Genomic DNA, 56,651 nt, shown 5'->3' on the forward strand with positions numbered 1-56,651 from the left:
GGGCTTTTCCCTTCGGTCTTGCGTTTCCGACTCTATCAGATCTTTCCGATCCGATTTCCTCGGTGCTTTCCGGTCCCATTCGCTTTCGCTCCGGGGGCCTTCCGGCGGTTCCGACTTTATCAGATTCATTTCGGCCGACCTAATCGGTGGCTTTCGTGATTCGGATAAGAATCGAAGTGACTCCGGGGAATCGAAATTCCCGACCGGAGTGAGTGAGACTTTACTTGGTTGCTGCCGAGCTGTCCAGCTCCAGGCAACTGTTCAAATCTACCTCCCCGCAATCGCCGTGTCAACAGCTTTTGCGGGCACCGGAGGAGACTAGCAGCTCAGCAGGGCCGTACGCACATCAGGCTGCGGTGGGGAGCGTGGCGTTGCGGTCGGGCTCCTCCAGGTCGCCCCGGTCGCCGGCGCGGGAGGCGCGGCCGCCGAGGACGTAGACGTACGCGAGGAATGCCAGTTCGGCGGTGATGCCGATGGTGATGCGGGCCCAGGTGGGCAGGTCGGAGGGGGTGACGAAGCCTTCGATCAGGCCCGAGACGAAGAGGACCAGGGCGAGGCCGATGGCCATGCCGAGGGCGGCCCGGCCCCGTTCCGCGAGGGCTGCGCGGCGGGTGGTGGGGCCCGGTTCGATGACGGTCCAGCCGAGGCGGAGGCCGGTGCCGGCGGCCACGAAGACGGCGGTCAGCTCCAGCAGGCCGTGCGGAAGGATCAGGCCCAGGAAGACGTCGAGGCGTCCTGCGGAGGACATCAGGCCGATGCCGACGCCGAGGTTCAGCATGTTCAGGAAGAGGATCCAGAGGACCGGGATCCCCAGGAAGGCGCCCAGGACCAGGCACATGGCGGCGGCCTGGGCGTTGTTCGTCCAGACCTGGGCGGCGAAGGAGGCCGCCGGGTGACTGGAGTAGTACGTCTCGTACTGGCCGCCGGGGCGGGTCATCTCGCGGAGTTCGGCGGGGGCGCCGATCGAGGCCTGGACCTCCGGGTGCGTGCCGATCCACCAGCCGATGAGGACCGCGAGCAGGGTGGAGAGGACGGCCGTGGGGATCCACCAGTGGCGGGAGCGGTGGACGGCGGCCGGAAAGCCGGTCGTGAGGAAGCGGGCCGCGTCGCGCCACGAGGACCGGCGGGTGCCGGTCACGGTGGCGCGGGCGCGGGCCACGAGCTGGGTGAGCCGGGCCGTGAGCATCGGGTCCGGGGCGCCGGACTGCACGATCGAGAGGTGGGTGGCCGTGCGCTGGTAGAGGGCGACGAGTTCGTCCGCCTCGGCGCCCGTCAGCTTCCCGCCCCGGCGCAGGAGGTGGTCGAGGCGTTCCCACTCCGCGCGGTGGGTGGTGACGTAGACGTCGAGGTCCATGATCGGCTGCTGCTCCAGGACTGGCTTCGGACGGGTCCGTACTACTGCGGCGCGCTGGGGGTCAGCTTGGCAGACTGGCGTTCGGAGGGGTCGGGCAAGACCGGAGAAGGGTGGGCGGGTGCCGTGAGCGGTGTGGTGACGGGCGATGCCGTCGTACTGGGGCTGCAGCCCGCGCGGCTGCCGAGCCGGGCGCTCGCGGTGCTCATCGATCTGGTCGTGGTGTGGGCCGCGTATTTGCTGGTCGTGCTCGGGCTCGCGGTCGCCACGGCCTCGCTGGACGAAGCGGCGGTGGCGGCCGTGTCCGTCGCGGCCTTCCTGCTGATCCTCGTGGGGGCGCCGATCGCGGTGGAGACGCTGTCCCACGGGCGGTCGCTCGGGAAGATGGCCTGCGGGCTGCGGGTCGTGCGGGACGACGGCGGGCCGATCCGGTTCCGGCACGCGCTGGTGCGGGGTGCCATGGGGGTCGTGGAGATCCTGATGACCTTCGGTGTCGTCGCCTGCGTCGCGTCGCTGGTGTCCGAGCGCGGGCGACGGCTCGGGGACGTGTTCGCGGGGACCCTGGTCGTACGGGAGCGGATGCCTGCGGCGCGGGTGCTGCCCGTGCCTCCTCCGCCGCCGTGGCTGGTGGGACGGTTCGCCGGGCTCGACCTCTCGGCGGTGCCGGAGGCGCTGTGGCTGGAGGTGCGCCAGTACCTCACACGCGCGCGTGAGCTGGATCCGGCCGTGGGGCGGCGGCTCGCCGAGCGCCTGGCCGACGAGCTGGTGGCCCGGACGGGGACGCCTCCGCCGGCGGGGGTACCGGCCTACGCGTATCTGGCGGGTGTGGTGGCCGAGCGGCAGGCGCGGGACACGCGGCGGGCGTTCACGGAGACCGGAGCCGGGGGCGGGGCCAGTATTGGCGACAGGACCGGAGCCGGGGGCGAGGCGAGGACTGGGGACGGAGCCCGGACCGGGTTCGAGGCGGGTCGGGGCTTCGGCGTTCCGGCGGTGGCCGTTCCTCCGGTCGTTCCGCCCTCGGGTGCTTCCCCGGTTACTTCCCCCACTGCTCCTCCCCCCGCTGCCTCTCCCCCGAGGGGGACTCCGGCTGGTGGGTCCTCCTCCGGGGGCGGGTCGTCCGCCACCGGGTTCGTTCCGCCCGCCTGACGTCCGGCGGTCTCCCGGGGCGCGGAGTCAGGGGAAGACCGAGGGCGGGGTGTCGAGGTCTTCGAGTTCGATGCCGGGGGCCGCGAGGACCACGTCACCGGCGATGTGGACGGTGTGCCGTTCGCCCGTTTCCAGGGCGCTGACCTGGTATTCGTCCACCGTCAGGGGGCCGTTGTCAGTGGGGTGCGCTTCACTTCTCAGCAGGGCCCAGGACTGGTCGACCGTGAGGGGGGCGAGCACCGGGTCCGTGAAGGCGACGAGCCTGACACGGGTCTCGGGGGAATCGGGGGTGAGACGCAGGAGTCGCGTGAGGGCGACGAGGAACGCCGGGGAGGTGCCGGTGAAGGCGTGGGCGCGCACATTGCCTTCGGTGGCCTCGGCTCCGGTGGGGTCCGTACGGACCCAGGTGACGCCGTCGAGGGCCGCGCCGCGGACCTGCCAGCCGGCGGCGTGCAGTTCGAGGCGGATGGGGCGGCCCAGTTCGTCGACGGCCAGGTCGACGGAGCCCCGGTGATCACCGGAGGGGGTGGTGGTCTGCGCGACGTAGCGCCAGCCGGAGGGGCCCGGCGCGCAGTGGAAGTGTTCTTCGCCGAGGGGGGTGTGATCGTGCGGGTCATGGAGCGAATAGCGGCCGCGGGGCATGGGTCCTCGGGTGGCTTCCAGGGGCGGTAGCGAGGGGGCGTGACGGGGCAGGCCCCCCGACACGGGGGTGCGGGGGGCCTGCCTGATCCTCTGCGGACGTTCACCGCCGGTGTTCTCCGCAGAGTCCGTTGCCGGTGTTCTCCGCGGAGCCCGTCGGCGGCGTTCTCCGCAGGGTCCGTCGGCGACGGATGTTCTCCACGGAGCCCGTCCGTCACGGACGGGCTCCGCAGGGTCCGTCAGTAGCGGTAGTGGTCCGGCTTGTACGGGCCCTCGACCTCGACGCCGATGTAGGCGGCCTGCTCCGGGCGGAGGGTCGTCAGCTTGACGCCGAGCGAGTCCAGGTGGAGGCGGGCGACCTTCTCGTCCAGGTGCTTCGGGAGGACGTAGACGTCGGTCGGGTACTCCTGCGGCTTCGTGAAGAGCTCGATCTGGGCCAGGGTCTGGTCCGCGAAGGAGTTCGACATGACGAAGGAGGGGTGACCGGTCGCGTTGCCGAGGTTCAGCAGGCGGCCCTCGGACAGGACGATGAGGACCTTGCCGTCCTCGAACGTCCAGGTGTGGACCTGGGGCTTGACCTCGTCCTTGACGACGCCGGGGATCTTGGCCAGGCCGGCCATGTCGATCTCGTTGTCGAAGTGGCCGATGTTGCCGACGATGGCCTGGTGCTTCATCCGGGCCATGTCACCGGCCATGATGATGTCCTTGTTGCCGGTCGTGGTGATGAAGATGTCCGCCGTCTCCACCACGTCGTCCAGCGTCGTCACCTGGTAGCCGTCCATCGCCGCCTGGAGGGCGCAGATCGGGTCGATCTCGGTGATGATGACGCGGGCGCCCTGGCCGCGCAGGGACTCGGCGCAGCCCTTGCCGACGTCGCCGTAGCCGCAGACGACGGCGGTCTTGCCGCCGATGAGGACGTCGGTGGCGCGGTTGATGCCGTCGATCAGGGAGTGGCGGCAGCCGTACTTGTTGTCGAACTTCGACTTCGTGACGGCGTCGTTCACGTTGATCGCCGGGAACAGCAGCGTGCCGTCGCGGTGCATCTCGTACAGGCGGTGGACGCCGGTGGTGGTCTCCTCGGTGACGCCGCGGATCTCGGACGCCAGCTGGGTCCACTTCTGCGGGTTCTCGCCGAGGGTGCGGTTGAGGAGACGCAGGATGTGGGCGTACTCCTCGCTGTCCGCGGTGGCCGGGTCCGGGGCGGAGCCGGCCTTCTCGAACTCGACGCCCTTGTGGACGAGGAGGGTGGCGTCACCGCCGTCGTCCAGGATCATGTTCGGGCCGCCGGTGGGCGTGTTCGGCCAGGTGAGGGCCTGCTCGGTGCACCACCAGTACTCCTCCAGGGTCTCGCCCTTCCAGGCGAAGACCGGGACGCCCTGCGGGTTCTCCGGGGTGCCGTTCGGGCCGACGGCGATGGCCGCGGCGGCGTGGTCCTGGGTGGAGAAGATGTTGCAGGAGGCCCAGCGGACCTCGGCGCCGAGGGCGACCAGGGTCTCGATGAGGACGGCGGTCTGCACGGTCATGTGCAGGGAGCCGGTGACGCGGGCGCCGGCGAGGGGCTGCTGCTCGGCGTACTCGCGGCGGATGGACATCAGGCCGGGCATCTCGTGCTCGGCGAGGGTGATCTCCTTGCGGCCGAAGGCGGCCAGGGAGAGGTCGGCGACCTTGAAGTCCTGGTGGGCTGCGGTCGTCATGACGGGGCTGCTCCTCATGGGTCGGGTGCGAGGGTCGTTCGGGGCGCCGGGCACCACGGCGGGGGCCCCTGGGCACAGGAATGCCCGGGACTTCCATGGTGCCGTCGTCGGAGGCCCTCTCTCCCTCGGCCGGTCCCCGGGGGACCGCCCGACCGCCATCAGCAGCGACGTCTGGCTGGTCACGAATCTACACCGATCGGCACGGTGGGCCACAGTCCGCGTCGGGCCCCGGGGGCGGCTCCCGGACAGTCCCGGGCCCGGTCCGTACGCGCCGAGCCCCCGGTCCGCGCGTACGGACCGGGGGCTCGGCGGGGTGGGCTCGATGGCCGGATTCGGTCGTCGGCCCGGCGGTCCGTCTCACGGACCGGGCAGCGTCTCGGGGCGGTCGGTGACGGGGACGGTCAGCGTCTCGGGGCGGTCGGTGGCGGGGACAATCAGCGCCTCGGGACGCCCGGTGGCTCAGTGGCCCGGGCCGCCCGGGGTCGCGGCCGGGTCGGGGCCCGCCGCGGCCTCCTTCTCGCTGTAGATGTCGGGCTCCAGGTAGATGACCCGGGCGATCGGGACGGCGGCGCGGATGCGCTCCTCGGCGGCGTTGATGGCGTGCGCGACCTCGGTGGCGGTGTCGTCGTGCGCGACGGCGATCTTGGCGGCGACGAGCAGCTCCTCGGGGCCGAGGTGGAGCGTGCGCATGTGGATGAGGCGGGTGACCGTCGTGCCGTCGACGACGGCGGCCTCGATCTTCTCGACCTCTTCGGTGCCGGCGGCCTCGCCGAGGAGCAGCGACTTGGTCTCGGCGGCGAGGACGAGGGCGATCAGGATGAGGAGGACGCCGATGCAGAGGGTGCCGATGCCGTCCCAGACGCCGTTGCCGGTGAGCAGGGCGAGGCCGACGCCGCCGAGGGCCAGGATGAGGCCGACGAGGGCGCCGAGGTCCTCCAGGAGGACGACGGGGAGTTCGGGGGCCTTGGCGCGGCGGACGAACTCCTTCCAGGAGAGGTTGCCTCGGAGCGGGTTGGACTCCTTGATGGCGGTGCGGAAGGAGAAGGTCTCGGCGACGATCGCGAAGACGAGGACGCCGACCGGCCAGTACCAGGCCTCGATCTCGTGCGGGTCGTGGATCTTCTCGTAGCCCTCGTAGATGGCGAACATGCCGCCGACGGAGAAGAGCACGATGGAGACGAGGAAGGCGTAGATGTACCGCTCGCGGCCGTAGCCGAAGGGGTGTTGCGGGGTCGCCTCGCGCCGGGCCTTCTTGCCGCCGAGGAGCAGCAGGCCCTGGTTGCCGGAGTCGGCGAGCGAGTGGACGCTCTCCGCGAGCATCGAGGACGAACCGCTGAAGAGGAACGCCACGAACTTGGCTGCGGCGATCGCGAGATTCGCGGCGAGCGCCGCCACGATCGCCTTGGTTCCGCCTGACGCGCTCATGGGTGTACGGGTTCCCTTCGTCGGTGCTCCGGCTCGATCGCCGCGGTTCGGCCGGTCATTGTCGCATCAGGCCGTGACGGTGGCGCGGAAGACCGTACCCGCTCCGGTCAGTTGGATGCGCTCGCCCGCCGGGACGAAGACGGATTCGCCGGGGGCGAGGGAGAGGTCGCCCGCCGCCGGGCGGCCCGCGACGGCCAGCAGGATCTGGGGGGTGGGGGCGGTGAGGTCGTTGGGGGCGGCGTCCTCGGCCCGTACGAAACGGGAGAGGCGGAACTCCTCGGTCGGGGTCTCGTAGACCTCCTCGCCCGACGGGGAGACCTCGGGGCGCAGGACGGCCGGGTCGGCCGGGTCGAAGCGGACGATCCGGAGGAGTTCGGGGACGTCGACGTGTTTGGGGGTGAGGCCGCAGCGCAGGACGTTGTCGGAGTTGGCCATGATCTCGACGCCGAGGCCGTCGAGGTAGGCGTGCGGGACGCCCGCGCCAAGGTAGAGGGCCTCGCCGGCCTTGAGCCGTACGTGGTGCAGGAGCATCGCGGCGATGACGCCGGGGTCGCTCGGGTAGTGGTGGGCGAGGCGGGCGTACGGGGCGTGGGCGCCGCCGAGGCGGTCGGCGGCGGCGGTGGCCTCGGCGACGGTGTGCGCGATCTCCTCGGGGTCGGCGGTGAGGAGGGCCGTCAGGACCTCGCGGAGCGCGGCCTCCTCGGGGTGGGCGTGCAGCAGGTCCACGTACGGCTTGAGGGAGTCGACGCCGAGCGCGGCGATCAGGTCGGCGGCGTCGGCGGGGGCGCGGAAGCCGCAGAACCCCTCGAAGGGGGTGAGGGCGCAGATCAGCTCGGGCTTGTGGTGGGCGTCCTTGTAGGTGCGGTGCGGGGCGTCGACCGGGATGCCCGCGGCCTCCTCGGCGGCGAATCCGGAGCGCGCCTGGTCGAGGTCGGGGTGGACCTGGAGGGAGAGTGGGGCGCCGGCGGCGAGGATCTTGAACAGGAAGGGGAGGCGCGGGCCGAACCTCTCGACGGTCCGCTCGCCCAGTTCGCGTACGGGGTCGGCGTCGATGAGCTCGTTCAGCGGGCCGCGCTCGGTGCGGGAGGGTGCACCGGGGTGGGCGCCCATCCACATCTCGGCCTGCGGCTCGCCGGTGGGGGCGGTGCCCAGGAGTTCCGGGATGGCCGTCGTGGATCCCCAGGCGTAGGGGCGGACGGTGTTGACGAGGCGGTCCATGGTGCCTGCCAGCTTCTCGGGTGGGTGACGGGTGTGCGGGTGTCGGGGGACACGGGAGACAGATGACAGGGGGTGGGTGACGGGTGGGTGACCGGGTGGTGGACGGTACGGGGTCGGCGCGGGGGCGGTGCGCCGCGGCGTCCGGTGCGGGGCGGTTTCGCCGTCCGGTTACGGGGCCGGGGTGGGGCGGGTGGCCAGGGCCAGGTAGACGGCCGCGAAGTCGGTGACGGCGAGGAGTTCGGCGAGCGTCTCCAGGTCGCCGCCCTCCTCCGGCTCCAGTTCGCTGACGGCGGTCTCGTGGCCGAGGGCCAGTTCCCGGGCGGCGGGGGCGGCGCTGAGGCCGCCGGCCGGCCGGTCGCGGAGCAGGACCACCCGGGCCCGCAGGGCCTGCGGCTCGTCGACCCGGTCGCGGAAGAAGTCGTCGGGGTCGGCGCCCGCCGCGTAGTCGCCGGCGAGCAGGACGCCGTGCGCGGGCAGGGCCTCGGGGAGTTCGGCGGCGAGGGCGGGCAGTCCGGCGAGCTCCGCCAGTACGGCGGCGAACCGGCGGCCGGCCGGTCCTGCGGCGCTGCCCTCGGTCCAGATCAGCGGGAGCGAGTCCGCCAGCTCGGCGGCGAGGGTCTTCGCCGGGTTGCTGTACGTGGCGATGGCCGGGCCGCAGCGTTCGGCCGTGCGGTCGAGGCGGTCGGCGACCTTCTCCAGGGCCTCGGGCGGTGCCTCCAGGAGGCCGACGCGGTCGAGGAGGGCGAGCAGCGGGGTGAAGAGGGCCCAGAGGGCGCCGGGGCTGGCCGCGATGTTCTCGGCGTACTCGTCGGGGGCCTCGTTCGGGGCGACGGCCATCGGGACGAACATGCCGTGGGAGCCGCTGACCGCCTCCGAGAGCGGGGAGCCCTGGGGGGCGACGGCGACGACCGTGATGCCGCGCCGGTACGCCTGCTCGGCGAGGAGGGCGAGGCCCGGTTCGGAGCCGTCGGTGGTGGGGAGCAGCAGCAGGTCCACGGAGCCGGCCCAGCCGGGCAGCGCCCAGCGCAGGGCGCCGGCGGCGGGGGCGACGCCGGTGGGGTGGAGGCGTACGACGGGGGCGGAGGCTCCGGCGAGGGCGCCGATCAGGTCGGCGACGCCGGTGGCGGCGGTGCCGGGGCCCGCGACGAGGACGGCGCGGGGGCGGCCCTCGGGGCGGAGGTCCGCGATGCCGGCGTCGGCGGCGTGGCGGGTGGCGGTCCGGACCCGGGCGCCCGCTTCGGCGGCGCCGCGGAGGAGGCCCCGGCGGTCGGCCAGGGCGAGGGCGTCCGGGGCGTCGAGGAGGGTCTCGTCGAGCATCTGGTGCCTCCCGGGATGAGCGGGGTCGGTGGGCGGTGCGGTGGGCGCCGGTGCGGGGCGGGGCTCCGGGGTGCGCCCGGCGCCCGCGGTGGGCGCCCGCACCCCTCGTACCACCGGGTGCGCGGAGGTGCGGGCCCTCTTCCGGGTGGTACCCGCCGTCGGCGTCCGCCGCTCGTGGTGGCCCGGGTCCGGTCGGCGGTCGTCGTCCCGGGGCCGGGCGCGAGGGGCGGCGGTCGTCTTTTCCCGACCGGTCACGAGGGGCGGCGGTCGTCGTCCTCGGTTCGGCCGGGAGGGGCGGCGGTGTCGTCCCGGGGCCGGACGCGAAGGGCGGCGGGAACGGGTGCGTGCCGGGCGCGTCGGGCGGTGGGTCCCGTGCGGGCCGGTCAGGCCGGGCGGCGGGCCTCGTCGGTGAGGAGGACCGGGATGCCGTCGCGGACCGGGTAGGCGAGGCCGCAGTCGGTGCCCGTGCAGACCAGTTCGGGGGTCTCGTCCGCCGTGCGGTCGTTCAGCGGGGCGTGGCACGCGGGGCAGGCCAGGATCTCCAGGAGGCCGGCTTCGAGCGGCATGGGGTGGTCCCTTCGGACGAACTGCGGGTGGGCGGCGGACGGTGGTGGTGCCGCCCTTCGGGCCAGGTCAGCCTACCGCCGGGGAACGGGGGCCGCCCCGTTCCCCGGCGGTGGGCGCGGGGTCAGTCCGCCGACCGGACCAGGGCGAGGACCTCGTCGCGGATCCGGGCCGTGGTGGCCTCGTCGCGGGCCTCGACGTTGAGCCGGAGGAGGGGCTCGGTGTTGGAGGCGCGGAGGTTGAACCACCAGTCGGCGGAGGTCACGGTGAGGCCGTCGAGCTCGTCGAGGGTGATCCCTTCGCCGCCCTCGTACGCCGCCCTGACCCGGGCCGTGCTGGCGGCCTGGTCGGCGACGGTGGAGTTGATCTCGCCGGAGGAGGCGTAGCGGTCGTAGGCGGCGACCAGCTCCGAGAGGGTGCCCTGCTGGCCGCCGAGGGCCGCGAGGACGTGGAGCGCGGCGAGCATCCCGGTGTCGGCGTTCCAGAAGTCCCGGAAGTAGTAGTGGGCCGAGTGCTCGCCGCCGAAGATCGCGCCGGTCTTCGCCATCTCCTCCTTGATGAAGGAGTGGCCGACGCGGGTGCGGACGGCCTCGCCGCCCTGCTCGCGGACGACCTCGGGCACGGACCAGGAGGTGATCAGGTTGTGGATGATCGTTCCGCCGGGGTGCTTGGCGAGCTCGCGGGCGGCGACGAGGGCCGTGATCGCGGACGGGGAGACCGGCTCGCCGCGCTCGTCGACGACGAAGCAGCGGTCGGCGTCGCCGTCGAAGGCGAGGCCGAGGTCGGCGCCCTCGGCGAGGACGCGGGCCTGGAGGTCCACAATGTTCTTCGGGTCGAGGGGGTTGGCCTCGTGGTTCGGGAAGGTGCCGTCCAGCTCGAAGTACATCGGGACGGTGTCGAGCGGGAGGCCCGCGAAGACGGTGGGGACGGTGTGGCCGCCCATGCCGTTGCCCGCGTCGACGACGACCTTGAGCGGGCGGATGCCGGCGAGGTCGACGAGGCCCTTGAGGTGGGCGGCGTAGTCCTGGAGGGTGTCCCGCTCGGTGAGGGTGCCGGGGGTGGCGGCGGCCTCGGGGGCGCCCTTCTCGGACCACTCCTCGGCGAGGGCGCGGATGTCGGCGAGGCCGGTGTCCTGGCCGACGGGGGCGGCTCCGGCGCGGCACATCTTGATGCCGTTGTACTGGGCCGGGTTGTGGGAGGCCGTGAACATCGCGCCGGGCAGGCCGAGGCTGCCGGAGGCGAAGTACAGCTGGTCGGTGGAGCAGAGGCCGATGAGGGTGACGTCGGCGCCGAGGCGGGTCGCGCCGCGCGCGAAGGCGTTCGCGAGGCCGGGCGACGAGGGGCGCATGTCGTGGCCGACGACGATCGCGTCCGCGTCCGTCACCCGGACGAAGGCGGCGCCGAAGAGCTCGGCGAGCTTCTCGTCCCACTGGTCGGGTACCACTCCGCGGATGTCGTACGCCTTCACGATCTGCGACAGATCGGCAGTCACGGATCCACCCTCCTGAGTTCTGGGCACGCGTGTGCGGCGCGTGTACGGAACGCCAAAACTACCCGGAGTGGGGCGGGGGGATGCGGACGGTGGCCGGTTGCGCCCGGTTGTCGGGCCGGGGCGACCCGGACGTCGGCTCGGGGACGGGCCGGGTGCGGCCCTGACGTCGGCTCCGGGACGGGCCGGGGGCGGCTCGGGGAGAGGCCCGGGGCCGGGTCAGTTGTCGGGGGAGCGGAGCACCCTGAGGTGGCCGCGGCGTCCGACCTCCATGGGGTCGCCGCCGCGTCCTCCGCCGCCCTTGCCGCCGGCCGCGCGCTCCTGGGGGCGGGCCGCCTCCCGTACCGCGTTGGCCAGGGCTTCGAGGTCGTCGCCGCTGGGGCGGGTGGGGGCGGAGCCGTCGGAGAGCCGCACGACCTCCCAGCCGCGCGGGGCGGTGAGGCGTTCGCCGTGCTCGGCGCACAGGTCGTAGCAGTGGGGCTCGGCGTAGGTGGCGAGCGGGCCGAGGACCGCAGTCGAGTCGGCATAGACGTACGTCAGTGTCGCGACGGCAGGGCGGCCGCACGCGGTGCGCGAACAGCGACGTACAGGGCTCACGACGTTGGACGGTACCGCACTCTTGAGCGGGCCGCGACGACTCTCCCTCAGGTCACTCCACCGTGTCGCGGTGTGAACTCCGCCATACCCCCGTGCGGGGCGGCCGTTCCGACCTGCGGGGAAGGGATCGCGGGGGTTCCGGGGCGGGTGGCGATTCGGACACTCCGGGATACGAATCCGGTCAATCAGGGCCAGATGGCCGATCGCGACGGGACGCCGAACCGGGCGCGCGATTGGCCGGAATGTTCAGGTTTCGACAGTGGGGGCGAGAGCGGGGCGGGAACGGGCCGGGGGCTCCGCGGAAGGTGGCGAGGACGCGCCACGGTACGGAGGACCGATGGGGGTTACGCTGCGTCAGTGATGGACAGTCCTGTGCCGCCGAGCCCCCAGCACCGCCCCGCGGAGCCCCCGGCGGAGCCCCGGGTCCGCCGCCGCGACCGGCACGGCCGCGGGATGCGGGGTCCCGTCGCGCCGCCGCAGGTGCCGCTCTCCGCGAGCCGGGCCGACACCTTCCGCGATCTGGTCCTCGACTCGGTGGAGCGCCTGGAGCGGCGCTGGCCGCAGCTGGCCGACGTCGAGTTCCTGGTCCTGGAGGTACCGCCGCCCGTGCCGGGCGAGACGGTGCCGCTGGGCGGCTCGCTCCCGGCGGAGAAGGGCGAGCCCGCCCGGGTGGTCGTCTACCGGCGGCCGGTCGAGATCCGCTCGAAGAACCGGGACGAGCGGGCGCTCCTGGTCCACGAGGTGGTCGTGGAGCAGGTCGCCGAGCTGCTCGGCCTCTCCCCCGAGTCGGTCGACCCCCGGTACGGGCAGGACTGAGCGGGACGGGGCCGGTGGCCGCGCGGGCGCGTGGGCCCGTACGGCTCGTGCCCCTCCGGGCCCGCCCGTAGGGGGTGCCGGGATCAGTCCAGTACTCCCAGGTCCTGGCGGGCCGACGGGACCTCGACCGTGCCCCGGTCGTCGGTGAGGGTCTGGACGGTGAACATCGGGACGCCGTCCTGCGGCACGGCGAGCGTCCGCGCCGCGTGGACCTTGCCGCCGGAGACCGGTTCGACGGTCAGCGCGTAGGAGCCCTTGAGGCCCTGGGGGACGAGGTCGGTGAGGGCCGTCGTCGTGCCCGCCCTGACCGTGACCGTCTTCGACGCGGGCGTGCCCGCACCGGAGCCCGCCGAGGCCGTGATCCTGACCTGCGCGTCGGCGTCGGGGGCGGTCAGGGAGAGCGTCGAGGCCTTGGCGCGGTTGTCCGCGACCGTCGCGCGGGCGGAGATCGGGCCCACCGCCGGGATGAAGGCGATCTCGCTCTTCTCGCCCTTGCCCCGGACCACCTGGAGGGCGGCCACGACCGGGACGGGCCGCTTCGCGTTCTCCGGGCCGAGGAACAGCGAGGCCGCCGAGCCCCGGGTGAGGTCCGGAAGGTCGATGGAGGTCGTCATCCCGGACTTCACGTGCAGGGTGCTCGCGCCCGCCGGGACGATCGCGCCGTTCGCGGTGGACAGCTTGACCTTCAGGTCGGCGTCGTCCTGGCCCGGGGCGAAGACCACCAGCCGCACCGAGGTGGCGTCGGCCGGGATGCCGGGCAGGACGACGCTGCCCGACGGGTCGGCGGAGGCGGAGAGCCAGTCGCTGCCGAGCTTGTCGTCGGCGACGCCGACGGCCGCGCCGACCCGCCCGCTGCGGGTGGTGACGTGCACGGTGACGTCCCGCTGGGCGGCCTCCTGGGTGAGCGTCGAGAGGAGGACCGGGACCGTGGAGTGGGCGGGGACCGGGATGCCCTCGGTGAACTGGGACTTGAGGACGCCCTCGGGGCCGTACAGCGTGATGTCGGCGACGGCGGCCGTGTCGTCCGGGTTGGTGAGGTGGACGTAGTCGTGGCGCGCCTTGGCGGTGGAGGCCGCCGGGAACCAGAAGTCGGTGTCGGGGGCGCCGCAGGTGAGGCCGAGGAGGCCGCGCGAGCCACCGGCCGGGACGACGGTGGTCTGCTGGACGGTCCAGCCGGGGGCGAGGGCGCCGGTGGCCGAGCCGGTGAGGGCGGGCACGGACGCGCCGTTCGCCTCGGCGGTGACGGGCTTGCCGGGGGTCGTGACGGTGGCGGGGGCCTTGGGCGCCGCGGGCTTCTTGCCGGTCCCGCCGGAGGCCGTCGCGCCCGTGGCGGGCTTCAGGAGGGCCGTGGGCTTCTCGGCCTTGTCCTTGCCCTTGTCGGATCCCGGGGACGTGTCGGATCCCGGGGTCTTCCCGGCGTCCGGGGTCTTGCCGGCGTCCGTTGCGGCCGGGGTGTACGAGGTGTAGACGGTCTCGGCCACCTCGGAGGAGCTCGGGACCGGGCAGGCCAGGCCGACGCGCTCGACCGGGAGCCGGGTGGTGGCCTTCGTCGCCCCGGGGTCGGCGGTGCCCTCGGGGGCGGTGAGTGCGGCGAAGCCGGTGACGGCGGCGAGGGCCGTGGCGCCCGCGATCAGGGAGAGGGTCGTGCGCTTCACTGGTTGCTGCTCCCGTCGGGACGCTGCTCGGTCTCGTGGCCCTGGGGCTGTCCGTAGCCGTAGCCGTACGGGTCGTACTGCTGGGGGTCGTACCCCTGCTGCGGGTCGTAGCCCTGTCCGCCGTACTGCTGCGGGTCGTAGCCCTGCGGGTCGTACTGCTGCTGCTCGTAACCCTGCTGGGGGTACGCGTACGGCTGCTGCTGGTACGGGTCGGCCGCGTACTCCTGGTAGGGGGCCGGGTCGGCGTAGGGCTGCTGGTCCCCGGCCCCGTAGGGCTGCTGCTCCTGGGCCCCTTCCCCGGCGTGGTCCGGGGTCCGGGCGTAGGCGGGGTCGTAGCCGCCGTCCCAGTCCCGGTCTCCGTCCCCGGGCTCCCGGGACTGCTGCTCCGGGATCGGGACCGGGGCCGGTCCGTGCTCCGGGGCGTCGGGGAAGGGCTGCTCCCCGGCCCCGCTCTCCGCCTCCGCCTCGGCGGCGGCGCGCAGGCGGCGGGCGCGGCGGCCGTCGCCCTCGGCGGCCTGGGCGGGGATCGCGAGCTCCTCCTCGGGCAGGTCGTCGTCGATCTCGCGGCGGCGGCCGGGCATGGCGAGGACGAGCAGGACGACGCCGAGGGCGACCTGGGTCCAGATCCACGCGGTGTGGGTGAACGGCTCGTCGTACGTGACGTCGAGGCGGCCGCCCCGGTCGGGGAGCTCGAAGCCCTGGGCCCAGCCGTCGACGGTGGTCCGCTTCAGTTCCTTGCCGTCGAGGGTGGCGGTCCAGCCCTCGGCGGCGCGGTCGGCGAGGCGCAGGACGCGGCCGGCGGGGCCCGCGGGGACCTCGGTGTGGATCTCGACGGGTCCGGCAGCGACGGCGACGGCCTTGGCGGTCTCCTCCCCCGCTCCCTCGGCGGTCCCGGCGGCGGACGGGACGATCATGGCGCGGGCGATCTCCCGGTCCACGCGCCAGAGGGCGCTGCCGTCGATCTGGCTGAGGCGGCTGAGGCCGGGGGTGGAGTCGAGGACGCGGCTCATCTGGCGCGGGGCCCCGTCCCGTACCAGGACGTAGCGGATCGCGTAGCCGCTGAGCTGCTCGGTCTGCTCGGCGCCGGAGCCGGCGACGAGGAGGGCGACGACCCGGTCGAGGTGCGGGTCGCCCTCGGCGGTGGCGGTGAGTTCGGCGTCGCCGAGGCGGGCGCCGGAGCCGCGCACCAGGGTGTAGGCGACCTCGCCGGGGGTGGAGCCGCCGAGGACGAGGGTGCGGGGCTGGTCGCGGGTGGTGCTCTCCTCGGCGACGAAGGCCGGGACCTGGACCGGGTCGCGGCGGGTCAGCGGGCCGTCGGCGCCGCCGATCATCCAGCCGGCGGCGGCGAGCGCGGGGCCCGCGGCGCAGGCGAGGGCGATCAGGGCGGCGACGGGCTGGCGCCAGCCGAAGCCGTGGGCGGCGACGCGGGTGCGGCCGCCCTCGGCGCCGATCACGCCGGCGGCGATGAGGGCGGCGCCGTAGACGAGGGTGGCGGGTCCGGCCCAGCCGGTGCCGCCCGCGCCGTTGGTCAGGACGGCGAAGAGGAGTCCGGCGAGGGCGGCGGCCCAGGCGGCGTGGACGGCGAGCCGGCGCTCCTCGCGCAGCAGCCCGGCCAGGCCGGCGAGGACGAGGCCGATCAGGAGGAGGCCGCCGGTGGTGCCGGGGCCGCCGGGGCTGGTGCCGAGCAGGTCGAGCGCGGTCGCGGTGCCCGTGCGCAGGTCGACGCCGGCCTCGCGCAGGAAGGCGGAGGGCTCGGTCAGGAGCGTGAGCGACCAGGGGGCGAGGACGAGCAGGGGGGTGCCGACGGCGGCGAGGAAGCGGAGCCCGTACGCGGTGGGGTCGGAGCGGCGGACGGCGAGGACGCCGAGGCCGAGGACGACGGCGAGGGGCCAGACGACCGGGGTGAACGCGGTCGTGAAGGTGAGCAGGAGCGCGTACGCCCAGGTGGCGCGCCAGCTGCCCCGGTCGGGCCGGTTGAAGCCGTGGGCGGCGACGGCGGCGCGGGCGATCAGCGGGAGCAGGATCGCGAGGACGGCGGTGCCGAGCCGGCCGGTGGCGAGGGCGCCGGTGACGGCGGGCAGGAAGGCGTAGGCGACGGCGCCCCAGGCGCGAAGGAGCCGGGACTCGACGATGCCCCGGGAGGCGAAGTACGCGGTGAAGCCGGCGAGCGGGACCGAGCAGACGAGCAGCAGGGTCAGGGCGGTGGAGGTGGAGCCGAGGAACAGCGCGGAGAGCGCGGCCAGGGCGGCGAGGTAGGGCGGGGCGGACTGGGTGCCGCCGGTGCCGAGGGGGTGCCAGGTGTCGGCGTACCGGGACCAGAGTCCGGAGACGGTGTCGGGGGCGGGCAGCAGGGCGCCGCCGGCCAGGGAGCCGCCGGAGAAGAGGTTGCGGCAGGCGACGAGGGAGACGACGAGGAGGAGGGCGAAGAGGACCGGGCCGGGTCTGCGGGCGATCTTCTTGAGCCGGGCGAACTGCTCGATCTCCAGGTAGTCGGCGTCGTCGCCGCCGGGTCCCGACTCGACGACGCCGTGGCGGGAGCCGCCGGAGTCCGCCTCGTTGCCGCCGAAGTTGACGGCGAGCTGTTCGGCGGCGGCGCGGACGGTGGCGCCGGGCGGCGGGAAGAGCGGGCGGAGTTCGGCCGCGGGGACGGCGGGGTTCTTGCGCCGCTTGCGGGCGGCGAGGATCTTCTCGGGGCGCAGCAGGGTGGCGAGGAGGCCCATGACCTCGTCGACGGCCTGCCCGGGGACCTTGCCGACGAGGTAGGCGAGGGTGCGGAGCAGGGTGCTGAGGACGAGCCGCGCGAAGACGTACGGGAGGGCGGCGCCGCGGGTGTTGGCGAGGAGCGTGTAGACGGCTCCGGCCTTGTCGACGCGGTGCGGGTTGGCGGCGGTGCGGCCGGCGCAGTCGACGGTGCGGCGCTCGCGGGCGGAGGCCTCGGCGTGCCGCAGGACGGCGTCGGGGGCGACGAGGACGCGGTGTCCGGCGGCGTGGGCGCGCCAGCACAGGTCGACGTCGTCGCGCATGAGGGGCAGGCGCCGGTCGAAGCCGCCGAGCTCCTCGAAGACGTCGCGCCGGATCAACATGCCGGCGGTGGAGACGGAGAGGACGGAGCGGACCTGGTCGTGCTGGCCCTGGTCCTGCTCGCGGCGGTCGAGGCCGGTCCAGCGGCGGCCGCTGCGGGCGATGGAGACGCCGGCCTCCAGGAGCTGCTTGCGGTCGTACCAGCCGCGCAGCTTGGGGCCGACGACGGCGGCGTACGCGTCGGAGTCGGCGACGCGCAGGAGTTCGGCGAGGGCGTCGGGCTCGGGCGCGCAGTCGTCGTGGAGGAGCCAGAGCCACTGGACCGGTTCGCCGTGCGGGAGCTCGGGGAGGTCGTAGGCCTCGTCGTTCCAGGTGCGGCTGACGGGGTCCCAGCCGCTGGGGCGCTTCAGGTAGGGCAGGTCCTCGGGTCCGAGCACGGGCGCGGTGCGGGCGGCCTCCTCGACGGCGGCGCCGAAGCCGGTGCGGCGCGCGAGGTGCAGGACGCGGTCGTCGCCGAGGGCCTCGGCGGCGAGCCGTGCGGAGTCGTCGGCGCTGCCGGTGTCGGCCGCGACCGCGTTCTGCACGGGGCGTTCCTGGGCGAGCAGGCCGGCCAGGGCGTCGGGCAGCCAGCGGGCGCCGTCGTGGGTGACGAGCACGGCGGTGACGACGTGTCGCGGGAACTCAGGAGTTGAGGACATCGAGCTACGGGCCCTCCGGCCGGGGGTCGCCCGCGGGGGGCGTGGGGAGCGTCTCGGACGGAGGCCCACACTAACGGCTGCGCGCGAAGCGGTCCGCCGCCCTGTGGACAGAGCTCCCGGGCCCCTGTGGACAGAGGGGACGGAACGGTCGCGGGGCCGTGACGGCCGGTGCCTTCACCGGGACCGGGGCCACGGCGGCCGGTGCCGTCGGCAGGACCGGGGTCATGGCGGTCGGGACCGGGGCCTTCACCGGAGCCTTCACGGGGACCGGTGCCTTCACCCGGACCGGGCCCGTGGCGGTCGCTGCCGGGCCCCGGGACGCAGAACGGTCCGCCGCCTGTGTTCGGAGCACAGGGGGCGGACCGTTCGGGCTGTCCTGGTGCGCGCGCCTCCGCGCGGTCCCGGTGGACGCGTACCGGCTCGGGGGTCCGTACGCGGTCGGGTGCCGGCGGTCCGGGCGGCGCTTCGGGCGGTGCCTCCGGCCGCGGTGCGAGCGGCGGTTCAGACGGCGGCCTTCTTCAGGCGGCGCCGCTCGCGCTCCGAGAGGCCGCCCCAGATGCCGAAGCGCTCGTCGTTCTGCAAGGCGTATTCGAGGCATTCGGAGCGGACCTCGCAGGCGAGGCAGACCTTCTTGGCCTCGCGGGTCGAGCCGCCCTTCTCGGGGAAGAAGGACTCGGGATCGGTCTGGGCGCACAGCGCGCGCTCCTGCCAGCCGAGTTCCTCGTCCGCGTCCTCGACCAGCAGTTCCTGGAACAACTCGGTCATGTGCGCCCCTCGTCTGTTCTGTGCGTCCCCGTGGAGTTGCCGTGCGAGCACGGCCGAACGACACGAGTGAAATTACAAGTTCGTGCTCTGTGCGAGTCAAGCCGAGATCTGCTATTGGGCCCCGTATTCACTCTGCGGAACCAAGCGTATGCGCTAAGTGTTCAAATCACCAAAAACCGTGACACATGCCACCGGCGTGACCGTGTGGCACGCCTCCACCAGGAAGGACGACCAGGAGTTGGATCTTGTTGCGATCCAGCCATGGAAGCGACCCGGATCACAGTCCGGTCACGGGCCGCCCCTTGTCCGGACCGACACGCGCGCGCCGCCACGTTCACGGGCATGGTCGAAGCGCCATCTCTCCTGGTCCGCGCATGAGCAAACCTTTCTCCAGAGAGGGCAACCGGATGAGGTGAAACATTACCCCCAAATCGGGCATTGAGTTGACAGTCGGGTGCCCCTCCGGCCACCTTTGATGCCATGCCAGCGACCGCAGCGCCCTCCGCGACCCACGCCCGTGGGTTCCGCCGCGCTGTCCAGGCGCGCTGTTGCTGTTGCTGTCCCAGCTGTTGATGCCGCAGAGCTCCAGCTTCCTCCCCCCAGCGTCACCCGCGTCACTCGTGTCACCGCTCTTTCCGTGACCCCCCACCGCTTCTGTTTCTGCTGAGGAACCACCCCACCCCATGAACATGGACAGCGACCTCCAGATCGCCGGCGACATCATGGAGGTCCCCCACCTCCTCCAGCCCGAGCGCGTCCACCCCGTGACCGTGGCCGATTTCGTCGGCCTCGCGCGCTCGATCGCCGAGGACCGCTCCCAGTGGGCCCCGTACGTCGAGTACGACGCCACCACCCGCTGGTACCACCGTCTGCGCACCGGTCCGGGCTACGAGGTCTGGCTGCTCTCCTGGGTGCCCGGACAGGGCAGCGGGCCGCACGACCACGGCGTCTCCTCCGGCGTCCTCACCGTCCTGGAGGGCGAGCTGACGGAGCGCGCGGACCGGGGCGTCCGGACCCTCGCGGGCGGCGCGCAGCGCGTGTTCGCCCCCGGGTACGTCCACGAGGTCGTCAACGACTCCCTGGAGCCGGCCGTCAGCCTGCACGTCTACTTCCCCGGCCTGACCGAGATGCCCATGCACGAGTCGCTCCGCGCGCAGTGCGCCCCGGTGGCGCCCGCCCCGGCCGCGCCGGGAGTGATCGTCGCCTGACACACTGCCGTACATGCGCATTGTGGTTCTGGCAGGCGGCATCGGTGGTGCCCGTTTCCTTCGCGGCCTCAAGCAGGCCGTGCCGGACGCGGAGATCACGGTCGTCGGCAACACCGGTGACGACATCCATCTCTTCGGGCTGAAGGTCTGCCCCGACCTGGACACGGTGATGTACACCCTCGGGGGCGGCATCGACGAGGAGCAGGGCTGGGGGCGTGAGGACGAGTCCTTCACCGTCAAGGAGGAGCTCGCGGCGTACGGCGTCGGGCCCGAGTGGTTCGGCCTCGGCGACCGGGACTTCGCGACCCACATCGTCCGCACCCAGATGCTCGGCGCGGGCTATCCGCTGAGCGCCGTCACCGAGGCGCTGTGCGCCCGCTGGCGGCCCGGCGTGCGCCTCCTGCCCATGTCCGACGACCGCGTCGAGACCCACGTGGCCATCGAGGTCGACGGGGAGCGGCGGGCGGTGCACTTCCAGGAGTACTGGGTGAAGCTGCGCGCCTCCGTCGACGCGAAGGCCGTCGTGCCGGTCGGCGCGGAGGCCGCGAAGCCCGCGCCGGGCGTCCTGGAGGCGATCGCGGAGGCGGACCTGATCCTCTTCCCGCCGTCCAACCCGGTCGTGTCCGTCGGCACGATCCTGGCCGTGCCCGGGATCCGCGAGGCGGTCGCCGCCGCCGGGGCGCCGGTCGTGGGCCTCTCCCCCATCGTCGGGGACGCGCCCGTGCGCGGCATGGCCGACAAGGTCCTGGCGGCGGTGGGCGTGGAGTCCACGGCGGCGGCGGTGGCCCGGCACTACGGCTCCGAGCTGCTCGACGGCTGGCTCGTGGACACCGTGGACGCGGGCGCGGTCGCGGACGTCGAGGCGGCGGGCATCGCCTGCCGCGCGGTGCCGCTGATGATGACGGACGTGGACGCGACGGCCGCGATGGCCCGCGCGGCGCTCGCCCTTGCCGAGGAGGTACGCGGGTGACCGCCGCCCCCGCCTACCGGGTGTGGGCGCTGCCGGGGCTGCCCGAGGTGGCCGCCGGGGACGACCTGGCCAAGCTGATCGCCTCCGCCTCCCCGGAACTCGCCGACGGGGACGTGCTGCTCGTCACCTCCAAGATCGTGAGCAAGGCGGAGGGGCGGGTGGTCGCCGCCGGCGACCGCGAGGAGGCCATCGACGCCGAGACGGTCCGGGTGGTGGCGCGGCGCGGCGCCCTGCGGATCGTGGAGAACCGGCAGGGGCTCGTCATGGCCGCCGCCGGGGTCGACGCCTCCAACACCCCCGCCGGGACGGTGCTCCTGCTGCCCGAGGACCCGGACGCCTCGGCCCGCCGGATCCGCGAGGGGCTGCGCGAGGCGCTCGGCGTGGACGTGGGCGTCGTCGTCACGGACACCTTCGGGCGCCCCTGGCGCGGCGGGCTCACGGACGTGGCGATCGGGGCGGCCGGGGTGCGGGTCCTGGACGACCTGCGCGGCGGGACCGACGCGCACGGCAATCCGCTGAGCGCGACCGTGGTCGCCACCGCCGACGAACTCGCCGCCGCCGGGGACCTGGTGAAGGGCAAGACCGCCGGGCTTCCGGTGGCCGTCGTCCGGGGCCTGCCGCACGTGGTGGGCGGGGACGGGGAGCCGGGCGCACGCGCGCTCGTGCGGGGTGCCGCCGACGACATGTTCCGGCTGGGCACCTCCGAGGCCGTACGGGAGGCGGTGACGCTGCGGCGGACCGTACGGGAGTTCACGGCCGAGCCGGTCGATCCGGGGGCGGTGCGGCGCGCGGTCGCCGCGGCCGTGACGGCCCCGGCGCCGCACCACACGACGCCGTGGCGGTTCGTGCTCCTGGAGTCGGCGGGGTCGCGGACGCGGCTGCTCGACGCGATGCGGGAGGCGTGGATCGCGGACCTGCGGCGGGACGGGAAGTCCGAGGAGTCGATCGCGAAGCGGGTCCGGCGCGGGGACGTCCTGCGGAACGCGCCGTACCTCGCGGTGCCGTGCCTGGTCATGGACGGCTCCCACCACTACGGCGACCCGCGCCGGGACACCGCCGAGCGCGAGATGTTCCTGGTCGCGGCGGGCGCGGGCGTGCAGAACTTCCTGGTGGCGCTCGCGGGCGAGCGGCTCGGCTCGGCGTGGGTGTCCTCGACGATGTTCTGCCGGGACGTCGTACGGGAGGTCCTCGGGCTCCCGGACGACTGGGACCCGCTCGGGGCGGTCGCGATCGGGCATCCGGCGGCCCCGCCCCGGGAGCGGGCGGCGCGGACGGCCTCGGAGTTCGTCGAGGTGCGCTGACCCACCGGCCGGGCCGGGGTCAGAGGGCCGCGATGTTCCCCGGGGTCATGCGGGGCCCCCGGCGGGGCGGGATCCGGCCGCTGAGGAGGATCAGGCGGGCGGCCCGGTGGCGCTGGCCCGCGTAAGGGGCCAGGAGGTCGAGCATGGCCGCGTCGTCGGCCGTGCGGTCGCCCGCGAGGGCCCAGCCGACGATGCCGGGCAGGTGGTAGTCGCCGGTGGTGACCTCGTCGGGGGCGCCGTGGGAGCGCTGGACCACCTCGGCGCTGGTCCAGGGGCCGACGCCCGGGACCAGCTCCAGGCGCCTGCGGGCCTCGGACGGGGTCATGCCGGCGGCCTCCTCCATGCGGCGGGCCGCCCGGCACACGCGCAGGACCGTCGCGGCCCGCCTGTCGTCCACGCCCGCGCGGTGCCACTCCCAGGACGGGATCAGGGTCCACGCGCGCGCGTCCGGCATGACGTACAGGCCGTCGGGGGCCGGGCCCGGCGCGGGCTCCCCGTACTTCCGCACCAGGAGCCGCCAGGCCCGGTAGGCCTCGTCCGTCGTGACCTTCTGCTCCAGGACCGACGGGATCAGGGACTCCAGGACCAGGCCGGTGCGGACGAGGCGCAGGCCGGGGCGGCGGCGGTGGACGGCGGCGAGCAGCTTGTGGCGGGGCGTGAAGGCGGCCGGGTCGTCCTCGGCGCCGAGCAGCGCCGGGAGGCGGTCCAGGAGCCACTCGGCGCCCCCGCCCCACGCCCGCGCCTCCGCGACGCCGTCCCTCGCGGTGACGCGGAGGGTCCCCGGGCCCCCGGGCGTCCGGCAGGCCCGCCAGAACGAGCCGTCCCGGACCGCCCGGAAGGCGGGGTCCGCCGGGCCCCGGCGCAGGGGACCGAGGGTGAGGCCGAGGTCCGTCCCTCCGGGAAGAGCGAGGGAGCGGACGCGGGGCGCGGGGACGGGGCCGGCGGCCCGTACGGGTGCGGCGGTGGGTCTCTGGGGGAAGCGGCCGGCCATGGGACGAGCGTAGCGGGGGCGGGGGGCGCGGCCGGGGTCCTCGGGGCGGACCGGCGGGGGCCCGGTGCGCCCCCGCCGTCCTCCCGGGCTACTGGTCCGACGAGAAGCGGACCGTGCCCGCCGGGAGGGTGGCGTCGCACCAGACGCGGATGCCGTCGCGGAGTTCGTTGTCGGCGCCGACCCGGGCGCCGTCGCCGATGACCGCCCCGCTGAGGACCGTACGCGCGCCGATGTGGGCGCCCGCGCCGATCAGGGAGTCGGTGATCACCGCGCCCGGTTCGACGACCGCGCCCGCGAGGAGCGTGGAGCCGACGATGCGGGCGCCCTCGCCGACGACCGCGTCCGCGCCGACGACCGTGCCGCCGGTCAGCTTGGCGTCCGGGGCCACGCGCGCCGACGGCAGCACCAGGCGGTCGCCGCAGCGGCCCGGCACGGCCGGGGAGGGCGCGCGGCCCAGGACCAGGTCGGCCGAGCCGCGCACGAAGGCCTGCGGGGTGCCGAGGTCCAGCCAGTACGTGGAGTCGACCATGCCCTGGAGGTGGGCGCCGGAGGCCAGGAGCTCCGGGAAGGTCTCGCGCTCCACCGAGACGGGGCGCCCGGTGGGGATGGTGTCGATGACCGAGCGGCGGAAGACGTACGCGCCCGCGTTGATCTGGTCGGTGACGATCTCCTCCGGCGTCTGCGGCTTCTCCAGGAAGGCCGTGACGCGGCCGGTGGGGTCCGTGGGGACCAGGCCGAAGGCGCGCGGGTCGTCCACCCGGGTCAGGTGGAGCGAGACGTCCGCGCCGGAGGAGGAGTGGGTCTCCACCAGGGCCCCGATGTCGAGGCCCGTGAGGATGTCCCCGTTGAAGATGAGGACCGGGTCGTCGGGCCCCGAGCGCAGGCGCGGGGCCACGTTGCGTATCGCGCCGCCGGTGCCCAGCGGCTCCTCCTCGGTGACGTACTCCAGGCTCAGGCCGAGCGCGGAGCCGTCGCCGAAGTGCGGCTCGAAGACCTCGGCCAGGTAGGAGGTGGCGAGCACGATGTGCTCGACGCCGGCGGCGCGGGCGCGGGCCAGCTGGTGCGTCAGGAAGGGGACGCCCGCCGCCGGGACCATGGGCTTGGGCGTGTTGACCGTGAGGGGCCGCAGCCGTGTCCCCTTGCCACCGACCAGGAGGATCGCTTCTGTCACCTTGTCGTCTCTGCTTCCTGTCCGGGGCCGTCGGCACGTCCGTTTTCGGTCGTCCCTGCGATATGACCGGTCAGTTTATGCAGAGGGTTGCCCCGGCGGTCCCCCCTCTACCTCCCCTGGTACGACGCCGCGCTCGTCCGGGCGGTGCCGAGCTTGCCGTACAGAAGCGATCCGGGGCAGTCCGTGGCGAATCCGTCACGGTGTCCGGCGATGGCGTGGAACTTCACCTTCTTGCCCTTCGCGTACAGGTTTCCGCCGCCCGAGGTCAGGGTCACCGTCCCCTTCGGGTTGATCCCGTGGAGCCCGAGCTTCCAGGCCGTCAGACGGGCGACGGCGGTCACGGAGGCGGCCGGCGGGGCGGTCGTGCTGAAGGTGCCGAGGACGGCGATGCCCATCGTGCTGGTGTTGAACCCGAGGGTGTGGGCGCCGAGCACCGGCTTGTCCACGCCGCCCGCCCGGCCCTCGTAGATGTTTCCGCACTTGTCGACGGCGAAGTTGTAGCCGAAGTCCCGCCACCCGCTGCTCAGGACGTGGTAGCGGTAGATGCTGCGCAGGACGGAGGGGGCCTGGGCGCAGGTGTAGTTGTTGCCGGTGGCGCTGTGGTGGACGAAGGCCGCCTTGATCGTGTTCGTGTACACGAAGGTCTTCTCGCGGATCGACTCGTCCGCGCCCCAGCCCTTGCGGGTGACGATCGCGGGCCGGGGACCGATGTACGGCGCGGCCGCGGCCTGGACCGGCGCCTGCGCCTCGGATCCGGACGCGGGCGTGCGCGGCAGGAACGGAGGCAGGTACGAGGCCATCGCCTCGGTCGCCTCCTTCGACAGGGCCGGGAGCCAGGGCGCGGCGTACGGGGTGAGCGGGGAGGCGAGCGGGGAGTCGACCGCGCCCGTGCCCGCGAAGAAGGCGGGGAGGGCCGGGAAGGCCGGGAAGGCCGGGAGGGCCTGGGTGGTGGTGGGTGCGGCCGCCGCGACCGTCGCGGCCGGGGCGGGGGGCGGCGGGGGCGCGGTGGCCGGTGCGACGGCGGTACGGGTCCGGGGCGGGGCCGCCTGGGACGCCGCCTCCGGGGCCGAATCCGCTGCCAGGACCTGCTCCGTCTCCGTCTCCGTCTCCGCGAACGGCTCCGTCTCCGGGACCGGCTCCGCGAACGCGTCGGCGTCCGTGCCCGGCTCCGCGTCCGGATCAGGGATCCCCTCCGTGCCCGGCTCCGTCTCCAGGACCGGTTCCGTGTCCGCCGTCGTCTCCGGGTCCTCGCCCGGGTCCACGAGTTCCAGGCGCAGGCCGGCCGGGAGCGGCGGTGCGCCGTCCGTCTCGCCCGCCTCCGCCCGTACGCGGATCTCGACGCCGTCCGAGTCGCCGACCCACAGCGGGGTCGTGGAGCCGCGGAGCGCCCGGGAGGTGCCCTCCGCGCTGTCCGGGTCGGCGCCGTGTTCGTCGTTGTGGGTCTCCACGTCCTGCCACTCCGACCAGGTGTCCGTGCCGGTGGCGCGGGTGCGGACCTGGACGGTGCCGTGCAGCGGGGCCCTGGGGTCGTCCCAGACCACGCCCACGAGCGAGAAGGGCTTGACGTCGCGTCGGGTGAGCCCCTGCTCCCCCGCGCCTCCGCCGGACCGCGAGGAGGGGCCGAGCGGGGCGAGCGGCAGGGACTGGGTGGAGCCCGAGAGGTCGGGCGCGGGTGGCAGCGCGGAGGCCGCCGGTGGCTGCCCGAGCACCTCGGCCGCCGCGGGCGCGGCGGAGGAGACCGGCAGGGCGAGTACCGCCGCGCAGGTGACGGCGATCGAGGAGGCGAGTGAGGCACGCATGGGCCGATCGTGCGGAGCGCCACGCCGTTCCGCGCGGCGGAACACCGCCCGGAAAGCGGAGGCCGATCGGTCCGACCGGTGGACGGCGTCACCGGTACGGCGGACCCCGGCGGGCCCTCCCGCGTACGCTGTCCGGCGTGAACGCCAGCGACCGCACCCCCGCCGACCTGCTGCGATCCGCGCTCGCCGCGGACCCCGCCCGCCCCTTGGTCACCTTCTACGACGACGCCACCGGTGAACGGGTGGAATTGTCCGTCGCCACCTTCGCCAATTGGGTGGCCAAGACGGCGAACCTGATCCAGGGCGAGCTGTCCGCCGGACCCGGCGACCGGGTCGCGCTGCTGCTGCCCGCGCACTGGCAGACCGCCGTCTGGCTGCTCGCCTGTTCCTCGGTGGGCGTGACCGTCGAGCTCGGCGGCGACCCCTCGGGCGCGGACGTCGTGGTCGCGGGCCCGGAGACCCTCGACGCGGGTCTGGCCTGCTCCGGGGAGCGGATCGCGCTCTCCCTGGCGCCGCTGGGCCGCCGGTTCCCCGCCGCGCCCGCCGGTTACGCGGACTACGCGGTGGAGGTGCCGAGCCAGGGCGACCGGTTCGCCCCGTTCGTCCCGGTCGATCCGGACGCGCCCGCCCTGGTCGTCGACGGTACGGAGCGCAGTGGCGTCGAGCTCGTCGGGCAGGCCCGCGTGGACGCGGCGACGCTCGGCCTCGGACCCGGCTCCCGGCTGCTGTCCGGGCTCGGCTACGGGGACTGGACCGGCGTCTCGACCGGTCTGTACGCGCCGCTGGCCGCCGGCGGCTCGGTGGTGCTCTGCCGGAACCTGGACCGGCTCGCGCCCGAGGCGTTCGAGAAGCGGGTGGAGAGCGAGCGGGTGACGGACACCGCCGTGTGACCGCGCCGCCGCGCGGCCCCGCCGCCGTACGACCCGGTGGAACCGCACCCGTTCGGCCCAGCGACGGGCCGGGTCCCCGGGTTCGCGCGCCCGGTCCGGTGGATGATCGGTGGAGGGGAGTCGTCTCCTTCCGCACCACCACGCGTCGGGCCCGGCCGGCCCCTTCCCCGGCCGGCGGCCGTCCGGCGCGCCGCCGACGCCACGAAGGACGGACCCAGACGTGACGGACCGCGCAGGCACGCCCGCCGAACCGGACCCCCCGGTGCCCGAGGACGGGGAGCCCGGGGGCGCGGGGGCGGAGGACGCGGCGGGCGGCGGCCCGGAGGGGCCCGCCCCCGGGAAGCGCCGCCACTGGCTGCGCTGGACGGCCCTCGGCGTCTCGGTCGTCGTCCTCGGCGCGGCCGGGGCCGGCTGGTGGTTCTACCGGAAGCTCGACGGCAACATCACCACGGACACCACCGCCGCCGACGAGCTGCGCAGGTACGAGAAGGAGCGGCCGCCGGCCGGTGCCTCGGCCGCCCGGAACATCCTGCTCATCGGCTCGGACACCCGGTCCGGCGAGGGGAACGAGCGGTACGGCAGGGACAAGGGCACGCAGCGCTCCGACACGATGATCCTGCTGCACCTGTCGGCGGGCAGGAAGAGCGCGACCGCCGTCTCCCTCCCCCGCGACCTGATGGTGACGGTCCCCAGCTGCCGCAAGCCGGACGGGACCCGCACCCGGGAGCAGTTCGCGCAGTTCAACCTGGCCTTCGAGGTCGGCGGCACGGCGTGCACGATCCGTACCGTCGAGAAGCTGACCGGGACGCGGGTCGACCACCACATGGTGATCGACTTCCAGGGCTTCAAGAAGATGGTGGACGCCGTGGACGGGGTGGAGGTCTGCCTCAAGGAGCCCGTGGACGACGAGGACGCGCACCTGAAGCTGCCGGCGGGGCGCCAGACGCTCCACGGGGAGCAGGCCCTCGGCTTCGTACGGGCCCGGAAGTCGCTCGGCAACGGCAGCGACACCGAACGCATGGACCGCCAGCAGCAGTTCCTCGGCGCACTCGTCAACAAGGTGCAGAGCAACGGGGTGCTGCTGAACCCGGCCCGGCTCTATCCGGTCCTGGACGCGGCCACGAAGTCGATCACGACCGACGCGGGGCTCGACTCGCTGCGGGACCTCTACGACCTGGCGCGCTCGATGCGGGCGATCCCGACCGAGCGGGTGCAGTTCCTCACGGTCCCCCGCCGCCCGTACACGTACAACGCGAACCGGGACGAACTGGTACAGCCCGCCGCCAGTCAACTCTTCGAGGAGCTGCGGGAGGACAGGCCCGTGGTCGTGAAGCCCGGGGACCCCGGGGAGAAGACCGGGGGCCGGGAGCCCGGCGGCACGGAGGCCACGCCCGGCCCGACCCCGACGCCGACCTTCACCGGACGGAACGCGGCGGAGGGCGCGTGCTCCTGACCGGGAGGGCGCGGAGGGGGTCGTGAGAAGGGCGGGTAAAGGGCGAACCAAGGGGAGGGCGGGGAGGGATGCGGTTTGAGCGGATTGCCCGGTTGTAAGGGGCGTGGAATTTGTCACGGACGTCGCCCCGCGCTGAACTGGGCGGATACTGTGACCCGATCCGGTGTACCCCGACCACGTGGTCGTCACACCTCACCAGGGATCGAACGACCGAGAGAGCGGCGCCCCGTGGGGAAGGCGCCTCGCGTGGCACCGACGGAGGACTCGAGTAACCGTGGACGCGCACAGCCGTGGACGGGCGGACGAGATCGACCCCGCCGACCAGTGGGTGCTCAACCCGCAGACGGGCAACTACGAACTGCGACTGGACCGCTCCGCTGAGCAGCCGGCGGCCCCGTCCCGGCCCCGCGGATCCTCCGCCCCCACGACGGCCTCCGGGAGAGGCACCGCGACCGACGCCCCCGCGAAGGACACCGCCACCGAGGCCCCCGTCCCCGGCCAGCGCCGGCGCAGGGTCCCCGAGCAGACCCGGGGCGGCCGCCAGGCGCCCCCGAGCCGCCGCAGGCCCAAGCAGGGCGCCTCCCGCAAGAAGAAGGCGCTGCTGTGGACCGGCGGCACGATGGCCCTCGTCCTCGTGGGCGGCGCCACCGGCGCGTACCTGCTCTACAACAAGCTGGACGGCAACATCCACGTCGTCGACCCGGTCGGCGTGGAGAGCAAGGGCTTCCGCAAGGGCGAGGCCTTCAACGTCCTGATCATCGGCACCGACAAGCGGACCGGCGCGGGCAACGGCGGCTACGGCGACGCCAACAGCCCCGGCCACGCGGACACCACGATCCTCTTCCACGTCTCCAAGGACCGGACGAACGCCACGGCGCTCTCCATCCCGCGCGACCTGATGACGACGATCCCCGAGTGCCAGACCCGGCAGCCGGACGGGAAGATCCTCACGATCCCCGGCCAGCAGAAGGCCCGCTTCAACGTGAGCCTCGGCCAGGACGGCCGCGACCCCGGCTGCACCATGCGCACGGTCAAGGAGCTGACCGGCCTGGACGTCGACCACTTCATGATGGTCGACTTCAACGCCGTCAAGGAGCTGACCACGGCCGTCGGCGGCGTGAAGGTCTGCGTCGAGAAGCCGGTGAACGACCCCAAGTCGCACCTGAAACTGCCGGCCGGCGAGTCGCTCATCGAGGGCGAGCAGGCGCTCGCCTTCGTCCGCACCCGCTCCAGCTTCGGCAACAAGAGCGACCTGGACCGGATCAAGGTCCAGCAGCAGTTCCTGGGCTCGATGATCCGGCAGATGAAGTCGGACGAGACGCTGACCAGCCCGACGAAGCTGCTCGACCTCGCCGAGGCGGCGACGAAGGCGCTCACCGTCGACAAGGGCATAGGGTCCCTCTCCAAGCTCCAGGACCTGGCCAAGGAACTCTCCGGGATCGACACGAAGAACATCGCGTTCGCGACCCTGCCGGTCATCGACAACCCGGACGAGCCCAAGCCGGTCACCGTGGTGCCGCACCCGACGCAGGCGCCGCAGCTCTTCGCCGCCCTGCAGTCCGACACCTCGCTCACCGAGGTGAAGAAGAAGGAGCAGGACGCCAAGAACGCCCAGTCGCAGGCGCAGGCCGCGCTCCTCAAGGGCGAGCGGTCCACCGCCGCCGACGTGCGCGTCGACGTCTACAACGGCAGCGGCATCCAGGGGGCGGCCCAGTCGACCCTCAGCTGGCTGCAGAACGAGGAGGGCGTGCTCCGCTCGACCAACAGGAGCAACGCCCCCGAGAAGGCGGCGAAGACCACGCTCACCTACGCACCGAACCAGGCCGACCAGGCCCGCAAGCTCGCGGACCTGATGGGCCTGCCCGCCACGGCTCTGAAGCCTGGCACGCAGGATGCCGGGGTACGCGAGCCCATGACGCTCGTCCTCGGCGCCGACTTCAAGGGCGCGGGGGTGCCCGTCACCGGTCCGGCAAAGGCGCCGGACGTCGAGAAGGTAGCAGCTGACCAGCAGGTGTGCGCCAAGTGACCCGGAAACACCGGGACTCGGCGCACTCCTGATTCACGAGGGGACCTGGGGTGGGACAGAGCAGCGTGCGTGGGGAGGGAACGCGGGGAGACGTACCCCGTGCCCGTGAACTGGGCTGGGACGACGACCTGCACGGGGCCGGCGAGGCGACCGGCGCCTCCGAGGAGGCTCCGGCCCCGGACGGCACGACCCGCGCGGAACGGCGGCGCGGCACGGCGGGCGGTGACGCGCGTAGCGGCCGCCGCGGCGGGGGCGGCGGCTCGCGGCGGCGCCCCAAGAACGGCGCCGGGAAGAAGACCGGCAAGCGCAAGGCCCTGCGCTGGGTGGCGATCACCCTGGCGGTGCTGATACTCGGGACGGCCGGCGCCGGATACCTGTACTACGAGCACCTGAACGGCAACATCCGCGGCGGCAGCCGCGCGGGCGGCAACAGCGGCGTCAAGAAGGCCGCGCCGAACGCGCTGGGCGACACCCCGCTGAACATCCTCATGATCGGCTCGGACGACCGGGCCAACGAGAAGAACGTCGCCCTGGGCGGCGGCAAGAACGACCGGGACCGCAAGCCGCTGGCCGACGTGCAGATGCTGCTGCACATCTCGGCGGACCGGGAGAACGCCTCGATCGTCTCCGTCCCGCGCGACACGGTCGTCCCGATCCCCGAGTGCAAGGACAAGGACGGCACGACCTACCCGGCCACGACCAACCGGCCGATCAACGAGAGCCTCCAGCGCGGCGGCCCCGGCTGCACCCTCACCACCTGGGAGAACCTCACCGGGGTCTACATCGACCACTGGATGATGGTCGACTTCGCCGGTGTCGTGGCGATGGCCGACGAGGTCGGCGGCGTCCCGGTCTGCGTGAAGACCGGCGTCCACGACAAGTCGACCCGGCTGGTGAAGGGCGGCTCCGGCCTGAAGCTGCGCAAGGGCACCACCGAGATCCAGGGCGAGCAGGCCCTCCAGTGGCTGCGCACCCGGCACGCGTTCGGCAGCGACCAGAACCGCGCCAAGGCCCAGCACATGTACATGAACGGCATGATGAAGAAGCTCCAGAGCCAGAACGCCTGGAGCGACAGCGGCCGTCTGATGGGTCTGGCCGACACCGCCACGCGGGCCCTCCAGGTCTCCGACGAGATCAAGAGCGTGAAGAAGCTCTTCGACCTGTCGATGCAGCTCAAGAACGTCAAGCTCGACCGTCTGACGACGGCGACGGTCCCGACGAAGCCCTATCCCCTGAACCCCGACGCGTGGCTGGAGATGATCCCGGCGTCCGCCGAGAAGATGTGGACGATGCTCCGTGACGACGTCGCCTTCGACAAGAACGGCGACAAGGCCGGTGCCAAGCCGAAGCCGACGGCCTCCGCGAAGCCGAAGGTGCCCGCCGACGCCCCCGGTTCCTTCGGCGTGACGATCGTCAACGGCACCGACGGCAACGGCGAGCCGGCCGTCCAGGGCCGCGCCCGCTCGCTGGCCGAGACCCTCCAGGGCAAGGGCTTCACGCGGGCCGAGTCCTCCCAGGAGGGCGGTCCCCGCAAGGACACCGTGGTCGTCTATCCCAAGGACGACGGCGACCAGGGCAAGGCGAACGCCCAGTCGGTGGCCAAGGCGCTCGGGCTGCCCGACTCCGCGGTCCGGATCGACGCCAAGGCCGAGGGCATCAAGCTCATCATCGGCGGCGACTGGCGCGAGGGCTCGGTCTACAAGCGGCCGACGCACACCGCGGGCGACCTGCCCGAGGGCGCCGACGACAAGGCGGAGTGCATGGACGTCTACTCGGTCTACCAGTGGGACGGGGAGAGCTGACCCCGCTCCCCCGCGCACACGGCGACGGCCGGACCCCGGAAAGGGGTCCGGCCGTCGCCGTGTGCGGACGCGGACGCGGTCCTCAGACCGTCTCCGTCTCCCCCGCCGTCACCGCCGGGCGGCGGCTCGCGATGACCTTCCTCGCGAGGGAGCGGGGGCTGGTGAGGAAGCCGTAGCCCCAGGACATGTGCATGGTGGCGAGGGCGACCGGGATCTGGAGGCGGGCCTTGAGCGGGAGGCCCTTGCCCGCCGGGACCGAACCGGCGGTGATCGCGGCGAGGTAGCCGGCCGGGACCACGAAGCCGAGCGGGGTGACGAGGGCGCCCACGACCACGCCGGCGGCGATGGCGCAGACGGCGGTCGGCGGGGCCAGGTAGCGGAGGTTGATGGAGCCCTGGTGGTAGCGGGCCACCACGTGGCGCCAACGCCCGTAGTCCTTGTACTGCTTGGCGAGCGCCTTCACCGACGGGCGGGGGCGGTACTGGACGCGCAGCTCCGGCGAGAACCAGATCAGGCCGCCTGCCTCGCGGATCCGGAAGTTCAGCTCCCAGTCCTGGGCGCGGATGAACTCCACGTTGTAGCCGCCCTGCCGCTCCAGGGCCTCGCGCCGGAAGACGCCCAGGTAGACGGTCTCGGCGGGGCCCGCCTCGCCGCCCGTGTGGAAGGCGGCGTTGCCGACGCCGATCTTCGAGGTCATCGCGGCGGCGACCGCGTCCTCCCAGGCGTTCTCGCCCTCGGCGTGCATGATGCCGCCGACGTTCTGCGCGCCGGTCTCCTCCAGGAGCCGCACGGCGGTGGCGATGTAGTTCGGGGAGAGCATCCCGTGGCCGTCGACGCGCACCACGATCGGGTGGCGGGAGGCGCCGATCGCCGCGTTGAGCGCGGCGGGCGTACGACCGGTGGGGTTCGGCACGGTCTTGACGCGGGGGTCCTCGCGGACGAGTTCGGCGGCGATCTCGTCGGTGCGGTCCGTGGACGGGCCGAGCGCGATCACCACCTCCATCTCGCCGTCGTACTCCTGCTCCAGGATGTGGCGGACGGAGTTGCGCAGGTGCCGCTCCTCGTTGAGGACCGGCATGATCACGGAGACGGGGGGCAGCATGGTTCCTCGGCGGTGCGGGAGGGGTGTCCCCCGCGAGACGGAGACGGTGTTTTCGTCCGCCACGTTACCGCGAACGGGGGACACGGGTGCGCGCCGCACGGGTGGCGGCCCCTTGCGCTGATCGTATGGGCCTACGGTGCTCACGGCCCCCTTGTCCCACCCGCGGAGGTGTCCGTCCGTGCCCACACCGCCCCGCACGCCCCGTCCCCGGCCCGCCGCCCGCCGCGTACCGGCGCGACGGCCGCGGCGGCCCCGGTGGGGGATGCGGATGGCGACGGCGCTCTCCGTGACGGTCCTCGCGGCGGGCGGGATCGGGCACGCCCTGGTGACCGGCCTGGACACCGGGCTCACCCGGGTCGACCCCTTCAAGGACATGAAGAACCGGCCGCAGGCCGGGCACGGGATGAACGTGCTCGTCGTCGGCACGGACGGCCGGGACCGGATCAGCGCGGAGGAGCGGGCGAAGTACCGGCTCGGCGGCGCGCCCTGCAACTGCACCGACACGGTGATGCTGGTGCACGTCTCGGAGGACCGGGACCGGGCGAGCGTGGTGAGCCTGCCCCGCGACTCGTACGCCGAGATGCCCGAGCACACCGACCTCACCAGCGGCGAGAAGCACCACGCGCACCCGGTGAAGCTGAACGCGGCCTACGCGGAGGGCGGGCCCGCGCTGACCGTGCGGACCGTGGAGTCGATGACCGGCGTCAAGATCGACCACTACCTGGAGGTCGACTTCACCAGCTTCATGCGGACCGTGGACGCGGTCGGCGGGGTGCGGATCTGTACGACGAAGCCGCTGAAGGACGCGTACACCGGGCTCGACCTGGCCCCCGGCTCCCACGAGCTGGACGGCGGGCAGGCCCTGCAGTACGTGCGCTCCCGGCACATCGACGGGGCGGCCGACATCGGGCGGATGCAGCGGCAGCAGAAGTTCGTGGCGGCGCTGGTGGAGCGGGTGACGAGCGGCGGGGTGCTGTTCAACCCGGTGCGGTTCCGGGCGGTGGCCACCAGCATGTTGAGCTCCGTACGGGCCGACGAGGGCTTCGGCACGGACCAGATGCTGTCGCTCTCCAAGGCGATGCGCGGCTTCACGCCGGCGTCGTCGGAGTTCGTGTCCGTGCCGGTCGGGGACATGAGCTTCCCGGTGAAGGGCATCGGCTCGACGGTGAAGTGGGACGCGGCGAAGGCCCAGCAGCTCTTCCAGGCGCTGCGGGAGGACCGGCCGATCGCCCCGCGCAAGGCGGCGACCTCGGCGAAGGCGCCGAAGGACGTCGTGGTGGACGTGGCGCCGGACACGGTCCGGGTGCAGGTCTACAACGGGACCCGGACGGACGGCCTCGGCCGGAAGGTCGACGACGCGCTGCGCGGGACCGGCTTCGCCACCACCCGGACGCCGAGGACGGCGGAGGGGGCGGAGCGGGAGCGCACGGTCGTGGAGTACGACCCGCGCTGGGACCGCTCGGCGAAGTCCCTGGCGGCGGCCCTGCCGGGCGCGGAGCTGAAGGCGGTGGCGGGCAGGGGCGGAACGCTGCGGGTGGTCGTGGGGGCGGACTACAAGGGCGTCCGGGCGGTCCGCGCGGAGGAGCCGGAGAAGCCGTTCGAGGCGGTGACGGGCGACCAGGTGGTGTGCCCGTGATCGGGCCGGGGCCGGAGTCCGGCCCCGTGTGCCCCGTACGGATCAGTCCTCGTACGCCTCGGTCCCCGTACGTCCCGGTCCCCGTACGCCTCAGTCCTCGTACCCCTCCGCCACCCGGCGTTCCCGGAGTTCCTTGATCGCCTGGCGGCGGGCCAGGCGGTGGGTGCGGCGGATCTGGGCCTCCTGGTTGCGGCGCTTGTCCTTCTCCGTCTCCGGGACGACCTGCGGGACCGGGCGGGGCTTGCCCTCCGCGTCGACGGCCGCGAAGACCAGATAGGCGGAGCCGACCTGGGTGGCGGGCGTGGACTCGTTCCAGCGCTCGGCCATGACCCGGACGCCGACCTCCATGGAGGACCGGCCCGTCCAGTTGACCTGGGCCTTCACGTGGACCAGGTCGCCGACCCTGACGGGCTCCAGGAAGACCATCTCGTCCATGGAGGCGGTCACGGCGGGCCCGCCCGAGTGCCGGCCCGCGACGGCGCCCGCCGCGTCGTCCACCAGCTTCATGATCACGCCGCCGTGCACCGTGCCCAGGAGGTTGGTGTCGTGGCTGGTCATGATGTGGCTGAGGGTGGTGCGGGAGGCCGAGGTGGGCTTGCCCGGGATATCGCCCTGATCTGTCATGCCCTCCACCTTATGCCGGACCTCCGTGACGCCCCCGTTCGGTCCGCTTTGCATCAGCTTGGCAACAGCACCGCCCCGATCCTCCACCCGCCCTGTCGCCGGGAAACCCCCGCCCGGCACACTGTTCCCCATGAATGACTGGCCCGATGACGGCGGATACGGCCGCGGCCCCGCGAACCCCCGGCCCGAGGGTCCTCGCAGGATGAGCCACGTGCAGCGCCCGCAGGTTCCGCAGCAGCCGCCCCGTTACGACCAGGGCCAGGACCGGGACTACAACCCGAGCTTCACCCAGGCTCAGGGCACCGGCTACGACTCCGGTTACAACACGGGCCAGGTCTACGGCGGCGCCCAGGGCGGCGCTCCCCAGGGCGGCGACGGCCGGGGCGGCATCCCCCCGCAGTACGCGCCCCCGGGCTCCGGCGGCTCCGGGAGCGGTCCCGCCCCCGACTGGCGCAAGCGGATCAAGGTCGGCTCGATCGTCCTGGTCGTCGGCGTCCTCGCCTGGGGCATCGGCACGTACGCCTGGGCGAGCTCGCAGATGCGCAACGAGGTGGACCTCTCCAAGGTCATCGAGCGCCCGTCCGAGGGCGACTGCACCACGTACCTGATCGTCGGCTCCGACAGCCGCGAGGGCATGTCGGCCGAGGAGAAGAAGAAGCTGCACACCGGCTCCGCCGAGGGCAAGCGGACCGACTCGATGATGATCCTCGCGGCCTGCTCCAGCGGGAACACGATGGTCTCTCTGCCGCGCGACTCCTGGGTGACGATCCCGTCGTTCGTCGGCTCCGAGTCGGGCAAGAAGTACGGGGCCCGCGGCGGCTCCAAGCTGAACGCGGCGTACGCGATGGACGGCCCCGAGCTGCTCGTGCGGACCGTGGAGTACAACACCGGGCTGCGCATCGACCACTACGCGGAGATCGGCTTCGCCGGCTTCGCGAACATCGTGGACGCGCTCGGCGGCGTCGAGCTGAACATCGAGAAGGGCTTCAAGGACAAGAAGTCCGGCGCGGACTTCCAGGCCGGCACGCAGACCCTCAACGGCGAGCAGGCCCTGGCCTTCGTCCGCACCCGGTACGCCTTCGCCGAGTCGGACCTGGCGCGGACGAAGAACCAGCAGAAGTTCCTCTCCGCCCTGGCCAACCAGGCGGCGACGCCGGGCACGATCCTCAACCCGTTCGCGCTGTACCCGACGCTGGGCGCCGGCCTGGACACGCTGATCGTGGACAAGGACATGTCCCTGTACGACCTGGGCAAGATGTTCTTCGCCATGAAGGGCATCAGCGGCGGCGACGGCAAGTCCATGAACATCCCGATCTCGGGCACCGCCCCGCAGGGCTCCCTGAAGTGGGACATGCCGAAGGTGAAGCAGCTGGTGGAGCAGATCAGGAACGACCAGAAGGTCACGGTCGAGTCGAACCGCTGACCCCGGGGGACGGACGGGCCGGGGCACGGCCGAGCCCCCCACCAGGGCACGGCTATGCTCGGGCAGGCATTCCGCCCGACCCCTCTGGAGTACCGCATGGCCCTCAAGATCACCGTGATCGGCACCGGCTACCTCGGCGCCACCCACGCCGCGGCCATGGCGGAACTGGGATTCGAGGTCCTCGGCCTCGACGTCGTCCCCGAGAAGATCGAGCTGCTGTCCTCCGGCCGGGTCCCGATGTACGAGCCGGGGCTCGAGGACCTGCTCGCGAAGCACGTCGCCGGCATCGAGGGGTCGAGCGGCCGGCTGCGGTTCACCACCTCCTGGGAGGAGGTGGGCGCCTTCGGCGACGTGCACTTCGTCTGCGTCAACACCCCGCAGAAGCACGGCGAGTACGCCTGTGACATGAGTTACGTGGACGCCGCCTTCACCTCCCTCGCCGGGGTCGTACGGGAAGGGGCCCTGGTCGTCGGCAAGTCGACCGTGCCGGTCGGCTCGGCCGAGCGGCTCGCGGCCCTGCTCCCGGCGGGCGTCGAGCTCGCCTGGAACCCCGAGTTCCTGCGGGAGGGCTTCGCCGTCGGCGACACCCTGCACCCGGACCGGATCGTGGTCGGCGTGCGCGGCGAGCGGGCCGAGAAGCTGCTGCGCGAGGTGTACGCGGTGCCGGTCGGGGAGGGTTCGCCGTTCGTGGTGACCGACTTCCCGACGGCGGAGCTGGTGAAGACCGCCGCGAACTCCTTCCTCGCCACCAAGATCTCCTTCATCAACGCGATGGCGGAGGTCTGCGAGGCCGCCGACGGCGACGTCGCCAAGCTGGCGGAGGCCATCGGGCACGACGAGCGGATCGGCTCCAAGTTCCTGCGGGCCGGCATCGGCTTCGGCGGCGGCTGCCTGCCGAAGGACATCCGGGCGTTCATGGCCCGGGCGGGCGAGCTGGGCGCCGACCAGGCGCTGACCTTCCTGCGCGAGATCGACTCGATCAACATGCGGCGGCGCGGCCAGATGGTGGAGATGACCCGCGAGGTCCTGGGCGGGAACTCCTTCCTGGGCCGCCGGGTCGCCGTCCTCGGCGCCACCTTCAAGCCGGACTCGGACGACGTCCGCGACTCCCCCGCCCTGAACGTGGCCGGGCAGATACACCTCCAGGGCGGCCAGGTCACCGTCTACGACCCGAAGGGCATGGAGAACGCCCGCCGGCTCTTCCCGACCCTGGGGTACGCGGACTCGGCCCTGGAGGCCGTGCGCGGGGCGGACGTGGTGCTGCACCTGACGGAGTGGCGCGAGTTCCGCGAGCTGGACCCGGCGGAGCTGGGCGAAGCGGTGTCCGCCCGGATCGTCCTCGACGGCCGCAACGCGCTCGACGCGGCGCGGTGGCGCGACGCGGGCTGGACGTACCGGGCGATGGGACGTCCGCGGGCGTAGGGCCCGGGGACCTGGGGGGAAAGAACGGCGCGATGAGCACCACCATGAGCGGATTCGTACGGACGATGGCCGCCGTGGCCGTCGGAGCGGTGCTGGTCACCGGGTGCGGCGGCGGGTCGGAGGGCGGCTCGAAGGCCCCGGCCGCCTTCGGCAGGGAGGCCGCCCAGGCGGACCTGGACGCGGCGGGGAAGGCCGCCGGGCTGCCCGGCGCGGCGCAGCCGAAGTCCCCGGAGCCGGTGGACCCGTCCGGCGGTCCGGCCACCGAGGAGGAGCGGAAGCGGAAGGACGTGGCGGACCGGATGGCGGCCTGCTCGGCCGTCTGGTCCACCCGCGACCAGAAGCCCGCCGAGGCGGAGCGGCGGTTCCGCGACGTCCTCGCGGCCCTCGCGGAGCGCGGCTGGAAGGAGCACAGGCCCGTGGAGCGGGTGACGCTCGACGAGGACGGCTTCGTGCTGATGGCCCAGTACAAGAAGCGGGGGTGGACCCTCTTCGCCCGGCACACCGACACGGACGCGTTCCGCATGGCCACGATCACGGCCACGGAGGACGCCTGCGCGGCCCGGTTCACGGACGCGGAACTGGAGCTCCTGGAGGACTAGCCGGGGCCTTGCCCGGCAGCGGAGTGGGTAGGCGGGAACAGGAGAACACTCCCGCTTCCGCGGAACCCGCGCGGAGCCCCTGTGAAAGACCCCTGTGAAAGAGGAGAGCCATGCCCGTCGCCACCCTGCGGTCCGTCGTCCTGGACTGTCCCGACCCGCTGTCCCTCGCCACCTTCTACGCCGGGATCCTCGGCGGCTCGCCGCAGGTCTCGGAGGATTCCGAGGAGGGGGACTCCTGGGTGGTCCTCTCCGGGCACGACGGCACCCAACTCGCCTTCCAGGAGGTCGCCGGGTACGTCGCGCCGCGCTGGCCCGAGGAGGACGGCGGGCAGCAGTTCCACCTGGACCTGACCGTGGACGACCTCGACCGGGGCGAGGAGCAGGTGCTCGCGCTCGGCGCCAAGCTGCTCGACGCGGGCGGGCCCGACCGCGACTTCCGCGTGTACGCGGACCCGGTCGGGCACCCGTTCTGCCTCTGCGTGGACCTGTAGGTCCGGTCAGGCGCCCCGGCCGTCCAGGGACTCGATCGTCGCGTTCGACGGGGCCGTGCGGTCCCTCAGGTCGCGGGAGACGGCTTCCGCGTCGCGCAGGACGCGGACCGCGTTGGACCAGGTCAGCTTGGCCAGGTCCGGGTGCGACCAGCCGCGGTGGAGGAGTTCCGCGACCAGGTTCGGGTAGCCGGCGACGTCGTCCAGGCCCGAGGGGGTGAAGGCCGTGCCGTCGTAGTCGCCGCCGATGCCGATGTGGTCGATGCCGGCGGCCTCGCGCATGTGGTCGAGGTGGTCGGCGACCGTGGCGGCGGTGGCGACCGGACGCGGGTTCGCCTCCTCGAAGGCGCGGTGCAGCGCCATCGCCTCGGCGGTGGTGTCGAGGTGGTCGAAGCCGTGCTCCCGCAGGTTCTCGTCCGCCCGCGCGGTCCACTCGACGGCCGCCGGAAGGATGAACTTGGGCACGAAGGTCGCCATCACCACGCCGCCGTTGGCGGGCAGCCGCTCCAGGACGTCGTCCGGGACGTTGCGCGGGTGGTCGCAGACCGCGCGGGACGAGGAGTGCGAGAAGATCACCGGCGCGGCGGTGGCGTCGAGGGCGTCCCGCATGGTCGTGGCGGCCACGTGCGAGAGGTCGACCAACATGCCGGAGCGGTTCATCTCGCGGACGACCTGCCGGCCGAAGGCGGAGAGCCCGCCGACGCCGGGGTCGTCGGTCGCCGAGTCCGCCCAGTCGTTGTTGTCGTTGTGGGTGAGCGTCATGTAGCGCACGCCCAGGGCGTGCAGCGCGCGCAGGGTGGCGAGGGAGTTGTTGATCGAGTGGCCGCCCTCGGCCCCCTTGAGGGAGGCGATGCGGCCCTGCTTGCGGGCCGCCTCCATGTCGTCCGCCGTCAGCGCGGGCGCCAGGTCGGCGGCGTACCGCTCCAGGAGCTGGTCGACCACGTCGATCTGCTCCAGGGTGGCGCTGACGGCGTCGTCCCCGGTGAACCGGCAGGGCACGTACACCGACCAGAACTGGGCGCCGACGCCGCCGGCCCGCAGCCGGGCCAGGTCGGTGTGGAGCGCGCCGGTCTGGTCGGCCGCGATGTCCATGCGGTCCAGGTCGTAGCGGACGTGCTCGCGCAGGGCCCACGGCAGGTCGTTGTGGCCGTCCACCACCGGGTGGCCGGCGAGCAGCTCGCGCGCCTCGGCGAGGCGGTCGGCGGCGGTCACCGGGCGAAGCCGAAGGACTCGGCGCCCTCGACCTTGGCGCGCAGCCGCTTGCCCTTCTCGGTGGCCTGGTCGTTCAGCTCCCGCTGGAAGGCGCGCATCCGGTCGAGGAGCGCCGGGTCGTGCGCGGCCAGGATCCGGGCCGCGAGCAGGCCCGCGTTGCGGGCGCCGCCGACGGAGACCGTGGCGACCGGGACGCCGGCCGGCATCTGCACGATGGAGAGCAGCGAGTCCATGCCGTCGAGGTACTTCAGCGGCACCGGCACGCCGATGACCGGCAGCGGGGTGACGGAGGCGAGCATCCCCGGCAGGTGGGCGGCGCCGCCCGCGCCCGCGACGATCGCCCTGAGCCCGCGCCCGGCGGCCTCCTCGCCGTACGCGATCATCTCGCGCGGCATCCGGTGCGCGGAGACGACGTCGACCTCGTACGGGATCTCGAACTCGTCCAGGGCCTGGGCGGCGGCCTCCATGACGGGCCAGTCGGAGTCCGAACCCATGACGATGCCGACGACGGGGCTGGTGCTCATTCGGTGATCGTTCCTCGCAGGTAGCCGGCGGCGTGGCGGGCGCGCTCCAGCACGTCGTCCAGGTCGTCGCCGTAGGTGTTGACGTGGCCCACCTTGCGGCCGGGCTTCACGTCCTTTCCGTACATGTGGATCTTGAGCTGCGGGTCCCTGGCCATGCAGTGCAGGTACGCGGAGTACATGTCCGGGTAGTCGCCGCCCAGGACATTGCACATCACGGTCCACCGCGCGCGGGGGCGCGGGTCGCCGAGGGGCAGGTCGAGGACCGCCCGGACGTGGTTGGCGAACTGCGAGGTGATCGCGCCGTCCTGGGTCCAGTGGCCGGAGTTGTGCGGGCGCATCGCCAGCTCGTTGACGAGGATCCGGCCGTCCGTGGTCTCGAAGAGCTCCACGGCGAGGTGGCCGACGACGCCCAGTTCGCGGGCGATCCGCAGCGCCAGCTCCTGCGCCCGTCCGGACAGCTCCTCGGACAGGTCGGGGGCGGGGGCGATCACGGTGTCGCAGACGCCGTCGACCTGGCGGGACTCCACGACCGGGTAGGCGACGGCCTGGCCGTGCGGGGAGCGGACGATGTTCGCCGCCAGCTCGCGCGCGAAGTCGACCTTCTCCTCCGCGAGGACCGGGACGCCGGCCAGGAAGGGGTCGCGGGCGTCCTCGGGCGAACGCACGAACCAGACGCCCTTGCCGTCGTAGCCGCCGCGCACGGTCTTGAGGATGATCGGGAAGCCCCCGACCTCGGCCGCGAAGGCCTCCGCGTCCGCCGGGTCCGCGACGATGCGGTGCCGGGGGCTCGGCGCGCCGATCTCGTCGAGCCGGGCGCGCATCACCCCCTTGTCCTGCGCGTGCACCAGCGCGTCGGGCCCCGGCCGGACGGGGATGCCGTCCGCCTCCAGGGCCCGCAGGTGCTCGGTGGGGACGTGCTCGTGATCGAAGGTGATCACGTCGCATCCGCGCGCGAAGTCACGCAGCGTGTCCAGGTCGCGATAGTCGCCGACGACGACCTCGCTCACCACCTGGGCCGCGGAGTCCTGCGGGGTGTCACTGAGGAGCTTGAACTTGATGCCGAGGGGGATGCCCGCCTCGTGGGTCATACGGGCGAGCTGACCGCCACCGACCATGCCGACTACCGGAAACGTCACCCTCTTAGGGTATCCGCACCATCGGGGAACACGCGTCCGGCTGTGTTTTGTCACAAGAGGGGACCCCTGGGGCGGGTGCGGCGAGGGGCGAGGTTCGGCCACGGTTCGCGCGGTACACCGGCATGTGCCAGAGGCCCTGGTTAGCATGGACCGTGTTGACGTCACCCGGGCGTCACCCGGACGGACGGGACAGAGCCATCACCATGAGTGAACCCGGCGCGCTGCGCACGCGACTCGACCGGCTCTTCCGCGAGGTCGCGAAGTTCGGTGCCGTGGGTGCCGTGGGGGTTCTGGTGGACCTCGGGGTCTTCAACCTCGTGCGCCACTTCACGGACCTGCCCGTCGTACGGGCGAGCGTCATCGCCACCGTGGTCGCGATCGCGTTCAACTACATCGGGTTCCGGTACTTCACCTACCGTGACCGGGACAAGGGCAGGCGCACCAAGGAGATGTCCCTCTTCCTGGTCTTCAGCCTGATCGGCCTGGTCATCCAGAACGGGCTGCTCTACGCGGCGACGTACGGCTTCGGCTGGGACGGCCCGCTGGCCAGCAACTTCTTCAAGTTCTTCGGGATCGGGATCGCGACCCTGTTCCGCTTCTGGTCGTACCGCACCTGGGTCTTCCGCGCCCTGCCGGCGAAGGAGGCCGTGCAGACCGCCGAATCGTTCCTGGAGCAGGCGCCGCCGCGGCAGGCGACCCGCCGCCAGCCCGACCGGGTCTGACCCGGGCCCTTCACCGTACGGGGCGGTCCGACGGCCGGTCCGAGACGCTCTTGGCCTCGCGGCCCAGGAAGAGCGCGAAGACCGGCGGCTGCTGCTGGAGGAGCTCCAGGCGGCCGCCGTCCGCCTCGGCGAGGTCGCGGGCGACCGCCAGGCCGATGCCGGTGGAGCTGCGGCCGCTGACGGCCCGCTCGAAGATCCGCGCGCCGAGGTCGGCCGGGACGCCCGGCCCCTCGTCGGTGACCTCGATCACGGACTGGTTGCCGGTGACCCGGGTCCGCAGGGCGACCGTGCCGCCGCCGTGCATGAGCGAGTTCTCGATCAGGGCGGCGAGGACCTGGGCGACCGCGCCCGGGGTGCCCACGGCCCGCATCCCCTGCTTGCCGGAGTGCACGATGGCCCGCCCCGCGCTGCGGTAGGCCGGCCGCCACTCCTCGATCTGCTGCTTGACGACCTCGTCCAGGTCGAAGGCGACGGCGGAGCCGGTCCGGGGGTCGCGGGAGTTGGTGAGGAGCCGCTCCACGACGTCGGTGAGCCGCTCGACCTGGGTGAGCGCGATCGTCGCCTCCTCCTTGACCGTGTCCAGGTCGTCGGCGAGGGCGACCTCCTCCAGGCGCATGGAGAGCGCGGTGAGGGGGGTGCGGAGCTGGTGGGAGGCATCGGCGGCGAGCCGGCGCTCGGCGGTGAGCATCCGGGCGATCCGCTCGGCGGAGGCGTCGAGGACATCCGCGACCCGGTCCAGCTCGGGCACCCCGTACCGCTTGTGCCGGGGGCGCGGGTCGCCGGAGCCGAGGCGCTCGGCGGTCTCCGCGAGGTCGGTGAGCGGGGAGGCGAGCCGGTTGGCCTGCCGTACGGCGAGGAGGACGGCGGCGACGACGGCGAGCAGGGCCACCGCGCCGATGATCAGGAGGGTGCGGCCGACCTCGGCGGTGACGGCCGAGCGGGGCTCCTCGACGATCACGGTCTCGCCGCGCTCGCCCTCGGCGCTGCCCCGGATGACCTCGCCCTCGGGGCGCTCCCCGATCGAGATGGGGTCGCGGCCGGGGATGAGGATCTGCGCGTACCGCTTGGCGCCGCTCTGCTCGGCGAGGATGTCCGGGTTGACCGGCTCGCCGCCGATGAGCCGGCTGTCGACGATGGAGACGATCCGCAGCGCCTCCGAGTCCACGCTCTCCTGGGCACTGCCGGCGATCGTGCGGGTCTCGACGATGACGAGGGAGACGCCGAAGACGGCGATGACGACGAGCACCACGGCGAGCGTGGAGTTGATCAGACGGCGGCGCACGGAGGCTCTTTCGCTGGGGGGCGGCTCTTCTCCCGGGGGTCAGCTCTTCTCGAAGGGGTCAGCTCTTCTCGAAGGGGTCAGCTCTTCTCGAAGCGGAAGCCGACGCCGCGCACGGTGGCGATGTAGCGCGGGTTCGCCGCGTCGTCGCCGAGCTTCTTGCGCAGCCAGGAGATGTGCATGTCGAGGGTCTTGGTGGAGGACCACCAGGTGGTGTCCCAGACCTCGCGCATCAGCTGGTCGCGGGTGACGACCCGGCCGGCGTCCCGGACGAGGACCCGGAGCAGGTCGAACTCCTTGGCGGTGAGCTGGAGCTCCTCGTCGCCCATCCAGGCGCGGTGCGACTCGACGTCGATCCGCACGCCGTGGGTGGAGGGGGCGGCGACGGGCTCGGCGGCGCCGCGCCGGAGCAGGGCCCGGACCCGGGCGAGGAGCTCGGCGAGCCGGAAGGGCTTGGTGACGTAGTCGTCGGCGCCCGCGTCGAGCCCGACGACGGTGTCGACCTCGTCGGCGCGGGCGGTGAGCACCAGGATGGGGATGGCGTGTCCCTCGGCGCGCAGCCGCCGGGCGACCTCCAGGCCGTCCATGCCGGGGAGGCCCAGGTCGAGCACGACCAGGTCGACGCCGCCCTGGAGGCCGGTGTCGAGCGCGGTGGGGCCGTCCTCGCGGACCTCGACCTCGTACCCCTCCCTCCGCAGGGCGCGGGCCAGCGGTTCCGAGATGGACGCGTCGTCCTCGGCGAGCAGTACACGGGTCATGGGGTGATGGTAGTCCGCACGGCACCCGGCCCGGGGTGCGATCCGCCGGGCCCGGGGAGACCCTGCGGATCTTGTGGGCATCTTGTGTGTGACCTTCGAATGACCCTGTACGGTTGCACTATCGCCTGTGATCCATCTCTCAAGTCCTTCCATATCCGGCACTGTCGTGTCGTATGGTGTTGAGGCGTCTGTAGCGGTATTCGGGGACCTTTGGCCGGCTTGGTGGGTCGGGGTCCTCTTTTCTGCGTGAGGTCGGCCCTGCCACCCTCGAGGACGCCGAATGACCTGTGGGCCGGGTTCCGGGACGTGAAGACGCGTCTCCCGGGGCGTGGATCCCGGCGGAGTTCCACGATTCCGCCGGTGCCGGCCTCCCCCACCGGGCGCACCCCGCTCACAAGGCGAGCGTCCCGACAGAGCAAGGATCGACATGGCGTCCAGCCTGACGGCGTCCTCTACCGGGATTCCCGAGTACGAGAAGACGTTCCTCGGCCACCCCCGGGGCCTGGCCACCCTCTTCATGACCGAGATGTGGGAGCGCTTCTCCTACTACGGCATGAGGGCCCTTCTGGTCCTGTACCTGGTCTCCGGCGGCGTGGACGCCGCCACGGGCAGCCAGGGCGGCGGTCTCGCGATGACCGCGGCGACGGCGACGGCGATCTACTCCGTCTACGTCTCGATGGTCTACCTCATGGCCATGCCCGGCGGCTGGTTCGGCGACCGCGTCTGGGGTGCCCGCAAGACGGTCGCGATAGCCGCGTCCGTGATCATGCTCGGCCACGTCGCGCTGGCCGTCCCCGGCCAGGCGATGTTCTTCGTCGGCCTCGCGCTCGTCGCGGTCGGCTCCGGTCTGCTGAAGGCCAACATCTCGACGATGGTCGGCCACCTGTACAAGGACGCGGACGACCCGCGCCGCGACGGTGGCTTCACGCTCTTCTACGTCGGCATCAACCTGGGCGCGTTCTTCGCCCCGCTGGTGATCGGCACCGTCGGCGAGAAGGTCAACTGGCACCTGGGCTTCGCCCTGGCCGCCGTCGGCATGGGCCTGGGCCTGGCCGTCTTCCTGGCCTTCGCCAAGACGCTGAACCCGAAGAGCAGCGAGGTCCCGAACCCGCTGTCGCCGGAGGAGCGCAAGGCCGTCCTCACGAAGACCGCCGCCGTCGTCGCCGTGGCCGCCGTGTTCTACGGCACCGTGGTCGCCCTCGGCATGTACACCCTGAACTGGGCGATGGTCCCGATCACCCTCGCGGGCCTGATCATCCCGGTCGCCGTCCTGGCGCGCATCAAGCGCGACAAGGACCTGAGCACCGGCGAGCAGTCCCGGGTGACCGGCTACATCTGGTTCTTCGTGGCCGCCGCCATCTTCTGGATGATCTACGACCAGGGCGGCTCGACGCTGTCGCTGTTCGCGGACGACAAGACCGCGAGCACCATCTTCGGCTTCGGCTTCCCGGCCACCTGGTACCAGTCGCTGAACCCGCTGTTCGTGATGGCGCTCGCCCCGGTCTTCGCCTGGCTGTGGCTGTGGCTGGCCCGCAAGAACCAGGAGCCGAACACCATCGTGAAGTTCGCGATGGGCCTGGTCCTGGTCGGCGCGTCCTTCTTCGTCTTCATCGTCCCGATGAACATGGCGGGCGACGGCACCAAGGTCTCCCCGATGTGGCTGGTCACGATCTACATGATCCAGACCATCGGCGAGCTGTGCCTCTCCCCGGTCGGCCTCTCCGTCACCACGAAGATGGCGCCGCAGAAGTACGCCTCCCAGATGATGGGCGTGTGGTTCCTCGCGGTCACCGCCGGCGACTGCACCACCGGTCTGCTGTCGATCGCGGGCGTCGACCTCAACGGGACGGGGATCATCGCGATGGAGGCGGCCCTGGCGGTCCTGGCCGGATTCGCGATCTGGATGTACCGCAAGAAGGTCCAGAACCTCATGGGCGACGTCCACTGACGCTCCCCCGCCGCTTCACGCGCGAGGCCGCCGCACCGGACCGGTGCGGCGGCCTTCGCCGTTCTGGGGGGCTTCCGGCGGCCCGGGCGGTCGCCGGGGGCGGAGAAAGCCCGGCCGGTCAGTCGCCGGGGGCGGAGAGCTCGGCCCAGACGGTCTTGCCGGGGGCCCCGGGGGTGCGCTCGATGCCCCAGTCGCGGCAGAGCCGCTGCACGATGAACATGCCGTGGCCGCCGGGGCGTCCGGCGCGGTGCGGGGTGCGCGGGGCGGGCTGGCCGGCGCCGCGGTCGGTGACTTCGAGTCGCAGCACCTTGGGCAGCCGCAGGACGCGCAGGCTCTCGGGCCCGTCGGCGTGCAGGCAGGCGTTGGTGACCAGCTCGGAGACGACCAGGAGGACGTCCTCGGCGGCGGCCCTGCGGTCGGCGGTGTCGGCGGGCAGCCAGCCCCACTCGTGGAGCGCCGTCCGCGTGAAGTCGCGGGCGAGCGGCACCGTGCCGCTGGTCTCGCCGAGGGCGAGCGTACGGACGTCGGAAGCGTGGTCCATCAGCGCTTCACCTCACCGATCGACGGGACGGGGACAGGACGTGCGGAGCCGGGGCGCGGCGGGCCGGAGGCCCGGGGCGCCGGGAGCGGCGGGCCCGTGCGGGACCGGCCCCCTCGGGCCCCGCTCACTCGGGCAGCGCGGTCGCGAGCGTCTCGTGGACGGTGAAGACGGTGTCCGCGCCCGTGATGTGGAACACCCGGGCCACCGCGGGCCGCATCCCCACCAGGTGCACCGCGCCACCGGCGGCGTCCGCCCGCAGCCGGGCACCGAGCAGGACGTTGAGTCCGGTCGAGTCGCAGAACTCCAGACCGGAGCAGTCGACGACGAGCCGCGAACGGCCCGCGTCCAGTGCCCCGTCCAGGGGTTCGCGCAGGAGTTCGGCGGTGTGGTGGTCGAGTTCGCCCACCGGGGTGAGGACTTCGCTCTCCCCCACGGTCCGCGTCTCGACCCGCAGCCGCGCGGGCAGTGCGCTGCCGATGTGTTCGCGGTCCATGGCCGTGCCTCTTCTCGCTCTCGCGGATGCCGACTGACGTGCCTCGAACACTACAAGCGGGGCGGCCTCCGATGCACACGAGGTCCATCTCATAACCAGACAAACGGGATTATTGGCACTTGCAACCTTCAGGGTCGAGCAGGTAGGGCTAGAGAGAACACCCGAAACGGCCGGCTTGGAGGCGCCGCAAACCGCTGCGAGAAGAACCCGAAGGAGACCCATGTCACCCCGGCTCGACGCCACGCGTACCCCCGACGCGCCGTCGGCAACCCTTTCCGTCGACCCCACCACCCCGCTCCCCGCCACCCCCCTCCCCGACGAGCTCGCCGACCGGCTGCTCGACCGGCCCCTCGACCGGATCGGCCCGGTCGACGCGCGCGCCCTGTCGAAGGACCTCTTCGCCCGCCTCGCGGAGCTGGAGGAGGGCACCCACGACCACGCGTACGTCCGCAACACCCTCGTCGAACTGAACCTCGCCCTCGTCCGCTTCGCCGCCGCCCGGTTCGGCACCCGCAGCGAGCCGATGGAGGACATCGTCCAGGTCGGCACCATCGGCCTCATCAAGGCGATCGACCGCTTCGAGCTCTCCCGCGGCGTGGAGTTCCCCACGTTCGCGATGCCGACCATCATCGGCGAGATCAAGCGCTTCTTCCGCGACACCTCCTGGTCCGTGCACGTACCCCGCCGCCTCCAGGAGCTCCGCCTCGACCTCGCCCGGGCCACGGACACCCTGTCCCAGCGCCTGGACCGCGCCCCCACCGTCGCCGAGCTCGCCGAGGAACTCGGCATCGCGCCGGAGGAGGTCGTCGAGGGCATGACGGCGAGCAACGCGTACACCGCCAGCTCGCTCGACGCCCAGCCCACCGAGGAGGACGGCGGAGGCGGCGAGGCCGCGCTCGCCGACCGGCTCGGCTACGAGGACAACGGCATCGCCGGCATCGAGTACATCGCCTCCCTCAAGCCGATGATCGCCTCGCTGCCCTCCCGCGAGCGGCGGATCCTCTCCCTGCGCTTCGTCTCCGGCATGACCCAGTCGGAGATCGGCGAGGAGCTCGGCATCTCCCAGATGCACGTCTCCCGGCTCCTGGCCCGCACCCTCACCCGGCTGCGCCAGGGCCTCACTCTGGAGGAATGACCTCCGGCTCCCGCCCCGAGCCGCCAAAATGGCCGCAGCCGTGAAGACGGCCGCGGAAAGGGCCCGTTCACGGTCTGCCGACCCTGGACGGGCCCTTCCGCGCACCACCAGGCGTACGACCGGGGCGCGTTGTTGACGCGCCGTCCGGAATGGGCCACATTGAGCCCGGGGGTTCAGGGGGGAATCACATGGTTTCTGCGTACGCGGAGCTGGAAGGGCTCATGCGCGGCAGGCTCGGGGGCAGGGAGTGCCTCTACGTGCCGTCGTGCCGCTTCGGCCTCTACCTCGCGCTGCGCCACTGGTGCAGACCCGGCGGCAGGGTCCTGATGTCACCGGTCAACGACGACGTCATCCTCTTCGTCGTCCTCGCCGCGGGCCTGCGCCCGGTGCAGGCGCCGCTCGACCCGCGCGACGGCTCCGTCGACGCGGCCGCCGTCCCCGACTCCGTCTGGAGCGGCCTGTCCGCCGTCCTCACCACCAATCTGTACGGCAACCCCGACCCGGCACCGGAGCTGCGGGAGCGCTGCGACCGGCTCGGCGTCCCGCTGATCGAGGACGCGGCCCACGCGATCGGCTCCACCGTCGGCGGACGCCCGGTCGGCACGTACGGCGAGGCGTCCGTCTTCAGCCTCTCCAAGCACGTCCACGCCAAGACGGGCGGCTTCCTCGCCCTCGCCGACCCGGCCCTGCGCGACGAACTGGCCGCCGCCCGCGACGCGTTGCTGCACCCGACCCGCCCCACCGCCGAACTCGCCCACCTGACAAGGCCGTACGCGGAGGCCGCCGTGCGCGGACTGCGCCTGACCGGGGCCGCCCGCGCCGCCCTGCGGACCCTCGGCCTGGAGGAGCGGGAGGAGATACGGATGCCGCTCCGCCCCGGCGCGCTGGAGCGGGCCCTCCCGGCCGCGCCCGCCCTGGACCCCTTCCACTCCTGGATCCGCGTCGACATGCACGACTACCGGCTCCGGCCGGGCCCCGCCCGGCTCCGCCGCACCGGCCGCCGCCTGGCCCGGCTCGACACCGTCCTCGACGCCCACCGGGCGGGCACCGCCCGCCTCCTCGCCAGCGAGTACGGCTCCGCCGGCGGTGGGCCCGGCGCGGAGCCCCAGCCGCTCTTCCGGGTGCCGCTGCTCGTCGAGGACCGGGACGCGGCCGTCGCCGCCCTCGCCCGGCGCCGGATCACCACCGGCTACCTCTACGACCCGCCGCTCGACGCCTACGCGGGCGAGCGCTTCACCGACCCCTCCCCCGCGCCGGAGCGCGCCGCCTGGTTCGCCCGGCACGCCCTGCCCGTGGACCCGCGCCGCGCGGACGACGCCCTCGCCGCCCTGCGGACCGCGGGACTGCGGCCCGCCCACCCGTCGGCGGCCCTCGGCGGCGCCCGGTGACCGAGACCGTACGACTGCGGGGCACGGACCGCGCGGAGGACGAGGAGCCGCCGCGCGGGGCCCCGGAGGAGAAGGCGCCCGGGGACTCCGGCGACGACTCCGGCGAGAGCTCCATGTTCCGCAACGCCTACGCCCTGATGCTCTCCACCGGCGTCTCCGCCGCCCTCGGCCTCGGCTTCTGGCTGGTCGCCGCCCGCTACTACTCCGAGGAGGCCGTCGGCCAGGGCTCCGCCGCCATCGCCGCCCAGCGGCTCCTCGCCTCCCTCACCGCGACCACGATGATCGGCGCCGTCGTCCGGTACGTGCCCCGGGCGGGCCGCGCCACCGGGCCGCTCGTCCTGCGCCTGTACCTGGTCAGCACCGTCGTCGTCACCGTGGCCTGCGGGATCTTCCTGCTCACCCTGGACTGGTGGGGACCCTCGTACGCCCCCCTCGGCACCCTGTCCGCCGGGCTCTTCTTCACCGCCTCCTGCGTCGGCTGGGCGCTGCTCACCCTCCAGGACGGCGTCCTCACCGGACTGCGGCGGGCGATCTGGGTCCCCGTCGGCAACGCGGTCTTCTCGCTCGGCAAGCTGATCCTGCTCGTCGCCCTGGCCGCCGCCGTGCCCGTGCTCGGCGTCTTCGTCTCCTGGTCGGCGGCGATCGCCCTCTCGGTGGTCCCGCTCGCCTGGCTCGTCTTCCGGCGGCTCATCCCCCGGCAGGCGCACGCCGACCGGGACCGCGAACCGCCCCGGCTGCGCGAGATCGGCCGCTTCATGGCCGGGGACTCCGTCGGCGCGCTCTTCAGCCTCGCCATGATCAACCTGCTGCCGGTGATGGTCGCCGTCCGCTTCGACGCCGCCCACAACGCCTTCTTCTACACGGCGTACACCGTCGGCGGCACGATGGAGTTCATGGCCATCAACATGGCCTCCTCGCTCACCGCGCACGCCTCGCACAGCCCGGAGTCCCTCGCCGAGGGCGTCAGGGGCGCGCTGCGCCGCATGGCGCTGCTCCTCGTCCCGGTCGTCCTCGTCCTCGTCGTCTTCGCCCCGCTGATCCTCGCCCCCTTCGGCGGCGACTACGCCGAGCACGGCACGACCGTGCTCCGGCTGCTGGCCGCCGCCGCGCTCCCCCGGGTCGCCGTCGAGCTGTACATCGGCGTGCTGCGCGTCCAGGGGCGCACGGGGATGCTGGCCGCCGTCCAGGGCGCGATGTGCGTGCTGGTCCTCGGCAGCGCGGCCGCCCTCCTCGGCCCGTACGGCATCGGCGGCGCCGGGATCGCCGTCCTCGTCTCGATGACCGTGATGGCGGCGGTGTGCGTGCCGGGGCTGCGGGCCGTCCTGAAGGGCCGGACGGCGGTGGCGCCGCCCCGGGAGGCCGCGCGGACGAAGGCCAGGGCCGAGGACGGCTACGGCACCAACTGGGCGCGCGAGAGCGCCTATCTGCGCGGGGCGCACGACTCGGTGACGCCCGCGTTCGGCATCCCCGTCTTCGTCCCCCCGGAGCGGGCGGCGGAGGACCGGCGGCCGGCGCCCGCCCCGGCGGCGACGGACCGTCCTCCGGAGCGGTGGGCGACCCCGCTGTGGCTGCTGCTCGGCCTGGCGGCGGGGCTCTTCTGGTTCCCGCTGGCCCACTCCCACGAGCTGGACGTCGAGGAGCTGTCCGGCACCGGGCTGCTCTCCGCGCTGCCGCCCGTCACGCTCCTCGCCGGGCTGCTGCTCGTCGCCCTCCAGGGCGCCGCCGCGGTCCCGCGCGCCTTCCGGCCGGGCTTCGCCGCCACGGTCCTGCTCACCACCTTCCTCGCCCTGCACACCGCCCCGCCGCTGCTCGGCCTGCGGCCCGCCGACGCGGAGGGGCCCGGCGCCGCGCTCCTGGGCGAGGGCGTGGAGCGGGCGGTCGTCCCGATCGCCCTCCAGGCCCTGTGCCTGCTGCTCGCGGCCGTGCTGCTGCGGGTGCTCGGGGCGGGCGCCCGGGTCACGGCCGGGGTGGTGTGGGTGCTGGTCTGGGCCGGCTGGGCGGGACAGCAGGCCTTCGCCGCCGCCCCGCTCCCGCTCTTCCTGGGCCTGGCCGGGACCACGATGGCGGTGTGCGCCTTCCGGGGCCTGGCGGGGGGCCGCCGCTGACCCGGACGCCGGTCAGTCCCGCGGCACCTCCTGCCGGAAGTACGGGTCCTGCCCGGCGGTCCGGTAGCCCTCGAGAGCCGGGCCCCTGTCGACGGTCAGGTCGCAGCCGGGGCCGGGAACCTCCCGGTTCCAGTGCACGTACGCGCGTGCCTCCGGCAGCGTCGGCGCCACCTGCGGGATCTTCGCGTACCAGTCGCGCTGCCGCTCGGGCCGCTCCGGGTCGGGGGCGGTGGAGAACTCGGAGAGCATGATGGGCTTGTCGGCGGAGACGTTCTTCCGCATCCAGTCGTAGCTGGGGCGCTGGCTCCGGTCGAAGTCCAGCCAGTCCGGCGACTTGTGGCAGAGGTAGTAGTTGTACTGGTCCATGCCGATCCAGTCGACGTAGTCGTCGCCGGGGTACAGCCGCTTCATCGTCTCCGCGTTGCCGAGCCAGCCGGAGACGGTCCACACCCACACGACGTTGGTGACGCCGAGCTCCTCGAAGCGGTCGCGGACGTGCCGGTAGGCGGCGACGTACTCCTCCGGGGTCCCGGCGCCCTCCGGGATGCGGAAGTCGGCCTCCTGGTCGAAGGAGAAGAAGACCCGCTTGCCGTACGCCTTGACGCGCAGCGCCTGCGGGTCGATGACGGAGGCGTCGTACGTCCCGGCGGCGATGTTCTTCCAGCCGAGCTGCCTCTCGGTCCAGTTCGCGTGGTGCTTCTCGGTCCAGACCGTGGACTCCCAGGCGAGCATCAGGAGCCGCTCGCGGCCGAGTTCGACCTCGTCGGGGGTGAGCAGCTGCCCGTCGGCCTCGCTGCCCGACATGTCGTGGTACGTGTAGACGAGGTCGAGCTTCCGGCCGATCTTCTTCTCGAAGGCGTGCACGGGCCGGGTGAGCGAGCTGTCCTCGTCGTACGGGATGTAGGCGCCCCACCAGGCCCCGCACGGCGGGGCGAGGACGGCGTCGGGGGCGCAGTCCCTCCCCTCGCCCTCGCGCAGGGCCGACCAGACGCCGATGCCCGCGGTCAGCGCGCCGACGGCCGCGAGGGCGACGGCGATCCGGGACGCGGTCCCGGAGCCCCCCTGCCACCCGGTCATCCGCCCCCACCGGCCCCGCGTTTGCGCAACGGCGGGACGCGGGCGCCGTCGCGCTCGACGGCCCCGCGCGTGGCGGCCGGGAGGGGCACGCCGGGCAGGGTGGAGGCGACGGTCACGAAGAGCGCCAGGACCACCAGGAAGAAGGTGAGCGAGAAGGCCTGCGAGAGGAACATCGCGGTCGCGGTGAGCGTGGCGACGGAGAGGCTGACCGGCGCGGCGAGCGCCAGGGCCTCCAGGCGGGCGCCGGGGCGGAGGCCGACCGGCTGCGGGAGCAGCAGGGCGAGGCCGGGCGCGAGGGAGACGAAGGCGAGGACGGGGATCCAGCGCAGCGGGGAGCCGCCGGGGAACGCCGTCGCGGCGAGGGCGACCCAGCCGGAGGCCGCGAGGGCGGCTCTGCGCTGGACGCGCGGGGTCAGGCGTGGGTGGGCCATGGCGGGTAGCTGCTCCTCGGGCTCGGGTGTGCTGCGTCGTGCGGGGCTCGTCTGCCGGTGGCGGTCCGGGGGCTTGTCCATCGGTGGCGGGTCGGTGGGCTCGTCCGCCGGTGGCGGACCCAGGGGGGCTCATCCGCAGGTGGCTGGCCCGGGAGGGCTCATCCGCCGGTGGCGGGGCGGTGGCGCAGGACGAGGCCGTACTCGTTCTCCTCCACGACCTCGAAGAGCGGGGAGCGCTTGAGTGCGTCCCGGAGCCGGTCGAAGCCGCCCGCCGGGAGGTAGCCCTCGCCGATGACGGCCTCGCCCTGGGTGCGGGTGAGGAGCACGTAGGCGGGCTTGCCCTCGGGGATGCCGCCGGCGAGGTAGGAGGCCGGGTCCTTCAGCATCCGCAGGTTCTCGTCGACCTCCTGCTCGGTGAAGAACCAGCGCTCGTACCGGTCGTAGCGGTAGTACGCGTCGGGGAAGGCGCCGGTCGCGGCGAGGAACAGGGAGCCCTCGGGCGCCCGGTCGAAGGCGCGGCGGGTGAGCGCGGTCTCGCCGGGCGGCGCGTAGTGCATCCCCTCCTTGCCGTAGTACGAGGGCAGGAAGCCGGCCAGCATGGCGATCAGGGTGACGGGCAGGGCGACGGCGGCGACGCGGCGGGCGGCCGTGGCGGCGCGGCTCGCGGCGCCGACGGCGGGGACGAGCGCGGCGGCGGCGAAGAACGCGGAGCCGGGCAGGCCGAAGAGGTAGACGCGGAAGACCATCTCGCCGCCGTAGTCGTTGACGGCGAACATCGGCAGCGGCGCGGCGGCGGCCAGGACGAGCGGCAGGGCGCTGCGGGCCAGTTTGCGGCGGAGCAGCACGGCGGCGGCGGCGAGGCCGCCGAGGGAGAGCACCATCAGGATGTTGGCGCTGCCGACGAGTTCGGGGCCGGGGCCCGTGGGGTCGCCCGCGAAGCCGGGGCGGGAGTTGGCGAGCAGGTCGCCGGCCTTCTCGCGCAGGGTGCCGAGGGTTTCCAGGAAGAGCTCCCGGCCCATGGTGAGGTTCCAGGCCAGCATGACGAGGCCGCTGGTGACGAGGAGTCCGATGTTGCGGTAGCGGCGGGTGAGGCAGAGGGCGAAGAGCGTCGCGCACAGCATGATCGGGGTCAGCTGGTGGCTGGCGTTGATGGTGGCAATCACCGGCAGCAGGATCAGGACGGCGATCGCCCGCTGCCGGGTGGTGGTGGGCGGCGGGACGGCGGAGGCGGCCGGGTCGAGCGTGCTCCGGTCGCGCAGCGGGCCCGCCGAGCCGGGCAGCACGAAGTGGCGGACGACGACGGCGAAGACGGTGAGGTAGAGCAGGTACGAGAAGCCCTGCGGGGACAGGTAGTCCTGGCCGACCCAGTTCGCCAGCTGGAAGATCCACACGCCGGTCCACACGAGCCGCCAGTCGTCGCTGAACGTGCGGTAGACGAGGATGAGGACGGGCACGGTGAGCAGGCCGAGGGCGACCGGGGCCCAGTTGATGAAGGACGCGGCGGCGTCGACGCCGAAGGCGCGGACGAGGGCGGCGTCGAGGGAGAAGAAGCCGGGCCACTGGTCGTAGGCGGACATGCCGCCGGAGAGCTCGGTCCCGGGGTGGACGGTGCCCTGGTCGAGCAGCCGGCTGATGATCGCGTCGTGCTTGGACGCCCAGGCGTAGCGGACGTTGTCGTAGAGGATCGCGGGCGGCGCCTTGAGCGCGAAGAGCATGGCCGCGCTGTAGGTGGCGGGCCAGAGCGGGGCGGTGCCGGCCCGGCGCAGGGTGAGGACGAAGCCGCCGGTCAGGACGGCGAGCGAGGCGTAGAAGGTGAGCGGGAAGCGGTCGAGGAGCCCGAACTCCGCGATGTTCCGGAAGTCGATCCGGGGCAGCGCCCAGGCCCAGAGCGCGGCGGCGAGGAGGAGGGGGAGGAGGTTGAGGGCGTCGGGGGAACGGAGGGCGGCGAGGAGCCGGGCCCGGCCCCGGGGTCCGGAGCCGGAGGCGGCTCCGCCGGGGGTGGGGGTGGTTGCTGTGCCGGGGGCGGGTTTGCCTGCGGCGGGGGCGGGTCCGGCTGCGTTCGGGGCGGTTGCGGCAGCGGTGCCGGGTTTGCCTGCGGCGGGGGCGGGGGTGGTTGCTGTCTCGATGCCGGTGGCGGGGGTGAGGGTGGTGCCGGGGGCGGAGGCGGTTCTGGTGCCGGGGGCGGTTCCGGTTCCGGAGGCAGCCCCGGTTCCGGAGGCGCTACCGGAGGCGGAGACAGTCCCGGTGCCGGAGGCAGGGACGCTCCCTGCGGCAGGGGCGCTCCCCGGGCGGGGGGCCGGGACGGTTCCGGTGCCGGGGGCGGTCCCGGTGGTGCCAGGGGTCGAGGCGGTCCCGGTAGCGGCCCCAGAGGGGGCCTCGGTCCCGGTCTCGGCGTCGGTTCCGTTCTCGCCCCCCGCAGGGGCGGGCGCCTTGGTCTCTGGGGACTCCTGGGGGCCCGGAGGCGCCTGGGGATCCTGGGACTCCAGGGAACCCTGAGTCTCCTGGGGATCCGGGGACTCCAGAGGGCCCGGGGACTCCCGGAAAGTCCCCTCCCCCGGCTCCTCCCCGCCCGTCGTGGCGGGTCGCGGCGGCACACCGCTCC

46 protein-coding genes (1 of these 46 running past the window's edge) are annotated in these 56,651 nt (G+C 73.4%); 19 read left to right on the forward strand and 27 right to left on the reverse strand.

The window, feature by feature from the left end; all coding sequences use genetic code 11:
- Positions 1-346: 346 nt before the first annotated feature.
- Positions 347-1,354, reverse strand: coding sequence for a stage II sporulation protein M (locus ACIQVI_RS27585; protein ID WP_403600593.1), 1,008 nt, complete (start codon positions 1,352-1,354; stop codon positions 347-349).
- 123 nt (positions 1,355-1,477) lie between these two features.
- Between ACIQVI_RS27585 and ACIQVI_RS27590 the strand changes: the two genes are divergently transcribed.
- Positions 1,478-2,497: an RDD family protein gene (locus ACIQVI_RS27590; RefSeq protein WP_403600596.1), complete on the forward strand. Its 1,020-nt coding sequence runs from the start codon at positions 1,478-1,480 to the stop codon at positions 2,495-2,497.
- Between the two features lie 27 nt (positions 2,498-2,524).
- Here ACIQVI_RS27590 and ACIQVI_RS27595 read toward each other — a convergent pair whose 3' ends face one another.
- From ACIQVI_RS27595 to ACIQVI_RS27630, 8 genes are all read right to left on the reverse strand, one after another.
- Positions 2,525-3,139: a hypothetical protein gene (locus ACIQVI_RS27595; protein ID WP_403600599.1), complete on the reverse strand. Its 615-nt coding sequence runs from the start codon at positions 3,137-3,139 to the stop codon at positions 2,525-2,527.
- 236 nt (positions 3,140-3,375) lie between these two features.
- Entirely contained in the window at positions 3,376-4,830 is a 1,455-nt protein-coding gene (ahcY, locus tag ACIQVI_RS27600; protein WP_351970535.1) for an adenosylhomocysteinase, read from the reverse strand.
- 459 nt (positions 4,831-5,289) lie between these two features.
- Complete coding sequence (locus tag ACIQVI_RS27605) at positions 5,290-6,255, reverse strand: cation diffusion facilitator family transporter (RefSeq protein ID WP_351970536.1); 966 nt, start codon at positions 6,253-6,255, stop codon at positions 5,290-5,292.
- Positions 6,256-6,321: 66 nt separating this feature from the next.
- The gene (manA, locus tag ACIQVI_RS27610; RefSeq protein ID WP_403600604.1) at positions 6,322-7,473 is read right to left on the reverse strand and encodes a mannose-6-phosphate isomerase, class I; all 1,152 of its coding nucleotides are present in this window, start codon (positions 7,471-7,473) and stop codon (positions 6,322-6,324) included.
- A 168-nt stretch (positions 7,474-7,641) separates the two neighbouring features.
- Positions 7,642-8,790: an SIS domain-containing protein gene (locus ACIQVI_RS27615; RefSeq protein WP_403600607.1), complete on the reverse strand. Its 1,149-nt coding sequence runs from the start codon at positions 8,788-8,790 to the stop codon at positions 7,642-7,644.
- 383 nt (positions 8,791-9,173) lie between these two features.
- The gene (locus ACIQVI_RS27620) at positions 9,174-9,356 is read right to left on the reverse strand and encodes a Trm112 family protein (protein WP_030221689.1); all 183 of its coding nucleotides are present in this window, start codon (positions 9,354-9,356) and stop codon (positions 9,174-9,176) included.
- Positions 9,357-9,478: 122 nt separating this feature from the next.
- Positions 9,479-10,846, reverse strand: coding sequence for a phosphomannomutase/phosphoglucomutase (locus ACIQVI_RS27625; RefSeq protein ID WP_351970539.1), 1,368 nt, complete (start codon positions 10,844-10,846; stop codon positions 9,479-9,481).
- 216 nt (positions 10,847-11,062) lie between these two features.
- On the reverse strand, positions 11,063-11,491 hold the full coding sequence (locus ACIQVI_RS27630) for a DUF3499 domain-containing protein (RefSeq protein ID WP_403601216.1): 429 nt from the start codon (positions 11,489-11,491) through the stop codon (positions 11,063-11,065).
- A 309-nt stretch (positions 11,492-11,800) separates the two neighbouring features.
- Here ACIQVI_RS27630 and ACIQVI_RS27635 point away from each other — a divergent pair, with 309 nt between their 5' ends.
- Complete coding sequence (locus ACIQVI_RS27635; RefSeq protein ID WP_121832830.1) at positions 11,801-12,256, forward strand: metallopeptidase family protein; 456 nt, start codon at positions 11,801-11,803, stop codon at positions 12,254-12,256.
- 83 nt (positions 12,257-12,339) lie between these two features.
- Here ACIQVI_RS27635 and ACIQVI_RS27640 read toward each other — a convergent pair whose 3' ends face one another.
- The 3 genes from ACIQVI_RS27640 to ACIQVI_RS27650 all read right to left on the reverse strand — a co-directional run bounded on the left by ACIQVI_RS27640 (position 12,340) and on the right by ACIQVI_RS27650 (position 18,395).
- Positions 12,340-13,911, reverse strand: coding sequence for a DUF5719 family protein (locus ACIQVI_RS27640; RefSeq protein WP_403600611.1), 1,572 nt, complete (start codon positions 13,909-13,911; stop codon positions 12,340-12,342).
- The gene (locus ACIQVI_RS27645; RefSeq protein WP_403600614.1) at positions 13,908-17,630 is read right to left on the reverse strand and encodes a glycosyltransferase; all 3,723 of its coding nucleotides are present in this window, start codon (positions 17,628-17,630) and stop codon (positions 13,908-13,910) included. Before ACIQVI_RS27645 ends, ACIQVI_RS27640 begins: the two co-directional genes overlap by 4 nt.
- Before the next feature lie 501 nt (positions 17,631-18,131).
- Positions 18,132-18,395, reverse strand: coding sequence for a WhiB family transcriptional regulator (locus tag ACIQVI_RS27650; protein ID WP_015033978.1), 264 nt, complete (start codon positions 18,393-18,395; stop codon positions 18,132-18,134).
- Between the two features lie 683 nt (positions 18,396-19,078).
- On the opposite strand from ACIQVI_RS27650, the gene ACIQVI_RS27655 reads away from it, so the two are divergent.
- The 3 genes from ACIQVI_RS27655 to ACIQVI_RS27665 are packed head-to-tail and all read left to right on the forward strand — an operon-like array spanning position 19,079 to position 21,874.
- On the forward strand, positions 19,079-19,603 hold the full coding sequence (locus ACIQVI_RS27655; protein WP_403600617.1) for a cupin domain-containing protein: 525 nt from the start codon (positions 19,079-19,081) through the stop codon (positions 19,601-19,603).
- 13 nt (positions 19,604-19,616) lie between these two features.
- The gene (gene cofD / locus ACIQVI_RS27660; protein WP_403600620.1) at positions 19,617-20,573 is read left to right on the forward strand and encodes a 2-phospho-L-lactate transferase; all 957 of its coding nucleotides are present in this window, start codon (positions 19,617-19,619) and stop codon (positions 20,571-20,573) included.
- Positions 20,570-21,874 (forward strand): coenzyme F420-0:L-glutamate ligase, encoded by a 1,305-nt coding sequence (locus ACIQVI_RS27665; protein ID WP_403600623.1) that lies wholly within the window; start codon positions 20,570-20,572, stop codon positions 21,872-21,874. Before cofD ends, ACIQVI_RS27665 begins: the two co-directional genes overlap by 4 nt.
- 19 nt (positions 21,875-21,893) lie before the next feature.
- Here the strand turns inward: ACIQVI_RS27665 and ACIQVI_RS27670 are convergent, their stop codons facing one another.
- From ACIQVI_RS27670 to ACIQVI_RS27680, 3 genes are all read right to left on the reverse strand, one after another.
- Entirely contained in the window at positions 21,894-22,865 is a 972-nt protein-coding gene (locus tag ACIQVI_RS27670; RefSeq protein WP_403600626.1) for a DNA-3-methyladenine glycosylase family protein, read from the reverse strand.
- A gap of 88 nt (positions 22,866-22,953) precedes the next feature.
- Positions 22,954-24,036 carry an NDP-sugar synthase gene (locus tag ACIQVI_RS27675; RefSeq protein ID WP_351970546.1) on the reverse strand — a complete coding sequence of 361 codons (1,083 nt, stop codon included), beginning with the start codon at positions 24,034-24,036 and terminating at the stop codon, positions 22,954-22,956.
- Between the two features lie 107 nt (positions 24,037-24,143).
- A complete protein-coding gene (locus tag ACIQVI_RS27680; RefSeq protein ID WP_403600629.1) occupies positions 24,144-25,835 on the reverse strand; it encodes an N-acetylmuramoyl-L-alanine amidase in 1,692 nt (563 codons plus the stop codon).
- Positions 25,836-25,972: 137 nt separating this feature from the next.
- Between ACIQVI_RS27680 and ACIQVI_RS27685 the strand changes: the two genes are divergently transcribed.
- The 4 genes from ACIQVI_RS27685 to ACIQVI_RS27700 all read left to right on the forward strand — a co-directional run bounded on the left by ACIQVI_RS27685 (position 25,973) and on the right by ACIQVI_RS27700 (position 32,006).
- On the forward strand, positions 25,973-26,725 hold the full coding sequence (locus ACIQVI_RS27685; protein ID WP_403600632.1) for a TIGR03089 family protein: 753 nt from the start codon (positions 25,973-25,975) through the stop codon (positions 26,723-26,725).
- 220 nt (positions 26,726-26,945) lie between these two features.
- Complete coding sequence (locus ACIQVI_RS27690) at positions 26,946-28,178, forward strand: LCP family protein (protein ID WP_351970549.1); 1,233 nt, start codon at positions 26,946-26,948, stop codon at positions 28,176-28,178.
- 274 nt (positions 28,179-28,452) lie between these two features.
- The gene (locus tag ACIQVI_RS27695; RefSeq protein WP_403600635.1) at positions 28,453-30,204 is read left to right on the forward strand and encodes an LCP family protein; all 1,752 of its coding nucleotides are present in this window, start codon (positions 28,453-28,455) and stop codon (positions 30,202-30,204) included.
- 50 nt (positions 30,205-30,254) lie between these two features.
- Entirely contained in the window at positions 30,255-32,006 is a 1,752-nt protein-coding gene (locus ACIQVI_RS27700) for an LCP family protein (RefSeq protein ID WP_403600638.1), read from the forward strand.
- Positions 32,007-32,088: 82 nt separating this feature from the next.
- On the opposite strand, the gene ACIQVI_RS27705 is transcribed toward ACIQVI_RS27700, so the two are convergent.
- Positions 32,089-33,108 carry a glycosyltransferase family 2 protein gene (locus ACIQVI_RS27705; RefSeq protein WP_403600641.1) on the reverse strand — a complete coding sequence of 340 codons (1,020 nt, stop codon included), beginning with the start codon at positions 33,106-33,108 and terminating at the stop codon, positions 32,089-32,091.
- A gap of 262 nt (positions 33,109-33,370) precedes the next feature.
- Here ACIQVI_RS27705 and ACIQVI_RS27710 point away from each other — a divergent pair, with 262 nt between their 5' ends.
- A complete protein-coding gene (locus ACIQVI_RS27710) occupies positions 33,371-34,744 on the forward strand; it encodes an LCP family protein (protein ID WP_403600644.1) in 1,374 nt (457 codons plus the stop codon).
- A 90-nt stretch (positions 34,745-34,834) separates the two neighbouring features.
- Here ACIQVI_RS27710 and ACIQVI_RS27715 read toward each other — a convergent pair whose 3' ends face one another.
- Positions 34,835-35,368 carry an acyl-CoA thioesterase gene (locus ACIQVI_RS27715; RefSeq protein WP_121829844.1) on the reverse strand — a complete coding sequence of 178 codons (534 nt, stop codon included), beginning with the start codon at positions 35,366-35,368 and terminating at the stop codon, positions 34,835-34,837.
- A gap of 130 nt (positions 35,369-35,498) precedes the next feature.
- On the opposite strand from ACIQVI_RS27715, the gene ACIQVI_RS27720 reads away from it, so the two are divergent.
- The 4 genes from ACIQVI_RS27720 to ACIQVI_RS27735 all read left to right on the forward strand — a co-directional run bounded on the left by ACIQVI_RS27720 (position 35,499) and on the right by ACIQVI_RS27735 (position 39,303).
- Positions 35,499-36,791 carry an LCP family protein gene (locus ACIQVI_RS27720; RefSeq protein WP_351973732.1) on the forward strand — a complete coding sequence of 431 codons (1,293 nt, stop codon included), beginning with the start codon at positions 35,499-35,501 and terminating at the stop codon, positions 36,789-36,791.
- 96 nt (positions 36,792-36,887) lie between these two features.
- Complete coding sequence (locus tag ACIQVI_RS27725) at positions 36,888-38,213, forward strand: UDP-glucose dehydrogenase family protein (protein ID WP_403600648.1); 1,326 nt, start codon at positions 36,888-36,890, stop codon at positions 38,211-38,213.
- 32 nt (positions 38,214-38,245) lie between these two features.
- Positions 38,246-38,812 (forward strand): hypothetical protein, encoded by a 567-nt coding sequence (locus tag ACIQVI_RS27730; protein WP_351973730.1) that lies wholly within the window; start codon positions 38,246-38,248, stop codon positions 38,810-38,812.
- A gap of 110 nt (positions 38,813-38,922) precedes the next feature.
- The gene (locus tag ACIQVI_RS27735) at positions 38,923-39,303 is read left to right on the forward strand and encodes a VOC family protein (RefSeq protein ID WP_403600653.1); all 381 of its coding nucleotides are present in this window, start codon (positions 38,923-38,925) and stop codon (positions 39,301-39,303) included.
- Between the two features lie 6 nt (positions 39,304-39,309).
- Here ACIQVI_RS27735 and ACIQVI_RS27740 read toward each other — a convergent pair whose 3' ends face one another.
- The 3 genes from ACIQVI_RS27740 to ACIQVI_RS27750 are packed head-to-tail and all read right to left on the reverse strand — an operon-like array spanning position 39,310 to position 42,172.
- Positions 39,310-40,512, reverse strand: coding sequence for a dipeptidase (locus ACIQVI_RS27740; RefSeq protein ID WP_403600656.1), 1,203 nt, complete (start codon positions 40,510-40,512; stop codon positions 39,310-39,312).
- Positions 40,509-41,036, reverse strand: coding sequence for a 5-(carboxyamino)imidazole ribonucleotide mutase (purE, locus tag ACIQVI_RS27745; RefSeq protein ID WP_351971431.1), 528 nt, complete (start codon positions 41,034-41,036; stop codon positions 40,509-40,511). The genes ACIQVI_RS27740 and purE overlap by 4 nt, the downstream gene beginning before the upstream one ends.
- Positions 41,033-42,172 (reverse strand): 5-(carboxyamino)imidazole ribonucleotide synthase, encoded by a 1,140-nt coding sequence (locus ACIQVI_RS27750; protein ID WP_403600659.1) that lies wholly within the window; start codon positions 42,170-42,172, stop codon positions 41,033-41,035. Before ACIQVI_RS27750 ends, purE begins: the two co-directional genes overlap by 4 nt.
- A gap of 203 nt (positions 42,173-42,375) precedes the next feature.
- Here ACIQVI_RS27750 and ACIQVI_RS27755 point away from each other — a divergent pair, with 203 nt between their 5' ends.
- Positions 42,376-42,894 carry a GtrA family protein gene (locus ACIQVI_RS27755; protein WP_351971429.1) on the forward strand — a complete coding sequence of 173 codons (519 nt, stop codon included), beginning with the start codon at positions 42,376-42,378 and terminating at the stop codon, positions 42,892-42,894.
- 10 nt (positions 42,895-42,904) lie between these two features.
- On the opposite strand, the gene ACIQVI_RS27760 is transcribed toward ACIQVI_RS27755, so the two are convergent.
- Together ACIQVI_RS27760 and ACIQVI_RS27765 are read right to left on the reverse strand one after the other, a co-directional pair.
- The gene (locus tag ACIQVI_RS27760) at positions 42,905-44,176 is read right to left on the reverse strand and encodes an ATP-binding protein (RefSeq protein ID WP_351971428.1); all 1,272 of its coding nucleotides are present in this window, start codon (positions 44,174-44,176) and stop codon (positions 42,905-42,907) included.
- Positions 44,177-44,253: 77 nt separating this feature from the next.
- On the reverse strand, positions 44,254-44,931 hold the full coding sequence (locus ACIQVI_RS27765; protein WP_351971427.1) for a response regulator transcription factor: 678 nt from the start codon (positions 44,929-44,931) through the stop codon (positions 44,254-44,256).
- A 427-nt stretch (positions 44,932-45,358) separates the two neighbouring features.
- Between ACIQVI_RS27765 and ACIQVI_RS27770 the strand changes: the two genes are divergently transcribed.
- Positions 45,359-46,879 carry an oligopeptide:H+ symporter gene (locus ACIQVI_RS27770; protein ID WP_351971426.1) on the forward strand — a complete coding sequence of 507 codons (1,521 nt, stop codon included), beginning with the start codon at positions 45,359-45,361 and terminating at the stop codon, positions 46,877-46,879.
- A gap of 118 nt (positions 46,880-46,997) precedes the next feature.
- Here the strand turns inward: ACIQVI_RS27770 and ACIQVI_RS27775 are convergent, their stop codons facing one another.
- Together ACIQVI_RS27775 and ACIQVI_RS27780 are read right to left on the reverse strand one after the other, a co-directional pair.
- Complete coding sequence (locus ACIQVI_RS27775; RefSeq protein WP_351971425.1) at positions 46,998-47,420, reverse strand: ATP-binding protein; 423 nt, start codon at positions 47,418-47,420, stop codon at positions 46,998-47,000.
- Between the two features lie 124 nt (positions 47,421-47,544).
- The gene (locus tag ACIQVI_RS27780) at positions 47,545-47,913 is read right to left on the reverse strand and encodes an STAS domain-containing protein (protein WP_121829831.1); all 369 of its coding nucleotides are present in this window, start codon (positions 47,911-47,913) and stop codon (positions 47,545-47,547) included.
- 220 nt (positions 47,914-48,133) lie between these two features.
- Here ACIQVI_RS27780 and ACIQVI_RS27785 point away from each other — a divergent pair, with 220 nt between their 5' ends.
- From ACIQVI_RS27785 to ACIQVI_RS27795, 3 genes are all read left to right on the forward strand, one after another.
- Positions 48,134-49,048: an RNA polymerase sigma factor SigF gene (locus tag ACIQVI_RS27785; protein WP_351971424.1), complete on the forward strand. Its 915-nt coding sequence runs from the start codon at positions 48,134-48,136 to the stop codon at positions 49,046-49,048.
- A gap of 188 nt (positions 49,049-49,236) precedes the next feature.
- The gene (locus tag ACIQVI_RS27790; RefSeq protein WP_403600666.1) at positions 49,237-50,436 is read left to right on the forward strand and encodes a DegT/DnrJ/EryC1/StrS family aminotransferase; all 1,200 of its coding nucleotides are present in this window, start codon (positions 49,237-49,239) and stop codon (positions 50,434-50,436) included.
- Positions 50,433-52,541, forward strand: a complete 2,109-nt coding sequence (locus tag ACIQVI_RS27795) for a lipopolysaccharide biosynthesis protein (protein WP_403600669.1) — start codon at positions 50,433-50,435, stop codon at positions 52,539-52,541. Before ACIQVI_RS27790 ends, ACIQVI_RS27795 begins: the two co-directional genes overlap by 4 nt.
- Before the next feature lie 12 nt (positions 52,542-52,553).
- Here ACIQVI_RS27795 and ACIQVI_RS27800 read toward each other — a convergent pair whose 3' ends face one another.
- From ACIQVI_RS27800 to ACIQVI_RS27810, 3 genes are all read right to left on the reverse strand, one after another.
- Entirely contained in the window at positions 52,554-53,618 is a 1,065-nt protein-coding gene (locus ACIQVI_RS27800; protein WP_403600672.1) for a glycosyl hydrolase, read from the reverse strand.
- Positions 53,615-54,049, reverse strand: a complete 435-nt coding sequence (locus ACIQVI_RS27805) for a hypothetical protein (protein WP_403600675.1) — start codon at positions 54,047-54,049, stop codon at positions 53,615-53,617. The genes ACIQVI_RS27800 and ACIQVI_RS27805 overlap by 4 nt, the downstream gene beginning before the upstream one ends.
- A 158-nt stretch (positions 54,050-54,207) precedes the next feature.
- Positions 54,208-56,651 carry the 3' portion of a hypothetical protein gene (locus tag ACIQVI_RS27810; protein WP_403600678.1) on the reverse strand. 31 nt of this gene lie beyond the right edge of the window, so 2,444 of the gene's 2,475 nt are visible here — the last part of the coding sequence; its start codon lies off the right edge, out of view; its stop codon occupies positions 54,208-54,210.

Source organism: Streptomyces sp. NPDC098101 (assembly GCF_044760185.1).
Taxonomy (GTDB): Bacteria; Actinomycetota; Actinomycetes; order Streptomycetales; family Streptomycetaceae; genus Streptomyces.

What these genes read in the sequence shown, in the direction of transcription:
- ACIQVI_RS27615 (WP_403600607.1), bottom strand. Translation starts at nt 8,790, where the DNA reads ATGCTCGACGAGACCCTCCTCGACGCCCCGGACGCCCTCGCCCTGGCC.
- ACIQVI_RS27650 (WP_015033978.1), bottom strand. Translation starts at nt 18,395, where the DNA reads ATGACCGAGTTGTTCCAGGAACTGCTGGTCGAGGACGCGGACGAGGAA.
- ACIQVI_RS27710 (WP_403600644.1), top strand. Translation starts at nt 33,371, where the DNA reads ATGCGGATGGCGACGGCGCTCTCCGTGACGGTCCTCGCGGCGGGCGGG.
- ACIQVI_RS27655 (WP_403600617.1), top strand. Translation starts at nt 19,079, where the DNA reads ATGAACATGGACAGCGACCTCCAGATCGCCGGCGACATCATGGAGGTC.
- cofD (WP_403600620.1), top strand. Translation starts at nt 19,617, where the DNA reads ATGCGCATTGTGGTTCTGGCAGGCGGCATCGGTGGTGCCCGTTTCCTT.
- ACIQVI_RS27780 (WP_121829831.1), bottom strand. Translation starts at nt 47,913, where the DNA reads ATGGACCGCGAACACATCGGCAGCGCACTGCCCGCGCGGCTGCGGGTC.
- ahcY (WP_351970535.1), bottom strand. Translation starts at nt 4,830, where the DNA reads ATGACGACCGCAGCCCACCAGGACTTCAAGGTCGCCGACCTCTCCCTG.
- ACIQVI_RS27775 (WP_351971425.1), bottom strand. Translation starts at nt 47,420, where the DNA reads ATGGACCACGCTTCCGACGTCCGTACGCTCGCCCTCGGCGAGACCAGC.
- ACIQVI_RS27725 (WP_403600648.1), top strand. Translation starts at nt 36,888, where the DNA reads ATGGCCCTCAAGATCACCGTGATCGGCACCGGCTACCTCGGCGCCACC.
- ACIQVI_RS27785 (WP_351971424.1), top strand. Translation starts at nt 48,134, where the DNA reads ATGTCACCCCGGCTCGACGCCACGCGTACCCCCGACGCGCCGTCGGCA.
- ACIQVI_RS27585 (WP_403600593.1), bottom strand. Translation starts at nt 1,354, where the DNA reads ATGGACCTCGACGTCTACGTCACCACCCACCGCGCGGAGTGGGAACGC.
- ACIQVI_RS27635 (WP_121832830.1), top strand. Translation starts at nt 11,801, where the DNA reads ATGGACAGTCCTGTGCCGCCGAGCCCCCAGCACCGCCCCGCGGAGCCC.
- ACIQVI_RS27770 (WP_351971426.1), top strand. Translation starts at nt 45,359, where the DNA reads ATGGCGTCCAGCCTGACGGCGTCCTCTACCGGGATTCCCGAGTACGAG.
- ACIQVI_RS27800 (WP_403600672.1), bottom strand. Translation starts at nt 53,618, where the DNA reads ATGACCGGGTGGCAGGGGGGCTCCGGGACCGCGTCCCGGATCGCCGTC.
- ACIQVI_RS27705 (WP_403600641.1), bottom strand. Translation starts at nt 33,108, where the DNA reads ATGCTGCCCCCCGTCTCCGTGATCATGCCGGTCCTCAACGAGGAGCGG.
- ACIQVI_RS27735 (WP_403600653.1), top strand. Translation starts at nt 38,923, where the DNA reads ATGCCCGTCGCCACCCTGCGGTCCGTCGTCCTGGACTGTCCCGACCCG.
- ACIQVI_RS27755 (WP_351971429.1), top strand. Translation starts at nt 42,376, where the DNA reads ATGAGTGAACCCGGCGCGCTGCGCACGCGACTCGACCGGCTCTTCCGC.
- ACIQVI_RS27620 (WP_030221689.1), bottom strand. Translation starts at nt 9,356, where the DNA reads ATGCCGCTCGAAGCCGGCCTCCTGGAGATCCTGGCCTGCCCCGCGTGC.
- ACIQVI_RS27805 (WP_403600675.1), bottom strand. Translation starts at nt 54,049, where the DNA reads ATGGCCCACCCACGCCTGACCCCGCGCGTCCAGCGCAGAGCCGCCCTC.
- ACIQVI_RS27715 (WP_121829844.1), bottom strand. Translation starts at nt 35,368, where the DNA reads ATGACAGATCAGGGCGATATCCCGGGCAAGCCCACCTCGGCCTCCCGC.
- ACIQVI_RS27645 (WP_403600614.1), bottom strand. Translation starts at nt 17,630, where the DNA reads ATGTCCTCAACTCCTGAGTTCCCGCGACACGTCGTCACCGCCGTGCTC.
- ACIQVI_RS27605 (WP_351970536.1), bottom strand. Translation starts at nt 6,255, where the DNA reads ATGAGCGCGTCAGGCGGAACCAAGGCGATCGTGGCGGCGCTCGCCGCG.
- ACIQVI_RS27670 (WP_403600626.1), bottom strand. Translation starts at nt 22,865, where the DNA reads ATGGCCGGCCGCTTCCCCCAGAGACCCACCGCCGCACCCGTACGGGCC.
- purE (WP_351971431.1), bottom strand. Translation starts at nt 41,036, where the DNA reads ATGAGCACCAGCCCCGTCGTCGGCATCGTCATGGGTTCGGACTCCGAC.
- ACIQVI_RS27765 (WP_351971427.1), bottom strand. Translation starts at nt 44,931, where the DNA reads ATGACCCGTGTACTGCTCGCCGAGGACGACGCGTCCATCTCGGAACCG.
- ACIQVI_RS27730 (WP_351973730.1), top strand. Translation starts at nt 38,246, where the DNA reads ATGAGCACCACCATGAGCGGATTCGTACGGACGATGGCCGCCGTGGCC.
- ACIQVI_RS27720 (WP_351973732.1), top strand. Translation starts at nt 35,499, where the DNA reads ATGAATGACTGGCCCGATGACGGCGGATACGGCCGCGGCCCCGCGAAC.
- ACIQVI_RS27680 (WP_403600629.1), bottom strand. Translation starts at nt 25,835, where the DNA reads ATGCGTGCCTCACTCGCCTCCTCGATCGCCGTCACCTGCGCGGCGGTA.
- manA (WP_403600604.1), bottom strand. Translation starts at nt 7,473, where the DNA reads ATGGACCGCCTCGTCAACACCGTCCGCCCCTACGCCTGGGGATCCACG.
- ACIQVI_RS27595 (WP_403600599.1), bottom strand. Translation starts at nt 3,139, where the DNA reads ATGCCCCGCGGCCGCTATTCGCTCCATGACCCGCACGATCACACCCCC.
- ACIQVI_RS27790 (WP_403600666.1), top strand. Translation starts at nt 49,237, where the DNA reads ATGGTTTCTGCGTACGCGGAGCTGGAAGGGCTCATGCGCGGCAGGCTC.